The following is a 57,671-nucleotide window of genomic DNA, read 5'->3' as shown; positions in this document are numbered from 1 at the left end:
GCAAGAAAAAGAACGGTTACAACAAGAACGTAGTGCAGAGAAAATTACGACAAGAGAAGGAACTTATCTTTCTTTTACCAGTGCCGCTGACCATGATTTAATTACCAAGAGTCTCGAAAGTACAATGGGGAAGAAGGTTGAAGATTGGATTCGACTTTTAAATGTAAGGACAGTGACCAATGCACTGGGTCAGGAGCAAACTCAGGCAGTGGTTTATATTCCAAATGGAAAAGAAGGACATTTTATAAATAAGATCAACTCTTACCAGTCTAAAAATAACACAGTTATAACATTTTCAAATAGGGAGGATCACAGTGTCATTTCAGACATAATTGAGAATCTTGGTAATGGTATTCGTTTACTAAAGATAAGAGATGTCAGGAAAGATGGGGAAGAACAAACCATAGCAAAGGTTTTTGTTCCAGGTGGGCAGGAAGAATTTTTAGTCAACGAAATCGATAACCTTGAACTTGAGGCAACTGTAAGAATAACCCCTGCAAATGCAGACCTAGTAAACAGCATTGAAGATGTAAGTATTGCTCTTTTGGAAGGGCTATGGACAGACAATCCTCAGGCAATCCCATCAGAAATTTCCAAATGGTGTGAAGTCTGGCTAAGCATCAATACCAAGGAGAGCAAAGAGCAGGAGCAAATTGCACAGTTCCTCACTACCCTTGAAAGCATTGGTATTAAATATAAGGAGAGTAGCATACTTTTTCCTGAGAGAGCAGTACTTCTTATTGAAGCCAACCGCAATCAACTAATTGAACTTATGCTACAAAGCGACCTATTGGCTGAATTCAGGGCCGGACAAGAACCTGCAGGGTTTTGGGTAAATGAAAGTTCCATTCAGCAGCAAGCATGGGTTGACAATTTGTTAGGGCGGATTGAACTTATAGATAGTAACATAAAAGTTTGCTTGCTTGATTCTGGAGTCAATATTGGACATCAATTATTGCAACCATTAATCGATGATGCAAATACTTTAGTTGTTGAAGCTGCTTGGGGAGCCTTTGATCATGAAACAAGATCTGGACATGGAACACTTATGGCAGGTATCGCAGGATATGGAAAAATGGAGGATGTATTGCTTTCTGCCAGTAATGTTCCGCTTACGCATAAACTGTGTTCGGTGAAAGTTCTCCCGCCTCCAACTACACAAGAACAAACCCCAAAAGAGCTATGGGGAGATATAACAGCTCAAGGTATTGCAAGGGCTGAAATACAAAACCCTGAGATGCTATTAATTTATTGCATGTCTGTAACCTCTAAACAAGATTCAGGGCACGGAAGACCTTCATCATGGTCTGGCGCTATGGATAAATTGGCTTTCGGTGATGGAGAGAACCAAAGGTTAATTATTATTTCTGCAGGGAATGTTCATGACGAGGAAGCATGGAAAAATTACCCGAATGCAAATTTCGTATCAACTGTTGAAAATCCCGGTCAATCATGGAATGCAATTGTTGCAGGCGCTTACACCGAAAAAATCCAAGTTAATGATGGAGATTTTAGGGACTACACACCATTGGCCAATCAAGGGGAATTGTCGCCATACAGTTCGACATCTTTAGTTTGGGAAAAAAAGTGGCCAATAAAACCCGACGTGGTTTTTGAGGGTGGTAATATCTTAAAGGCTCCCGATAACAATGTTACTCCTCATGAGGATTTAGAGCTATTGTCTACTTCTAAGTCTTTTAATTTAAAACCATTTGATACTATTAATGCAACGAGTGCCGCAGCTGCCCAGGCCTCATGGTTCGCGGCAAAAGTTGCTTTTGAATATCCGAATGCATGGGCTGAAACAATTCGTGGGCTGATAGTTCATTCAGCCAAGTGGAATAAGGCTATGTATAGTCAATTAAATGTACAGCAGGGAAATAGAGGTGATTTTAAGAGGTTACTAAAAGTATTTGGTTTTGGTATCCCGGAATTAGACCGAGCTTTATATAGCCGGGAAAGTGCATTAACATTTATTGCCCAGGAACATATTCAACCTTATAGTTATAATGACAAAAACCAACCTGAAACAAACGAAATTCATTTTTTCAATCTTCCTTGGCCACGTGATTTGCTCCTTAGTATGGGAGAAATCAAAGTTAAACTCAGCGTTACCTTATCGTACTTTATTGAGCCAGGAGCAGGTGAAATAGGCTGGAAAGATAAGTACCGCTATCAGTCGCATGGTTTACGGTTTGACCTAAGTAATGCTGGTGATACAGAAGATGAATTTAGAAAAAGGGTGAATGTTGCAGCACGTGAGGAAGATGAAGACATTAGTGCAAGTTCAGGAAATAAACGATGGGCAATTGGTGTCAATAATCGTAGTAATGGTTCCATTCATTCGGATTACATAGAATTGACAGCCGCAGAATTAGCAACATGTAATCTTATCGCTGTTTACCCCGTAATCGGCTGGTGGAGGGAACGAAAGCATTTAGCAAAAGTAGAAACCACAACCCGTTATTCGTTGATTATTTCACTTGATACTCCAGCAGAGGACGTTGAGTTGTATACTACCGTTAAAACCATGATTGAAGTGCCAATTGAAATAAGAACAGCATAAGATTAAATGACACGACTAACCGAAAATAAAATTGAGGAATTTGGCATTAAACTCTTAGAGCGCTTGGGTTATGAATATGTTTACGGCCCTGATATAGCTCCTGACCTGCCTTCGACTGAGCTACGGCAGGCAGGTAGTGAAAATCCGGAAAGAGCCAGTTATGAAGAAATTCTGCTTATCAATCGGTTGAGACAGGCTATAGCCAGAATTAATCAGGGTATTCCCTCAGACACGCAGGAAGAAGCCCTCAAAGAAATACAACGCATACACTCACCTGAGCTATTGACCAGTAATGAAGCTTTTCACCGCTTCTTAACGGAAGGCATTCCCGTTTCCAAGACGGTAGATGGAGATGAACGTGGAGACCGAGTATGGCTGATCGATTTCGAAAATCCGGCAAACAATGAGTTTGTAGTGGCCAACCAATACACCATCATTGAAGATGGCAACAATAAGCGACCGGATGTGATGCTCTTTGTAAATGGCATCCCTTTAGTGGTGCTGGAGCTTAAGAATGCTGCAGATGAAAACGCTACGATAAAATCTGCATTTAAACAGATAGAAACCTACAAATCTACTATCCCAAGCCTCTTTACCTACAATGCTTTTACGATCATTTCAGACGGCCTGGAGGCTAAGGCCGGTACGGTTTCTTCAGGAATAAGTCGCTTTATGGCGTGGAAATCGGCCGATGGCAAAGAAGAAGCCTCCAACCTGGTGAGTCAGCTAGAGACACTGATAAACGGAATGCTGAACAAAGAAACCTTACTGGATTTGGTAAGGCATTTTATAGTCTTTGAGAAATCAAAGAAAGTTGAGCCTGCGAAATCCCGATCCGAAGGCATCGGGAAAGATACCGAAAATGGAATAACAACCATATCTACTGTCAAAAAACTAGCTGCATACCATCAATACTATGCAGTCAACCGGGCTATAGAATCTACCCTGAGAGCAGCCGGTCAGCAACTGGAAAAAGAAACACCTGTTAGTATGGTCATGGCCTCAGCGGCTGCTGAAGACCCTGCCAGTTATGGAGTACCTGGGGTTAAATCCCAGATAATGGGGGATAGAAAAGGCGGTGTGGTTTGGCATACACAAGGAAGTGGAAAATCCCTCTCTATGGTGTTTTATACCGGCAAGATTGTACAAGCACTGGACAACCCTACGGTGGTGATCATAACAGACCGAAACGATCTGGACGACCAGCTTTTTGACACGTTTGCCTCATCCACTCAATTATTACGACAAGAACCTAAACAGGTATCCGACCGGAACGACTTAAAAGCCAAACTCAAGGTGGCCTCCGGTGGGGTGATATTCACCACCATTCAAAAATTTCAACCGGAAGAAGGTAACGTGTACGAGACCCTTTCCGAACGGAAAAATATCGTAGTGATAGCCGATGAAGCCCATAGAACCCAGTACGGCTTCAAAGCTAAAACTGCGGATGTAAAAGACTACTCCGGAAATGTAACGGGGCAAAAGATCGTATATGGTTTTGCTAAATACATGCGTGATGCACTACCCAATGCTACCTATTTAGGTTTTACAGGAACCCCAATTGAGAATACAGATGTCAACACCCCTGCTGTATTCGGCAATTATATAGATGTGTATGACATAGCCCAGGCAGTAGAAGATGGAGCTACCGTTCGTATCTTCTATGAAAGCAGGCTGGCGAAAGTCAATTTGAGTGAGGAGGGCAAACAGCTGGTTGAAGACCTTGAAAGTGAATTGGATGAGGAGGACTTGACTGATACACAAAAAGCCAAGGCCAAATGGACGCAACTAGAAGCACTGATAGGTAGTGAAAATCGATTGGCTACCGTGGCAAAAGACATAGTACAGCACTTTGAACAAAGACAGGAAGTCTTTGAAGGCAAAGGAATGATTGTCACCATGTCCAGACGAATTGCAGCAGACCTCTACGAAGAAATTATCAGGATCAAACCGGAATGGCATTCCGGTGATCTGGATAAGGGAGTGATCAAAGTAGTGATGACCTCATCTTCTTCTGATGGTCCCAACATGGCAAAACATCACTCCACCAAACAACAGCGAAAGACTTTAGCGGATCGAATGAAAGATCCTGATGATGAGCTGAAGCTGGTCATCGTTCGTGACATGTGGTTAACTGGTTTTGATGCTCCGAGTATGCATACCCTTTACATTGATAAACCAATGAAAGGTCACAACCTCATGCAGGCTATAGCAAGGGTTAACCGTGTTTACAAAGACAAACCCGGTGGCCTTGTGGTTGATTATTTGGGCATTGCTTCTGATTTGAAAAAAGCCCTCTCTTTCTACTCAGATGCCGGAGGAAAAGGCGACCCGACCATAGCCCAGGAACAAGCTGTAGAGTTGATGTTGGAAAAACTGGAAGTTGTCTCTAATATGTATCATGGTTTTCCGTATGAAGATTATTTTGAAGCAGATACCGGGAAAAAGCTCTCCATGATTCTGGCCGCAGAAGAACATATTTTAGGCTTAGAAGATGGAAAGAAAAGATACATCAACGAAGTAACCGCCTTATCCAAGGCATTTGCCATCGCCATTCCGCATGAGGAGGCAATGGATGTAAAGGAAGAAGTGTCATTCTTTCAGGCTGTAAAAGCCCGACTCTCAAAGTTTGATGGTACGGGTTCAGGTAGAACGGATGAAGAGATAGAAACAAGCATCCGTCAGGTAGTAGACAAGGCCTTAGTATCAGAACAGGTCATTGATGTATTTGATGCGGCAGGCATCAAGAAACCGGATATCTCCATTCTTTCAGAGGACTTTTTGATGGAGCTTAAGGGAATGGAGCATAAGAATGTAGCTCTGGAAGTATTGAAGAAACTGCTCAATGATGAAATAAAAAGCCGATCCAAAAAGAACCTTGTCAAGAGCAGATCTTTAATGGAAATGCTGGAAAACTCCATCAAGAAGTACCACAATAAGATCCTGACCGCTGCTGAGGTAATGGATGAGTTGATCAAACTCAGCAAGGAAATTGTCAACATGGATAGTGAGGCCAAGCACCTTGGATTGTCTGATTTTGAATATGCCTTTTACACCGCAGTAGCCGATAATGACAGTGCCAGAGACCTCATGGAGAAAGACAAATTACGAGAATTGGCAGTAATCCTGACGGAAAGAGTAAAGCAGAATGCTTCAATTGACTGGAACATCAAAGAGAGCGTAAGAGCGAAGCTCAAGGTGATTATTAAGAGAACCTTACGACAATATGGCTATCCACCGGATATGCAGAAGCTGGCTACCGAAACGGTGCTGAAACAAGCGGAGATGATTGCAAAGGAATTGATGATATAAAACCTAAAATACGCGCGTGAGCTAACATAAAAGGATTTTTAATTAAACTAGTAGAAAAAAAGCCATTGCGAAGCTCTGGCAAGATTCAGACGATTAGAGATACATTTATTGGCTTTCAGGAGTATTTATACCGGGGCGAAGCGGGGTAATTTTTTAAATATGATGCTATGGAACGTCGAGAATACTTATTAGATGATGTGGCTAAAGAGTTAGGACTATCTGAAATAACTCTGCGAAAGGCACTTGTTGATGATGCACCTTTAGATATAGTATTAAAAGGTTTAGAGAACCAACCAGAAACGATAGATCAGGATGGTTACAATTATCTAATTTCAAGATTTTATAGAAGCGAAGAATTACCGGAGATCAAGCAGGAGCTAATTAGGATTAGCAATGAAATTTTTCAGTACCTGCTGGAAAAAAGACAGCAAGATCCAAATCTTCGTTTTTGGTTGAGACAAAAGGATAGCAATCGATCAGATGAAGAAAGGCTTACAAAAGGGCAGTGGTTTCAGGGAAGTGATTACATTTTCGTCGGTTTTTCAGGCATTACTGATCAAAAAAATAAAACGCAGACGATTGGTGTTGTCGTTACCATTAACTCCTCATTGGCTGAAACTTGCTACCTGGAAATTGTATATCCTGCAGAAAATCGACCTGAATACTTGCTTTGTTATCAAAGTATTTTACAAGGTATTGCGTCTGACACAAGCTCTAAAATAGATCCAAACGCATCTAAGGCTCAGTTCCTTTATCGAGGAGACTGGCTTACCGCATTCGATGAATTCTTTACTCGACATAAGCCAATTATAGATAGTACGATCGAGAAAAACGGGTTAAAAAGCGGCTTTGAGATTCCTGAGGAGAAATTCCAGAAAATGTTAAGTAAGACTCTTAAGATTAGAGCAAATTTGTATTCAGAGAACGATGATTTTATTCAACAAAATGAACAGGTCAAACTTCAAACTGAAAGCCTTGATGTAGAAGACAAATTGGGCAGACAGTCCTTTGTCGATGCACTGAAAACCTACCTCCAAAAACTGTGGATTGAGAAAAAGGATGCCTATACCATTCATTTAGGCGGGGAATGGGGAAGCGGTAAGTCTAAAGTCTTGCAGATGCTTGCTACTGATTTACGGAAGGAAAATTGGGTAGTCATTGAGTTTAACGCCTGGCAAAACCAGCACATTGATCCGCCCTGGTGGATTTTTATGGACAATGTGTATAAAGGCATCCAAAGATCCGAAGGACATAAAGGCGGCATTTGGTGGAAAGAACGTTGGTGGCGCCTGATCGGATTGAATCAACATTATTGGCTGAGTTTTTTAGCGCTTGCGGCTGTTTTTCTGGCTGTTAACATCCCGACAGGTTTTACTTTACTCAACATTGGGAATCTTTTAAATAGTGATGAGGGAGGAGAGACTTTATCTGTCATAACTTCTTATGTTGCCCTAATCGGTTCAGTATGGGTTCTTTTTAAGGCTTTTGCCGGATCATTAATCCCAGCCTCTTCTAACGCAGCATCCGAATTTAAAAGAAACGTTCGGGATCCTATGCATGAACTGAAAACACACTATGGAAAAATCATCAACTATACTGAAAAGAATGTAGCGGTTTTTATTGATGATATAGATCGTTGCAATCCTGAATTTGTGGTGAGGATGCTAGAAGGGTTACAAACGCTATTCAGATCTGAAAAGGCTCTCTACATAGTTGCAGGAGATGGGAATTGGATCAAGAAATCGTTTGAAATCTATTACACCGAATTAGAGGGAGTGGTCAACAAACCCGGCCACAGTGTAGGGAACTTCTTTTTGGAAAAGACATTCCAAATGTCGATTAATTTGCCACGGATTTCTGATGAGACGAAAGAGATGTTCTGGAAATACTTGCTTAACGGGGAAGAGGATGTTAAAGAAGGAAACCTGGAACTGGAAGAAGAAATAAATGAAGCCGAAAACGAACAGGAGATTGATAAAGCACTACAAAAGGCAAAAACACCTTCTCAAAAAGTGAACGCCAGGACAGCGGCCGTAAAAAGAATGTCGGAAAAGGAGAATATCCTGAGGGATGTTGAGCACAAGCTTCAAGGTTACCATCAGTTGCTTGAACCCAATGCCAGAAGTATGAAGAGATTGATTAACAACTATGCACTGGAAAGAAAATCAATGATCCTTTCCGGCATTAACCTTAATCAGGTTTCAGATGAAAACTTAATTAAGTGGATCATTTTGAAATCAAGGTTTCCATTGATCGCAGATGAATTGGCTTTGAATCCGCAGGAATTGGAAAGGAGGATAAAACAAGATGTTTCCGGTGAATTAGCTAAACTTATGGAAGGTCTTTCCCCGGATGTAGTGGCTTATTGCGTAAGGAGATAGAACAAGATCAGTGGTTGTTTATTAAACCAGCTTCTACGAGCTAGTTCTTTGGCACTGAATTTTGCTGATTGATAAGATTAAACGATTGTTAGCCGAGAATCTTCTTCTTTGACTTGACCCACAAACCATGTAATATTCCGTAAGGGTTCCTTCCCTCTACCCAAAAAAAAGCCCGGAGCACAATGCCCCAGGCTTCATGAATCGAATCGCTGATATTCGCTTTCAACCTGACATAAATTTTTAAAGAGCTGAACCTTTCAAAAATTTATCGTCATTAATCACCGACTTTTTTGTGAATAAGCAGGTTAATCCACTATCGTGCGGGCAGACTCGTACCCATAGTAAAAGGTAGGCTCCGAGCTGCGGTACCGGCGGGCCAGCTTATCCATCTGATCATACAAGAGCTCATCACATTGGTCAAACAGGTCCTCAAGCTGGGCTACCTTTTGCGACATCTTCACCATGCGCGATCTTGGTCGCCCGTTGATCTCCTCAAAATCATCCAGCGAGGTGTTCAGGTCCGTGACCTGTTCTGCCGTCACCCCATAGTCACCCAGGTTTTCCAGGTGCTCCTCTACCACATCGACCAGGTTGACTACCATCGCAGGGAGCTTGGTATTTTGAGCTTTATAAAAATCACTCATGGTCAGGTCCGTTTTGTCCTGAAGCTCCGTGTTTCCGGTAATCGCCGCATAAGCATTGATCGCCACTGCCAGGTTGCCGGCCTTTTCAGCCACTGCTTTTTTCAGGGCATTTTTACTTCTGCCCAATGGCGTGCTCAGATCACTTTTTTTCTCCCCGGTCTCCCGGATCGATTGGATATAGTCATCCAGTTGATTTTTCAGGGTTGCCTGGATAGGAATGGCATTCCAAAGAGTAGTGTTCTCATCCAGAAGACTTTGTACCTGCTGGTACATCTCAAATTTGTTCTTTTGTTTGGCGTTCACTTTACTATGTATTTATTAGTTAAAAAATAATTTACATTAGGCGATTTGTGCCAGCCCTATCCTATTTCCTGCCAGCACATGGTCATTTCTCACCAGCACTTCCTTATTTCTCACCAGCAGATGGTTATTTCTCACCAGCATTTCCTTATTTCTCACCAGCAGATGGTCATTTCTCACCAGCACTTCCTTATTTCTCACCAGCATTTCCTTATTTCTTACCAGCAGATGGTCATTTCTCACCAGCATTTCCTTATTTCTCACCAGCACTTCCTTATTTCTCACCAGCAGATGGTCATTTCTTACCAGCATTTCCTTATTTCTCACCAACTTTATTTCTTACCAGCACTTCCTTATTTCCTGAATCCGTCCACTTTTTTTCACGCTAAAACAGGGAATTACCTCACTTCCAGTTGGTTGGTCACAAAGACCGGTAATAATTCATTGCTCACAATGCTTTACCTCTGCATAAATAGAAATAAAACATTACTTGTCAAAATAGTTTGTTGATTTTTATCAGCTATTATAGTAAATGCTGTGGCTATGTATGTGTAAATAAAAACCCATCAGGGATTTAGATCCGGGCCAGACAGCTCCTGCTGACAGACAGCTTCAAAGGTTTTTTTGGGGGATACAGTGATAAGGAAGCTTCAGATCGCACCCTCCTTCCCAGGCTGGATAAGGTCAAACCCGAAGCGCTATGGAAAAAACTAAGATTTAATAAAGAGCCTGCTCAACCCCCCTTTGGCGGAATTTTTATTTTGATCGGTTGGCAGTGCGCCGTTTCAGAACCGTCCTCCATCACCCTGGAGACCGCAAAAGTGTATTCCTTGTCATAGGTTTTGATCTCCCATTTGTACATGTTCTTTTCCAGCAGGCCTATGCTTCCTTCCAGAGCCATGGCATCACTCATGATACCGGGAGTCCACAGGTGATACCCGGCTGTGCCATCACCATTTCGCTTTGGATTCCACCGAAGAAAAATGAACTCCTTACCACGCTCCTTGATAACGGAGGCACGCAATCCCTCAGGGACCCCAGGCTTTTCCACTACATCCTCCGTAGCACTCCTGGCACGTACAGGAGTAGATTGCCCTGATGCCGGACTGGCAGCAGGGTCCCACTCGGCCACCAGGCTGGGTCCCTCTGTCTCAAAGAGATTGACCGGCACCGCATAGTAGGTCCACTTTCGGCCTGCATCGCGCTCTTTGTCCAGCTGGATCAAGTCTGTGGTGCTGCCCGCCATGTTAACCCGAATGGGGCGCTCGGTCAGGCGCTCTGCCGGAGTATTCAGGCCTTGTACATAGATATGAAACCCCACTACCTCTTCGGCTTTCAGCTCTGCAGTAGAAAACTTCCAGTTGGGCTTCAGTCCGTTCTGCCCCAGACGCTCTACGGAGCTACCGGAAGTAAGTGTGATGTTATCTTTTTGACCATAAGTCCAGTCGATCGTGTGCAGAGGCTCTGCTGCAGCTCCGGTAGAATAATAAACCGGAAATATTCCGTAAGTGTAACCGGATGCTTCCGGGATAAATGCATCCACATATGCAAAGCCATGAACCAGGGCAAAATCAAACTCTATGGTGGCAAGAAATTTCAAAAAGGGAATCCGTTCCTGGCTTGAAAGAAACTCGTCATACATCTGCTCATGGGTCATCACCTTGATCTTATTGTTGGTGACCAGGGAGTCATACACCTTTTTGAGCCGCTCCTGCTCAGTAAAGGAGCTGGTTACGTATTCCAGCCTTTCGGGATCATCTGTAGCCGGAGCTATTACATTTTTACTCAAAGTCACCCACCTGTCTGTCCCGGATTCCTTTCGCTTTACTAAAAACCCGCGAAGGTCCTCCGGCCACACTTCGGGCGCCCAAAAAAGCTTATAGGTGTCTCCTCCACCTTCTCCCCGAAAGTACACTTGTGGTTTTTCCTGTGCCTTTCCGAAACCGGATAAGATCAAAAGTGCAAACAAACCGAGCAGGCATTTTTTTGATAGATCGTTCATAGCTTAAAATGGATCAGGTTGGAAAATCAGAATGACTAAGAAACAAATAATTGATTGAGAACGCAAATAGGTACATAAAATACAGCAATAACAGGTATGATGGGTGGACAGACCCCTAAATCACCAAAAAACCCCTATCTCCTACAGATCACCGATTGATCTTCCCAATCATCTAAATAATGCCTGTGAAAGCTTTAAAAAATATGATGTTTGACTAATCCTAATGCTGTAAATGACCAAACACATGAAATGAGCATAATGCTCAACTTGGACATTGAGCCGTACCAACCGGGTATGATCAAAGAGTTGTAGCAAACCGCTGATTTCAACAACTTTTGAACACATGAAAAGACAACTATTATTTATCGATGACAATCCCATGATGGGGGCTTTCCTGACCAATCTATTTGAGAAAACACATGAGGTGATGTGGTGTACCAATGCTGAAGAGGCCCTCAGGTGGCTTAAGAATCAGAACATTCCGGACCTGATCATCTGTGACTATGAGCTTACAGGAATGAACGGACTGGATTTTCTGAAGAGAATCAAAAGCACTGGCTTTTTTAAAGACATACCGGTGATTATGCTCTCGGGGAAAGTTTCCAGCGAATGCCGGATCGAATGTCTCAAGCTTGGCGCTGAGGACTTTGTGGTCAAGCCATTTAACCCGGCCGAGCTCCGCCTGAAGGTAGAAAACCTTTTACGCAAAGTGGAGGCTTATTAACTGCTAACCAGATGAAATAAGCATGATGCTTAACCCAATTATTGAGCAACACCAACCGGGGATGATCAAAATTGGGTGGCAAACCGCCTATTTCAGTAACTTTTAAACACATGAAAGAGATTTTCCTAATCAATCAAGACCATCTCAGGGAAGGAATTAAGGAGTACGGATTTCTGGTAACTGACTTTGATTCGCAAGAGCTGGCAATCGAGGCCCTTCGATCCGGAGGTGATGCAGGCACCAGAATGCCTGCCGCTGTACTTTGCGACTATCAAATAGATGGTGCCTACAAGGAAATAATCAATGCAGCTAAAGGCATAAACGTCCCGGTGATCGTACTATCGCACATCACAGATGACCTGGCTAAGCAAGATGCATTCACAGCAGGCGCTACAGACTTCTTCACCTATGGTTTAGATCTCGAACAACTAGCCTACCGGATCAACTCCCTGGATGACTGGAGTAAGGAAGTGAAACGCCAACCAATAAAAGTGGACTATAAGGTACCTGCCGGAAAAAGAGTGTTTGATGTGGTTGTATCTATCCTGGTAATAACCCTTCTTCTACCGGTATTCATTGTGGTTGCGCTGCTTATAAAGCTCACTTCCAGTGGCCCGGTTTTTTGCAGTTCGATGCGGGTCGGAACAGGATATACTGTTTTCCCCCTGTACCAGTTTCGCACCGCGAAGCAAATGCAGGGTAATACAGGATCAAAAACCAAATTGCCAGGGTTTATAAAAAGGAACACAGCTATCAAAAAAGGAAAAAATGAGGAGGTGGATACAAGTCCGATGCTTGTAGGAGATGACCTGTATATTTCCGAAGAATATTACAGGGAAAAGCGCCGGATTGAAAGTCAGGAAGCTCTGATAAACAGTGATAATACCCCTGAAGTCACCGGGCCTGGGCACTTTATCCGAAAATCGGGAATATGTGAGCTCCCTCAGTTTTTCAATGTGCTCCTGGGGCATATGTCTATTGTAGGTAACCGTCCTCTTCCTTTGCATGAGGCAGAAAGGCTTACCTCTGATGCCTGGACACTGAGATTTCTTGCTCCGGCAGGAATTACGGGTCTGTGGCAGCTGACCGAATCTTCTGAAAACCACCGGGAAATGCTGGATCTCATTTACGCTCAAAAATATTCCTTCTGGATGGATCTGAAGATCTTATTAAATATACTGGACCGCACTACCAGAAAAAGTCTGGAAATGCATCAAAACTGACATAATCCTGGCTAATAGAGATTAATTAAGCGAGTCTTTTCATGTGGATCATTGCTATAGGCAATGGAGTAAGGGCATCCGGTTGGGTGCCCTTTGCTTTTTTCGGATGAGGTTCTTGAATCTACCTGTATTCGCTATCTTAGTAATCATGTCTACTACTTATAAGCCAAAGGATAAGATCACAGACTTCAAAGTACTGGAGCCTGAGGCTACCTATTCCTATGCAGATTATTTGAGATGGGAATTTGAGGAGCGGGTAGAGCTGATCAAAGGGAAATTATTTAAGATGTCCCCTGCCCCAAAAAGAAATCATCAGGATATCAACCTTACTCTCAGCGCTGAAATTTACAATTACCTGAAAGGCAAAAGGTGCAAAGTCTACAGTGCCCCTTTTGATGTACGTTTACCGTCTGGTCCCCAGGACCCGGATAGCAAAACCTATACCGTGGTACAACCAGACATCTGTGTGGTCTGTGACCTGACCAAACTCGATGATGCCGGGTGTAAGGGGGCTCCCGATCTGATTGTAGAGGTTCTATCTCCTGCTACTGCTGCCAAAGACCTTCATGACAAGTATGAATTATACCAGGAACATGGTGTAAAGGAATACTGGGTAGTGTACCCCGGGGAAAATGTGATGGAATTGTTCGAGTTGGATAAGTCTCTAAAATACCATTCCCGGGGAAAGTTTGTAAAAGGAGATACGATTGAATCTAAAACATTGAATGGGTTTAGCCTCAACCTGGATGAAGTGTTTAAGGAAGACTAAATCCGTTCCTGCCACTAATGGCCTCACAGACTCATAGAAGACTAAAAGCGCCCTTTTTTGAAGCTTAAACAGCTGATCCCTTTCGCTAAATGGTTTTGATCTTATTCATCAAAGTTGGCTTGTGAGCCCTGCTGATGGGGATCACCTTATCATGGATCACCATATTGGTCTCCTCTATGTCCACAACCTTTGAGAGGTTTACAATGTAAGACCTGTGCACTTTCAGAAAATGATTGTTTTTGATCTTATCATCTATGTTCTTCAGGGTAGAGTGGACCACATATTTTTCTTTGATGGTGCGGAACGTGACATAATCACCCAGCGACTCCACATAAAGCACGTCATCAAGGCTTAAACGCACATACCGTCCATCTACCTTGATAAAGATCTCTTTCATCTCACCCCCTGATTTTTGTGATGCCTGCTCCGTACGGGCACGATCTATGGCTTTGAGCAAACGAGGAAATTCCACAGGTTTGGTAAGAAAATCCGTGACCTGATGTTCAAAGGCTTCTACAGCATATTCCGAATGCCCGGTAGTAAAAATGACCATTGGCAGGTTCTCTACACTTTTCACCAGATCCATACCTGTAAGGTCAGGCATTTGAATATCCAGCAGCATCAGATCAACTGGCTCATTGTTTAAAAACTTAATGGCCTCCATGCCGTTCTCACATAACCCCACTACTTCCAGATCGTCAATCTTCTGGCACATAGCCTCCAGAGATTTCCTGGCCATTTGATCATCATCTACTATAAGACATTTCATGTTCGTGTGTGTTTGATCTTAAAAAAACCTAACTGGTTAAAGTTATTATTAGTTATCCAAAATGGCAGTCATCCTGGATAACTCTTTTTTAACAAGTTTAAGCTTATTTTTGTATTCCTGAAAAAAAACGGGAACAATTTCTCGTAACTCGCTCCCCTCCCCATTCTTTCCTAACCTCTCAAACTCCTTCATCAAATCCGTAAAAGGTGTCAGCCCCACCATGGCAAAATTGGGTTTTATCCTGTGAGCCAATGCCCCGAATTTCTCCCAATCCTCCTTTACATAGTATCGTTTTAGTTCTGCTATTTCTTTACTGATATTTCCCAGAAAAATCTCAAACATCAGTGCAGCACGTTCCAGGTCATTTTCATAGAATGTTTCGAGATAGGTATGATCCAGATCTTCGGAATACTTAAAAATACTTTCATTATCCTCTACAGTGATATTCCCATCACTTATCTCATTGATAGTCCCTAGCAACTGGTCCGGAGAAAACGGTTTGGTCAGGTGGAAGTTCATCCCTGCTTCCAGAGCCCGCTCTTTTTCATCTACTAAAGCTGAAGCTGTAAGGGCTATTATCGGAATGTCCCGGTTGGGGTTTTTCTCATGGTTTCGGATGCGGATTGTCGTTTCATAACCATCCATCACCGGCATTCTGATATCCATAAGCACCAGGTCGTAGTGATTCTTTTCTATCAGCTCCATCGCTTCTCCACCATGATTCGCTATGTTGTATGTAATGCCCCATTTTCTCAGAAGCCCCACCAGGTACTGTTGGTTTACCCTATTATCCTCCACTATCAGTACATGCTTTATAGTCCCTGACTCAAAAGCAGGTTTTTGTAGTGAGTCCTTTTCTTCAGAGGTGACAAGTTCTCCCTTTTTTAGTCTGAGCGTAAATGTAAACACGGAGCCCTTACCTGGTTCACTGTCTACTGAAATGGACCCATTATAGATTTTCAAAAGCTGACGAACGATTGAAAGCCCGAGCCCTGTACCACCGTATTTTAGCTTAGTCTGCTTATTGCCCTGATTGAAGGTATCAAAGATTTTTGTCAGTTCTTTTTTTGAGATCCCAATCCCCGTATCCTTAACAGCTGTTTCTATAAGGAAGTAGCCACCTTCCTCTGATAGCACCTTCGAACAGATGGTCACTTCTCCTTCGTCCGTAAACTTGACTGCATTGCCTATCAGGTTGAGGAGTATTTGGTTTATTACCGTAGGGTCCGCATAAACGGGTGCAGACAACCGGTCATCCAGTTCGTATGAAAACTTTATGTTTTTATCAGACGTCTTGAAATTATACGTTTTGATAATGGCTCGAATATTTTCCCCCAGCTCAAAGCTCTTTTCGTTCAGCTCCATCTTGCCTGCTTCGATCTTGGAGAGATCCAGGATATCAGATATAAGTCCCAGCAGGATATCAGATGCATACTGAATATTGTTGAGATAGTCCAGCTGCTCGTCGGTCAGGTGAGTATCATAAAGCAGGCTGATGATCCCGGTTATCGCATTGATAGGATTCCTGATTTCATGGCTCATGTTAGCCAGAAATTGTTTTTCAGCGTCTCTGGCATTTTCAGCAACTACCCTGGATTCCCTAAGATCGTTCTCCAGCTTTTTGCGCTCAGTAATATTGTAATGAATGCCAATGGAGCCGGAGAAATTACCCTCATCGTCATAAAACGGTGACCCGCTGATCAGCACCCAGATGAGCTCACCATTCTTGCGCTTCATCTGAACTTCATAAATACTTTGCTTGCCGGTCTGCCGTTTCGTATCCTGGAGCTTCATCATTTCACGATACTGCTTCGGGAAAAAAAGCTCATGTGTATCCTTTCCTATTAGCTCCTCTTTGGTATATCCCACCATCTCACAAAAAGAGTCGTAGGCTTTGATGATCTTATGGTCTCGATCCACCTCCAGCAGCCCCAGCTCCATGTTTTCAATAATACCACGATATTTTTCCTCGCTTTGACGGATGCGTTCTTCGTAGTAGTACTCTTCAGTTACATCACGAAATTGCCAGAGTTGCCCCAAATATTCCTCTGATGAGTAGACAGGGATAAAGTCCCGTTCGAGGACCCGTCCGTCTCTCATTTTGAGGATCTGGTTTACGGCAAGCTCTTTTTTCTCAACAAGCTCAGAAACCATGTGCTCAAAGGCATCGGGATCCTCAAATAACTCCTTCTTGAAGGGATATACCTCCCTGTAATCCTGTCCGATCAAAGTATCAGGATCATACTCCATGTTAAAGGTTTCACAGAATTTTTGGTTGATCAGAAGGATCCTTCTGTTCTCATCTTCCAGCAGTATACCTGAGTGAAGATTCTTAATGAGCGAGGATAGGGTATTGGTCCTTCGTTTGATGTTCTTCTCCAGAAAATCATTAAGCTGCATCAGCTCGGCATTGGTCTGATGCAATTCATCAGATTTGCTTTCCAGCCGGGCCTCTAAAGCGCAGCGGGCAGTTCGCTCCTTTGCCAGTTCGTTCCTGAGTTGGTCAACTTCTTCTTTTAACCTTTCTACAGCCCCTAAGTCATGCTCTGCTGCCATGATCTTTTATTGCATTAATAGTACACCGGGCCAAAAAATATAGACCATTCATACAAACAGACTGTTAACCTGAAATGATCATTTTGATACCCCGGTTCGTAAATTTCATTCACTTACGCCAGAGTAAAGCATTAACTTCGATGAACGGATAAATTCATTCGGTTATACTCACTTTATGAAGATAGGAATAATATCAGATACTCACAATCACCTCAATAAAGCCATTTTTAAATACTTTGATGCATGTGATGAGATCTGGCATGCCGGAGATATTGGTCAGCTGGAGATACTGGAGCAGTTGGAAAAGTTTAAACCAACCTATGCGGTATTTGGCAATATAGACGATCACAGAGTGAAAGCTGCGGCACCTGAAAATCAGGTATTGATCAGGGACGGACTGAAAGTTTTAATAACCCACATCGCAGGAAAACCCCCAGGCTACAATGGTCGTGTTAAGAAGCTGATAAGCGAACATAAGCCAGATATGCTGGTATGCGGACATTCGCATATTTTGAAAGTACAGCCAGACAAAATAAACAACCTGCTATTTGTCAATCCGGGAGCAGCAGGCCAACAGGGCTTTCACAAAGTAAAAACCCTCCTGAGAATGGACATTCAGGAGGGTCGGTTTCAAAACCTTGAAGTCATAGAGCTAGGCCCCAGGGGAATGATTTGACACTAGCTACTTTCCCTAATCGATTTAAACTCTGAGCCTTCTTTCCATTTTGGCCAAATTTCAGAATCACCAAGTTTACGACCAAGCCGGTAAAACAGCGTAGCATCCTGCAGCATGCCGCCAAATAACCACTCTTCCGGGTAGTATTCATCGGCCGGTCGGTGATATCTGTTGGTTTCGTACTCCATAGACTTCTCCTCAATGTATTTTACTCCATAATCCATGGACTCATATACCCCACTGGCAAAAATGGCCGGTATGCCCACCTTGGCAAATTGAAAATGGTCTGATCGGAAAAAATAACCTTTACCCGGATCGGGATCAGGCATGACATATCTTCCCTGTGCTCCGGCAATCTCTCCGGCAAGGTCATCCAGCTCAGACTGACCGTAACCTACTATGGTAAAATCTTTCATTAACCCATAGTAACCCACGCCATCCATATTAATATTAGCCACTGTCTTTTTGGGTGGGTAAACAGGGTTTTCTGCATAGTACTTTGACCCGAGCAGTCCCTGCTCCTCAGCAGTAACGGCCAGAAATATCACCGTTCTTTCGGGTTTTTCCGTAGCTGCAAATGCCCGGGCTATTTCCAGGAGGGCCGCAGTACCAGTAGCATTATCATGAGCGCCATTGTAAATACTATCTCCATCTACAGCCGGTCCTACACCCAGGTGATCCCAGTGAGCCGTATAAATGATGTACTCATCAGGTCTTTTACTGCCCTCTATTTTGGCTATCACATTTTTTGATACGTTTCGCTTAATTCCATTTTCCACAGAAACTGAAGCTTTAACCTGCAAAGGAATGGGTTTGAAATCCGCCTGTCTTGAGCGTTCCACAAAATTTCGCATATCTACCGGTGAGTTTTCAAAAAGCCGGATCGCCGCATCTCTGGTCAGCCACCCCTGTACTGCAGGCTTGTAGCTATCACCAGTCTGGTCAAGATACAGGCTGGCTCCGGACCAGGAGTTACGAACTACAGACCAGCCATAACCTGCAGGCGCCGTATCATGGATGATAAATATGCCGGCAGCACCCTGACGAGCAGCTTCCTCATACTTATAGGTCCACCGACCATAATAGGTCATCGTCTGACCTTTAAACAGCGTACTATCACCTGACCCAAACCCGGGATCATTGACCAGCACTATTACGGTTTTGCCCTTCACATCCAGGCCTTCATAATCATTCCACCCATACTCCGGAGCTACAATGCCAAATCCGGCAAAAACAACTTCTGATTCCTTCAGAACGTTCTGCTCCGCTACTCGCTCAGAGTACGCTACAAACTCCTCAGAAACCTTCAGGTCTACCGTCCCTTTTTCAGAAGCTAAAGTAAGGCTGGAAGAAGGTTTGGCATTCAGCTCCACCAAAGGAACTTCCTGAAAATACGAGTCACCATTCCCCGGAGATAGTCCGTATGAAATAAACTCTTCTTTCAGGTAATTAATGGTTTTTGTCTCCCCTTCTGTAAATGGCTTTCTACCCTGAAATTCATCGGAGGCCAGTTTTTTAATATGTTCTTCTATTTTGACTGTGTCTATTAATGACTTGTCTGCCTGCCCTTTTTGCGGTGAGTCACAGGCGACTACTGAAATGATGATTAGAGTAAAGATTGCTAAGTGCTTCATAGATTCATTTTTTTGAAGATGTGCATTTTTTGCAACAATTTAAAACTGCTCGTGATAAGAGGTTCTATTTATGTACAAACATGATTTTTTTTGAATTTGACCAGAACAAATACGCCCCTCTTTTATTTATATGCAATAGAAAGCCTAAATTTAGAAAAAAATAAAGCTATGAAATACCTGACCAAATCTTTCGTATTTGCTTTGGCTATGGCTATGGTTGTGGCCTGCCAAACGAAGAAAAGCGAAACAGCCAGTGATGAAACCATGGAATCCGGGAAGGAAATAACTGCTTCCCTGGAGAAACTATGGGAAACCGATACTGTACTTTCTACAGTGGAATCTGTATTGTATGATGAGGCAAACGATGTACTATACGCTTCCTGCATAGGAGGAGTCCCACCCAATGCCCAGGACGAGGATGGATTTATTGCAAAAGTATCGCCCAAAGACGGCTCGATCATAGACCTGGATTGGATTACTAAGATCGACGCTCCAAAGGGAATGGGCCTGTTCGAAGGAACTCTCTATGTAACTAATATTGATGAAGTAGTGGTAATAGATGTCGCCTCAGGTGAGATCACAGAAAGAATACCCGTGGAAGGGGCGGAATTTCTAAATGACATCACTGTAGATGAAAATGGTGACGTTTACTTCAGTGATTCCAATACTAACAAGGTCCACAAACTAAGCGGTGGCGAAGTAAGCCTCTGGGCTGAAGCGGAAGGAAGACCAAACGGTCTCTTTTATGATGGAGAGAAAATGATGATGGCAACTTTCAATTCGGGAAAATTCAATGAAATAGATGTAGCTTCCCAGGAGGTAACGCCAGTAGCAGACTCCATACCCGGAGGTGACGGTGTGGTAAAAGTCGGCGTGGATTTTCTCGTGTCAAACTGGAACGGTGAAGTTTATTATGTAACAGCAGGCTATGACAAAAAGAAAATCCTTGATACCAAAAATGTGGGAGATAATGCTGCTGACATTGAATTTATCTCTTCCAGCAATACCCTGTTGGTGCCTACATTTTTTGGGAACCGAATAGTTGCTTATAAGGTAACTAAATAACCAGGCCTTGCTGTAAAATTTTTTCAGAGCCGATTGCACAGTAATCGGCTCTTTTCATTTGCCCCATTAGAAATAATTTTTCCTAACTTCGGTGCATAAACCCAAAACCCTATGAAAAGATCAACAACCTACATTTTCTTATTATCCACGCTGATCTATTCCTGTACTACTCCTCAGAATGAATCAGTTGAAGAAGCACCCGGCAATGAAATGGCAGAAAAAGTGGAAGACTACAAAAGTGTCCGACTGACCGCAGACCTCAATCAGCTGTCAGAGAATGAAAAGCTAATGATCCCTAAACTCATAGAAGCTGCCAAAATCATGGACGAGCTTTTTTGGTACGAAGCTTATGGCAAAAAAGATTCATTGATGGATGCTGTATCTGATGAAGCAACCAAAGCTTATATCAAGATCAATTATGGTCCGTGGGATCGTCTGAATGATAATGAGCCTTTTATTGATGGAGTGGGCCACAAACCAGCCGGGGCTAATTTCTATCCGAAAGACATGACAAAGGACGAATTTGAAGCTGCAGAGCTGGAAGGAAAAGCCAGCCTTTACACCTTTATCAGGCGAGACAAATCAGGAAACCTCATCACAGTACCCTACTACGAGATGTTTGAAGAAGAGGTGAAAAAAGCTTCGGCTATATTGCTGGAATGTGCCGAGCTGGCAGAAGATCAGGGGCTGAAAAAGTACCTGGAACTTCGCGCGCAGGCACTCCTTACTGATGAATACCAGCCGAGCGATATGGCATGGATGGACATGAAGACAAATGGTATCGACGTAGTAATAGGCCCTATCGAAAATTATGAGGACAACCTTTTCAATTATAAAGCAGCCCATGAGGCCTATGTGCTCATTAAAGACAAACAATGGAGTGACCGACTGTCAAAATATGCGGCGGTTTTACCGGAGCTTCAAAAGGGCCTGCCGGTCCCGGACAAATACAAATCCGAAAAGCCTGGCAGCGATGCAGACCTGAACGCTTACGATGTGGTATACTATGCCGGAGACTGCAATGCCGGTTCAAAAACCATTGCCATTAACCTGCCAAATGATGAAGAGGTACAGCTTGAAAAGGGATCGAGAAGGCTTCAGCTGAAAAATGCCATGCGAGCAAAGTTTGATGAGATTTTAGTCCCGATCTCCAGAGTCCTGATAGCTGAAGAGCAGCAAAAACATATAACATTTGATGCGTTCTTTAGTAACACCATGTTTCACGAAGTAGCTCACGGACTTGGAATAAAAAACACGATCAACGGCAAAGGAACCGTAAGAGCCGCACTGCAGGAACACAGCTCAGCGCTGGAAGAGGGTAAAGCAGACGTACTGGGGCTCTATATGATTACCCAGCTTCATGAGCAGGGTGAGATCAATGGCGATCTGGAAGACTACTACGTCACCTTCATGACCAGTATTTTCCGGTCCATCCGGTTTGGGGCAGCCAGTGCCCATGGTAAGGCCAATATGATCCGCTTCAATTTTTTTAAGGAGTATGGCGCTTTTACTAAAAATGAGAACGGCACTTATTCTGTAAATTTTGACAAGATGCAGGAAGCGATGAATGCCTTATCTGAAAAAATTCTTACCCTTCAGGGTGATGGTGATTATGCAGGTGTGGATCAGCTGGTCAAGGAAAAAGGAATCATCGGTAACGAACTGCAGTCAGACCTTGATAGGCTGGAAGAACAAAACATTCCGGTCGACATAGTTTTTGAGCAAGGGGTAGAAGTACTGGGACTTTAGGTCATAATATTTATAAGTACCGTCCGAGAAAAGATTTTGTTTTCAAAGAAAATTTATCAAAATCTACCCCTAATCCGGGTGCCCCTAAATCCCCTAAAGGGGACTTTCGAACACCCCTTCAGGGGACGGGACGACGTGGAACGGGTAGTTTTGAAGGATTCGAAAAAATCTTTTCCCGGATGGAATCTCATTTTGTTTAAACGTACTTTTGTTGAATATTTAAAATTTAGTCGGACGACAGTAGTTATTTATAACAGGAATGTGGTCTTTTCAGATCCATTCCTTTTTATTTTTTATATCGGTCCCACTTTTTGAAGTCTCTCCATTAGTTTGCTTAATTTACGCCTCAAAATTAAGGACATATAAAGATTTGAAATTTTCAGAATTTGCTCTAAACCCTAAACTACTAGAAGGAATAGAGGCGATAGGCTTTGAAAACGCAACGCCTGTCCAGGATGCGACCATCCCGGTAATACTTCAAGGCAAAGACGTAATAGCAGCAGCACAGACCGGCACAGGTAAAACTGCGGCTTTCCTGCTGCCTATAATCAATAAAATACTGGAAGAACCGGATGATGACCAGATAAAAGCATTAGTCATCGTACCAACACGGGAATTGGCTGTGCAGATCGATCAGCAGTTGGAAGGGCTCTCCTATTACACTTCAGTGAGTTCCATTGCTGTATACGGAGGTGGTGACGGTCAGTCATTTAACCGGGAGAAAAAGGCACTCACCCATGGTGCAGATATTATCATAGGTACTCCGGGCAGACTGATAGCACACCTGAACATGAAGTATGTAAAGATCAGTCAGTTGAAATACCTGATCCTGGATGAGGCGGACCGCATGCTTGATATGGGATTTCATGAGGATATCATGAAAATAATCGGCTATGTACCAAAAGAGCGACAGTCCCTCCTGTTCTCTGCTACTATGCCGGAAAAGATCCGAAAACTGGCAAAGACCATTTTGAAAGATCCGGAAGAGATCAATATTGCCATATCAAAGCCTAATGAGAATATTGTCCAGGCGGCTTTTGTGGTATACGACACCCAAAAGATCGCGCTTGTAAAGCATATACTGAAGGCTGACTGGCTAAGAAGTGTGATTGTATTCTGCTCTACAAAAGACAGCGCTAAAGCACTTACACGAGAGCTCAAAAAAACCGACCTTTCAGTAGAACAAATTCATTCTGATCTGGAACAGAAAGAGCGGGAAGCCGTGCTCAGTCAGTTCAAAAGCAGGAAACTTACCGTACTGGTAGCCACAGACATCCTGTCGAGGGGGATCGATATAGAGGACATAGATATCGTCATCAACTTTGACGTACCAAATGATGGTGAAGACTACATCCACCGGATAGGACGGACAGCTCGTGCAGCTTCCAAGGGAGCAGCTTTTACATTTATCAATGAAAAAGAGCAGGGCAAATTCCTGGCAATAGAAGAGCTGCTGGGTAACCCGGTACTTAAAGCCAAACTACCTGACCATATAGGCGAAGGGCCGGAATATAAGCCACGGCCATTTCGGAAAGGACGCAGCGGCGGATTCAAAGGAAAGAAAAGGAGAAAATAGTATTCAGCATTTTTTACTACACTGATGCAACCCAATTAAAAAAGATTTCGCATATTTGTTATACAATAGTTAATTAAATATATGTATAATGGATAATATGAGCATCGGGTCTCTGGAGGAGACCATTCTTCTAATTGTACTGGTGATGCAGGACGAGGCATACGGAGTTTCGGTTGCAGAAGAATACCAGAGCAGATCGGGAAAGTCTATTTCCATACCAGCAATACATACCGTACTAAATCGCCTGGAGAAAAAAGGATTGCTTTCTTCAAAGATGGGAGGGGCTACAACTGAAAGAGGCGGAAGGAAAAAACGACTCTTTGAGATCACTAAAGCCGGCTATAAAATACTCACCGAACTAAAGGAGACTAGAGATGGGCTGTGGAGCATTGCCCCTAAGTTTAATCTGACATGAACGGAAACCCTCTCATATCTCCTCCTCGCTGGGCCGACCGATTCCTGGAATGGTACTGCCATGAAGATCTGATCGATGAGATCCAGGGTGACCTTCACGAAAAATTCAATAAAAACCTTGAGGCCAAGGGGTACGCCCTGGCAAGAAGGAAATTCGTCATTGATGTGTTTCGCTTCTTTCGTCCCTCCTCTTTCAAAAGAACAAAAATTCAAATGAACTTCCACATCATATCCAACTACCTGAAAGTAGCGTTCCGGGTATTTAAGAAAGAAAAGAGCTATACGTTAACGAATGTATTGGGGCTTACCCTGGGGATCACGGCGAGCCTGATGATCTACCTGTGGGTGCAGGATGAATTAAAATACAATCAATGGCCTGAGGAGGTAGAAAGGATTCATTATGTATTGGTAAACCAGGCGGAGAGCTCTGGTAAGATCTACACCTGGCGAACGACTCCCCAACCATTAAGGGAAGTGCTGGAACAGAAATATCCGGCGATCGAAAAGGCAGCCATAACCAACTGGGGGGCAACGCTGATCCTGAAAAAAGAATCAGATAACCTGGAGTTAAAAGGTCATTACGGGTCCGCAGAACTATTTGACATTTTCTCCATACCGTTTGTCCGGGGTAACCACCAACTCTTGTATGATCAACCTGAATCCATAGTGCTCTCGGCAAAAGCTGCATCCGGCTATTTTGGCGAAGACTGGCAAGACATGGATGTGATCGGGAAAGCCATTACCGACAAGTACGGTCGGCAGTTTACCCTTGCAGGGGTGTTCGAAAACATCCCATCAAGGTCTACAGTCCACTTCGATTTTATCATCCCGTTTGAGTACATGCTGCGTACCCAACCCTCGCAAAAGCGATGGGGAAACTATAACCACAACATGTATGTACAAATTGCGGATGGATATACGACCGAAACAGCAAACCAAAATGTGGTGAATGCAATCCGGGAAAACAGAGAAGATGTTACGGAGAACGCACCGATCCTCCTCCAGCCTTTCGAAAGCCTTTATCTGCATTCGAAATACGAAAATGGTAAACTGACTGGTGGCAGGATTGACTATGTGATCCTTTTATCTATCTCCGCTATCCTTATCCTGGTATTAGCTGCAGTGAATTTCATGAATCTTACCACCGCCAGGTCAGCCAAAAGATCCAAAGAAACAGGTATCCGAAAGGTGATGGGTGCATTTCGCAGGTCCCTCAGACTCCAGTTTATCCTGGAAGCCATTTTGATTGTCTCTTTTGCTGCTATTTTATCAGGCTTCGCAGTTGCTGTTTTACTCCCATACTTCAACATACTCACGGGTAAGGAAATTAGTCTGACATTTTTTACTCCTCAGTTTATCCTGCTAGTCATGGGGTTTGTAGTACTTATAGGTGTGCTATCAGGATTATATCCAGCATTTTACATGGCTGCCGTCAACCCGATCCTGTCAATGAAAGGTATTTTGAAAGCCGACAGGTCACACTTTGTATTCAGGCGTGGGTTGATCGTTTTCCAGTTTGTGATCACCATCACCATGATCGTAGGGTCGGTAACCATCTATAAGCAATTGCAATACGTATTCAATAAAAACCTCGGGCTGGACAAAGAGAATGTGATCATGCTTAGTATCGGGGATATGAACCTTCAAATACTGAATACCTACCGGGAGAAGCTCCATTCCATGCCAGGCATTCAGGGAATTGCACTATCAGATGGTAACCCTACCAGTGTTGGGAGCTCCACTTCTGACCCTTCCTGGCAGGGAAAAGACCCGGAAACCGAGATCTATTTCAAGGTGCTTGGAGTTGGCCATAATTTTATCAATATGATGAATATTCCATTGATAGCCGGGAGGAATTTTGACCCGGAAATTGCCAGTGATTCCACTAACTACCTGATCAACGAAGAAACTGCAAAGATGCTGGCATTTGAGGACCCGGTTGGCCAGTCGCTCGAGTTCTGGGGCAACAAAGGGAAGATCATTGGGGTGGTGAAAAATTTTCATATCAGCTCTCTGCACACCCCTATCAACCCACTGATCATGAGACTGGACCCCGAATCCTGGATGATCCTGGTAAAAACAAAGCCGGGAATGCACCGGGAAGCGATTGCATCACTGGAAACATTGCATCATGAGTTTAATCCTGACCGCAAGTTTGATTTTGATTTCCTTGACCGGGAATTTGAGAGCCGGTACAAAAGCGAGAAGTTAGTAAGTAAGCTAACGCTTTACTTCACGCTTATTGCAATTGTTATTTCCTGTCTGGGTTTACTCAGTCTGGTTGCCTTCAATACTGAGCTTAGATCCAAAGAAATTGGTATCCGAAAAGTACTGGGCGCATCAGTTCCCAACATTCTGGTGCTTATTATTAAAGAGTTCTTGATTTTGATCTCCATCGCATTTGCTGTAGCTACCCCCCTATCTTTTTATGTAATGCAAAACTGGCTCAATCAGTTTGCCTTCAGGATCAATCTGGACTTCCAGCTTTACCTGCTCGCTGCGATCGGGGCATTGATCATTACGCTGATCACCATTGGCAACCATGCGATAAGGACAGCAACCAGAAATCCTGTGGAATCCCTGCGAGATGAATAGTGTATAAATTAAAAAAGCCCCTTTATGGAGTATGGGTTTGATGAATTTTATATACCCCCCATCGGCCCCTTCATTTTCTGATGAATAAAAGAAAGCCCCCTAACCGAATCGGTTAGGGGGCTTTTCCTCCGTATAACTATGCCAACTGATTATCTATTCTATTTCAGGAGCTTCGGCTTCTGCTAACTGAGAATCATTCACTTTATCCCATGGCTTATAATTTTTAGCAGCCGGTCCCATCAATTTTTCCTTTGGAGCAGAAGTCTCCGCTACAATTGTCTTTGAGGTCATCTGCAATGGTCGTTGATTCTTGGCCTCAGGCCCTTTAACGTCCTTCTTTTTAACTGATATCATCACCGGTTCAGCTGGTTTAGGATTTTTCCAGGGCTTATAGTTTTTAGCCTCCGGGCCTTTTAACCCGCCTGTTTGGGCAAACCCGGCAAACGTGATCAGCAGACTCAGTGCGATTAATGTTGTGTATTTTCTCATGGTGCCTTGTATTTAGTTTTTGCTTAGTACTAAATACGCACAAATAACCCCTTCTGAAGCTCTGGAAAAAATGGTATTTTGCTATCCGTATTTTTACGGATGCTAGATGAGTTTTAGCTTCACTGCCTTCTTGATCAATTCTGCCGTATTCTGCACATTGAGCTTCTTCATCATATTTACCCTGTGTGTTTCTACCGTCCTGGTGCTCACAAAAAGCTCGGCGGCTATTTCTTTCGTGGTTTTTCCTTCGGATACTAAAAGCAGGATTTCCATCTCTCTGTCAGAGAGTTTTTTGTGACTATCTCCCTCCAGGGCCATATTGCCTACCATGAGCTGTGAGATCTCCTGATTGAAGTACTTTTTATCAAAAGAAACAGCCTTTATTGCCTCGGTCAGCTCTTTCTCATCGGCATTTTTCAGCAGGTAACCATAAGCCCCACTCCTTACAGCTTTTACTACATACTGTCCATCATCATGCATGGTGAGAACAATAAACCGGATGCCCGGATAAAGCTTCTTGCACTTACTAATGACCTCAAGGCCGTTTGTACCCGGTAGAGAAATATCCATCAACACAATGTTGGGACTCAAGACCTTAAGCGCCTCGAAAAGCTCATCAGCAGAAGCTGCCTCACCGATAATCTCAACATCATTATGAGCTGAAAAGAGTGATCTGATCCCCTCCCTGAAAAGCTGATGATCATCTACGATAATTACTTTTATTTTACTCATTTTATGGGTATTTCTACTTCTATCTTTGTACCGCTTTCATCTGACTGAATATCCAGGAGACCATCTTCCAGTTTGACTCTTTCTTTGATATTGATGAGCCCCCTCCCCTGGTAGTTCTGATCCAGGTTAAACCCTATGCCGTTATCAGAAATGAAAAGACTGACTTTGTCCTCAAACTCTGTAAGCGAGATACGAACTTCTGATGCCCTGGAATGACGAATGGCATTATTTAAAGACTCCTGGGCAATTCGATACAGTGCTATGTTAATACTTTTAGGAAGCTCCAGGCCTTCCAGGTTTTCATAGCGGTAAAGAATCCGCATTTCCTCTCTTGTCATGTGCTTCACAAGATTGCCAATAGCCTCTCCTGCCCCAAAGTCCTCCAAAACACTGGGCATAAGGTTATTTGACATTCTGCGGACTTCCCTGATGGTTTCATCAATGGCCCTGAATAACTCCTTGCGCATAGCATCCGGTATCTCAGCTACCTGCACTTTGATACGTATGGTAGTGAGAAGCGGACCCAGGCCATCATGCAGCTCCCGCGAAAGCCTGGAACGCTCCGTCTCTTCACCATTGATTATTGCCTTCTGATTTTCTATAACCAGCCGCGCTTCATTTTTCTTAAGTTTTTTGAGCTCATACTTCATCTGAAGCAGAGCCTGTCCGAGTTTATCATTTTTGCTAAGCAGTGAGTAATCTGCCTCAAAATTTCCTCCACCAATTTGCCTGGCAAAATCTACAGCCTGGTGCAACGCATTTACCAGTCTTCCAAGACCAGCAAACATTTTACCGATTTCATCCTGGCGCTTCTTTTCAGGTATACTCTGATCAATATTGCCTAATGACATCTCGGTTAGCTTGGACTCCATCACCAGAATAGGTTTTACGATCTGCCTTGCCAGCCAGTAGGATGCTGTCAGAATGAAAAGAATGATGATAAAAAGAATGATCAGGAAATTATCTTTTAGCCTTCCTAAGGGGATGAAGGCTTCCTGCCTGTCAATTTCTGAAAGGATGACCCATTCCAGTCCGTGAAAATCAAGCTTTTCATAAGAGCTGAAGACTTCTACCCCTCTGTAATCTTCTATGAGTCCGGATCCGGGATTGCCATTTAATGCTTGCTTTACACCTGTACTTTCCACCGTTATTTCCGTTGGCCTTTGATCGGGGAAAAATCTGGATGTCGAGCGCATAAGAAAGTCTCTGCCTACCAGATAAGACTCACCGGTCTCACCCAGCCCGGTCCTTTCCAGGAGCACAGACTGAATGTCCGGCTTGGCTAACCCCACCAAATATCCCCCCTCATAGCCTGTGATAAATGCCAGGGTGATAAGTCCGCTACTGTCCTGAGTGGTGAGGTCCTGCACATAAACTTCACCATTATTAAAATTCTGAGGAATTGAAAATGAATAATTCTCAAGAGGGGCAGAATTATCCAGCAGCCCTACATGAAAAAACTGCTGACCAGTAAGAATAGAGGAATCGGAGTGGTTTTTATAACTACGAATAGCTTCCAGGTGAGCATTCAGCTCATCTTTTATCTGGGAAACCTTGAGACGCTTTACTGAGGAAAGCTGCAATAAGACACGTTCCTGAACGGCAAGCTCAAATTGGTAATAAAAAAGGGAGGATAATAAGACTATCACCACTACGGACAGTCCTATCATCACCAATGCAAGCTTATTTCCTATTTTAAGTCTCATCAGCAATTTTTAAAACTGCCTGAAGTGGCTACTCTTCAGGTTATCAGCAAATATACAACTTCCTTACTATCTGCTAAGCAAGGAAGTTAGCGGCAGATTTTTCTGCTCCTGTTTTCATTTCATTAGTAAAAGCCTCTCTCGGCTTCAGGTTCAATGTCTGGAACATTTGCTTATCCTCGTTCACATCCGGATTAGGAGTGGTTAGCAGCTCGTCTCCGGCAAAAATCGAATTGGCTCCTGCCAAAAAACATAAAGCCTGCTCCTCAACTGACATCCTTACACGTCCTGCGGACAGACGAACCATAGCCTTAGGCATTAAGATACGCGCTGTGGCAATCATACGCACCATATCCCATACCGAGACTTTTGGCTGTTTCTCCAGGGGTGTGCCGGGCACAGGTACCAAAGCATTTACCGGAACAGATTCAGGGTGTTTTTCCATAGTCGCAAGAGTATGAAGCATTGCAATCCGGTCTTCATTGGTTTCACCCATCCCTATTATTCCGCCTGAGCAAACAGAAATATCCGCATTCCTCACATTATCGATGGTATCAAGGCGATCATCATACGCCCGTGTACTGATGATCTCTTCATAATGATCTTCAGAAGTGTCCAGGTTATGGTTGTATGCATATAAACCGGCTTCTTTCAGGCGCTTTGCCTGATCTTCGGTCAGCATACCAAGGGTACAGCATACCTCCAGGCCAATGGCATTCACTCCTGAAACCATTTGGATGACTTTATCAAAATCCCTGTTATCCCGTACTTCTCTCCAGGCGGCACCCATACAAAAACGAGTACTTCCATTCTCTTTTGCCTGTTTTGCCTTGTCCAGGACTAAATCCACATCCAGAAGCTTCTGAACCTTCACATCTGTATGATACCGGGCTGCCTGTGGGCAATAAGAACAATCTTCAGGACATCCGCCGGTTTTGATCGATAGCAATGTACACACCTGAACTTCAGATGGGTTGTTGTGCTTCCTGTGAACTGAAGCTCCTTCATAAATAAGCTCCAATACAGGCTTATTGAATATTTCTTTTATCTCTTCTTTGGTCCAGTCGTTCCTTATTTCCATTTGCTCTTATTTTCTTCTGGGAAGTTAATGAGGTTTAAATGATCACCAAAAATACCGCTTAATTTATTTCCAGATTTCCAGGAAGACGGGCCTGTAAACCGGTCATTCTTTGTAAGGATCTGATATCTTCCAGGTATGGCGTGACGGGCGTTCCCACACTAAAGTAGGCGGACCTGGCTCCACTCAGTTCTGTTAATAGCTTTTCCATCAGTGGTTTTTGCTTCGGATAGTAGCTTACCTTGTAATCATCAGCCACATCGGCCTTTTCTGCCGCCAGGGTAATGGCATCTTCCAGCGAGCCCAGCATGTCCACAAGCCCCCGGTCCATGGCCTGCTCTCCTGTCCAGACACGTCCTCCGGCTACCTTTTTGATCTCCTCCACGGTCATTCCCCTACCTTCAGCAGCCTTGGTTATAAAGGTATTGTACCCAGCCTCTACCTGGCTTTGGATAATGGAGCGCTCATAAGGAGTAAGTGAGCGGGTTACGGTTATCAGATCAGAAAACTCACCGGTAGTTACTTTATCGGTAGTAATTCCCAGTTTGTTATCCAGAAATTTTCCAAAGTTGAAAAGCATACCAAAAATCCCGATGGATCCTGTAATGGTATTGGGCTGCGCCACTATGGTATCGCAAGGCATAGAGATATAATAACCTCCCGATGCAGCCACATCTGACATGGAAGCAATGATTGGTTTTTTGCCTTTTGTAAGCATGATCTCCCTCCAGATCATATCGGAGGCCGTAAGACTGCCTCCAGGTGAATTGACTCTTAATACGATCGCTTTAACGGATTTACTTTCCCTGGCCTCCCGGATCTCTCTGGCAAACTGCTCCCCTCCTACAGCATCATCTACTTCGCCCATTACAATCTCTCCATTCGCCACAATCACCGCAATCTTGTTCTTTGAATAATTGCCTCCAACATTGGCCTTCATGTATTTCCGAATGCCTGTCAACTTCAACTTATCGCTTTCACCGAGCTCCATTTTTGATTTTATGGACTTAATGAGCTCATCTTCATAGCCCACCCTGGAAATCAACCCCACCTTGACGGCATCCTCCGGAAAACGGACCTCCATTTGATCCGATACGGATTTTAACCTTGGCACCTCTATTCCCCTGGAGTCAGAAACGTTTTGAAGGTAGGTAGAATATACGGAGTTGATCAATTCACTCAGCTGAAGGCGGTTTTCATCACTCATGGATTTGCGGATGAATGGCTCTACGAAACTCTTAAATTCCCCTACTCTGAAGATTTCAGGCTCTATTTCAAGTTTGTCAAAAAGACCTTTGAAGAAGGTCACACTGGCAGTGAGCCCATTAAATTCAAGGGAACCTTGCGGGTTGAGGTAAATGGAATCTGCCGTGGAAACAAGGTAATAATCTCCCTCACTCAGGTATTCACCATAAGCATAGACAAATTTACCTGTAGACTTAAAATCCAGTATTGCATCCCTTATTTCCTGTAAAGAGGCACTTCCGGCAGATAAAAACTTGGGCTCGAGGTATATCCCTTTTATCCGGTCATCATCTTTAGCCGCCTCAATCGCAGCTAAAAGGTCAACGAGACTAATCGGAGTTGGTCCCCTGCCCAGGATCTCTTGCAGCGGGTCATCTAAAGCTTTTTCCACCACCACTCCATTTAAGTTCAGGTGCAAAACCGAGGTTGACGGTATATCAGGAACGGCCTCAGATGAAGCAGATATTGCACTGATGATGCCTATGAGGATGAAAAAACCAACTATCGAAAATATAACCAGCCCGGTAAGTGTGGCTAATAGATTACGCAGAAATGCCATATTATTTTTTTAAAATGATGCTATTTTACAAAAGTAATTATACGTGAAATGAGCATGATGCTCAACCCAAATATTGAGCCACACCAACCACGAATGATCAAAGTTGAGCAGCAAACCGCTAATTTCACCAAACTTTTGAACACATGGAAATTAACACTGTCAATTGACCATAATTGTTTGATGAAAGGGATTTTTCTTCTTTTAGGAACCAATCTGGGGGATAAGTTAAAAAACCTGCAGCAAGCAAAGGATATACTGGAAGCTTATGAAATGAGTGTAGTAGACTCCTCCTCTGTTTATGAGTCAGCACCCTGGGGTGAAGAGGATCAGGATTGGTTTTTAAACATGGTCTTGCGAATAGACACCATCCATGCTCCGGAAAGTTTGCTGGATGCGTGTCTCAGGACGGAGCAGCAAATGGGTCGCGAAAGAATCAAAAAATGGGGGTCCCGGATCATCGACATAGATATTCTGTATTACAACAACCTGGAGGTCAAGACAGAAAACTTAATCATTCCTCATCCTGGCATTCAGATGAGAAGGTTTACACTTATGCCCCTGGTAGAAGTTGCTCCAAACGAAATCCATCCGGTTTTAAATATGAATCACCAGGAATTATTAGAAATTTGCCCCGATGATCTACCCTGTCATAAAACAGATCTCAAAATCACCGTATGACCTGGATTGATGCATTATTGCTTTTGGGAGCCGGACTGTTTACCGGAGTGATCAATACGCTCGCCGGAGGAGGCTCATTGATCACGCTACCCCTCTTTATTTTTCTGGGGCTCCCTTCCAGTGAAGCCAACGCCTCAAACAGGATTGGGGTTATGCTGCAAAGTGTGATGTCTGTCTCCGGATTCAGAAGTAAAGGAGTGAGTGCCTACCCTTACGCGCTCTGGTTATCCATCGCAGCAATTCCCGGATGTGTTATTGGTGCATTCTATGCCGTGGATATCAGAAATGAGCTCTTCAATAAGATACTGGCCATCGTGATGGTCATAGTGATCATCCTGACCGTTTTAAAACCTTATATCACAAAAAATGCCGGTATTGAAAGTTTCACTAAGAAAAGTAAAATTGCTGCTATTGGTTTTTTCTTTCTCATCGGTTTCTATGGCGGGTTTATTCAGGCAGGTGTAGGCTTCCTGATCATTGCTACGCTTACAGGTATTCACGGATTCAACATGGCTAAGACCAATGCTATAAAATCCTTTGTGATCGTGGCTTATACCCTGGTAGCACTGGGGATTTTCATGTGGGAGGACCAGGTGCGGTGGGATTATGGACTTACGCTCGCAGCAGGCAACTCCGCAGGCGGGTGGATAGCCAGTCGCTGGTCGGTGGGAAAAGATGATAAGTGGATCCGGCTAATTCTGGTGGTTACTGTTTTGGGATTGGCGATAAAACTTTGGTTCTTTGGCTAACCTGGATAATCCAGGCCGACGTGGAACGAATTCTTTATTGAGAACCTTTAACTTACTGTTAATTAATTCTTTAAGCCACAGGACCTGTAGTCTATGAATTAGCAAGCTAAATGGATTTTTCTGGCTACCATTCAAGATTTCCAATACTATCAGAATACACCTACCTGAATACAGCCAGGTACTGTGCCCTTCCATCGGAGGTTTCCTTCGCTCAAAAAAAATTCCTGGATCACGTTTCAACTCATGGAAGCTGGGGATTTGATCATTGGAGCAATCTTTATGAGGGTACCAGAACCAAAGCAGCTAAGCTTATCGGTGCAGAGTCTGACCAGGTGTTTTTTCTCCCGAATGTTTCCCTTGGGTATAATCTGGCAGCTCAATACCTACCCAGGAAGCCTGTAATCTGTCTGAAGGATGATTTTCCCTCGGTAACAATGACCTGGGGACCCCATGGTACAAGGTGAAATACATCATAATAAGAAACTGAAGGATTTCCTGATCAAAGGGCTGGAAAGTAAAACCAGAGAAATAAAATTTCATGATTCACGATCATCCATCACAAGTTTCCAGGCAAGTGAGACAGCATATGATCAACTCGCAGAAGCAAAAATCCAAACAAGCAAGCAGAAAGACTTTATTCGCGTATCTCCTCTTTTTTATAATTCAGAGGAAGACATAAACAAGCTTCTAGAAATTCTCCGCTAAATCTTTAACAGGTGATATTAGCTCTTTCAGTTCTTCTTGTGTGAGTCTCTCGGTAGTTTCAGAGCTGTAAACCAAGGATTCGTCAACTTTCGAAGCGCCATATTCCCTATGAATATCGTATCTGGCTGATTCATTAATCTCCGGAGAGATAATATAATAATGATCATTCTCGATGGTGTTTTTTAGCTCGCTCTCCGCCAACAACATCTCATGCTTCTTCTCTCCTCGCTTCAAGCCGGAAACAATGACCTCACATTTTGGGTCCACTGCTTTCACCATGTCTGATAATAAAAAGCTTTTAAGTTTTGGTACAATAATCTCTCCACCTACAGCCTTTTTAAGGGCATAATAAATATGTTGTACAGCATCGTCTATAGTCAGGTGAAACCGGGTATTCTCAGGGTTGGTTACATGAAATATCCCACGCTCACGATCCTGTAAAAGTAAAAACCGATGTACAACTGTCCCTCGAGTTCCGAATACATTGCCTAAACGAAGCGATAAAAATCTGGCATCTCCGGACTCATTGGCTTTTGTGATCATCTTCTCAGCCGTAAGTTTCCCTGAACCATAGTTGCTGGTTGGGTTTACGGCTTTATCGGTGGACAGGAAAAGAAACGTTTCGGGGCTATGCTTTCTTGCCGCCCTAATTAGATTTTCAGTTCCCAATACATTGGTCTTAAGAAACTCAGAAGGAAATAATTCTCCTTTTTCTACATGCTTAAGTGCTGCAGCATGGACCACTACATCATGCCCTTCCATTACTTCGGCCACCCTTTCCTGATCGCGGATGTCCCCTAAGATGCATCTGAGTTTTGCACTATTCAGGCGGTTTTCCAGTTCCCATTGCTTATGCTCATCCCTGGAAAATACTGTAACACTTCTGATCTCATCCCTGTGAATGAGATCATCAATCAGGGCCCTTCCAATAGAGCCCGTTCCTCCGGTTACTAAAACAGATTTTTCCTTCAAGGACTTCATGATGCAAATTTAAAGGATAAGAAACACACTCATCTGAGACTATGAATGGCTGATTTCAAGGTATTAACCACTATTTTGATTTCGTCAGCAGCTATTCCGGTATAGAAAGGCAATGCCATTATTTCTTTACTGACCTGCTCTGCTACAGGAAAGTCCCCCTCTTTATACCCAAACTTCTTCCGGTAAAATGGCTGCAGATGAATACAGGGGTCAAAATAGGCTTTACATTGAATCCCATTTTTGTTAAGAGAATCCACCAGCAAGTCACGCCACTGCGATCGCACCCTGATTGTAAACAAAAACCAGGAATGAACCATATTTGGAAACTGTTTTGGTAAGACTATTTCGTCTACATTCTGCAGTTCATCCAGGTAAAGTTCAGCAGCCGCACTTCGCTTTCTCTTAATGTCTGTTGTTTTCTCCAGCTGTGCCAGACCCAACGCGGCAGTAAGCTCACTAATGCGGTAATTGTAACCCAACTGGGTGAACTCCATTGTTTGCATACTGGAGCGCCCCTGATTTCTCAAACTCTTAATCGTACGGTACACTTCTTCATTATCAGTGACGACCATCCCCCCCTCACCCGTAGTAATTTGTTTATTTGGATAAAAGCCAAAAACGGAAGCATCACCAAAACTACCAATTGGCTTTCCATCATATTCTGCAAAGAGAGCTTCACAGGCATCCTCAATGATTTTCAGATCATGGTCTTCAGAAAGTTTAACCATTTCTGGTAAAGCCTTATTCGGTTGTCCAAACACATGAACCGGCAATATTCCTTTGGTCTTTTCAGAAATCTTACTACTTATCATATCCGGATCCATGCCCAAGGTATCCTCCTCTATATCCCAAAAAACCGGTTTGGCTTTTTCGTAAAGAAGACAGTTAGCAGAAGCTATGAAAGAAAAAGGGGAAGTGATCACTTCATCCCCTTCTCCCAGACCCAATGCTTTTACAGCAAGATGCAGCCCGGATGTTCCTGAGTTTACAGCTACTCCGTATTTCCTTCCAACCAAAGCTGCCAATCGCTGTTCAAAAAGTTCAGTCCCTGGTCCGAGGCTCAGAACGGATGATTCCAGTACTTCCTTTATAACTTCAATCTCACGGGTATCTGTGTAGGGTTTGGATAATGGTATCTTATAGTTCATGACCGGAATGCAACAAACGGTAGAATGTTTTCCACCCTGGCAAAGTAAATACAAATGATCAGTATGCTTTATACAAATCTTTAAAAGCATGCTATCCATCGATGATTTCCCAAATCAATAGCTTTTAAGCTTTGACCACATGAAATAAAATGCAGAAATTGCAAAGCTTTAAAAGATCGATTAAAAGAAGGATCTGAAGAAATATGGGTGTAGTCATCAGGCAGAGTTTTTGGGGATCAGCCATCATGTATGCTGGTATTGTAGTTGGTTATCTGAATACTCTGCTATTTATGCCTACTTATCTGGATATAGATCAGATTGGGCTTATAAGGCTTATTCAATCTAATAGCGCAATGCTTATACCGTTTGCTGCATTGGGCATGGGTGGAGCCCTTGTGAAATTTTACCCCCATCTAGAAGCTAATAGGGACCAAAAAAATCAATTCATTACCTTGCAATTGATAATGGTCGGAGTAGCTAACCTTCTAGTAGGATGTGTCATATTAGGATTTCATGATTTTTTTGCTGGTCTTTTCGAAGAGAAATCTTCAGAGTATATTCAATACATTCATATTTCTTTACTGATCCTCATATCACAATCTTATTTCGAGTATCTATTTTCTCTCAGCAGATCAGAATTAAATATCATTTTCCCTTCAATTCTCAAAGAAGTCTTCCTGAGAATTGGAAGCCTGGCTTTCATCATTCTGTTTGGACTGAAACTCATTTCTTTTGATATGGTCATTTACTTACTTACGGCAGTCTATTTTTTTAATACATTAATCTTCCTTGTTTTTATTTGTCTCAAATATAGGTTCAGACCATCACTTAATTTCTTAACATTAAACCAATCACTGCTTAAAAACTCATTTTCATTTTCAGCTTACAGTCTCGGCTTAAGCATAGGCATTTCCATAATGGCTAATATTAATCTTGTTTTAATCTCATCGTATTTGGGTCTTGAGGCAACTGGAATATTTACAATCTGCGCTTTTTTAGGTATTATTATTGAAATGCCCAAAAGAGCCGCCAGCCAGGTAATTGGTCCCCTGATATCTGATAACTTTCAAAAGAACGATATAAGAAATATTGAGAATATCTATCAGAGAGCAAGTATTAACCTTGGAATTATAAGTATTTTGATTGCTATCGGGATTATTACCAATCTCCAGGATTTGTTCAATTTGATACCAAAAGGAGATCAACTTCAAGAAGGCTATTTTGTGGTAGTTATAATCGGACTATCAAAAGTCATTAGTATGTTCTTCGGTCCGAATAGTGATATATTAATGTATTCAAATCACAAACAATATATGCTTTATTTTCTTCTGTTAAGCACTATACTATTAATTTTACTCAGCATTTCTCTAATCCCCGTATTTGGATTAAATGGAGCCGCTTTAGCATCATTAATTACTGTGGTTATAGACCAGTGTTTAAAATACTTGATAATAAAAAGAAAACTCGCGTTGAAAATATTTGATGCAAATCATCTTAAGTTGCTTTTAGTTAGCATCATTGTGGGTTTAATATTTTATTATATTCCATTAGAAATAAATCCAATACTGGCCATTGGAATACGCTCAGCATTGATAACAGTAGTGTTTATAGGTACTATATATTTCATAAATATTTCTAAAGAGTTGAAAAGTTTTGCGAAAAATGCGCTCAAAAAAGTCAATATCAGATAATAAGAAAAGTATTAAAGGGAGTCCAAATGAAAATTTCGATTTCGAAGACCTTTCAAAAATTGAAAAAGGAGCAATAGAGGACTTAAGAGATTTGAAAGAAGTTTTTGAATCCCACGGTCTTGAATTTTGGTTAATGAGTGGTACACTATTGGGGTGCATGACTAGAGGGAGTATATTACCTGGAGATCGCGATATAGATTTGGGTGTATTTGCCTCAAATAGAGATGCGTTTACTTCTGCTATTCCAAGGTTACAGCAAAAGGGATTCCTTATACAGGAAAGATTTGACCCCGTTAATAAGGAAATAAAAGGCATGGTCACTGTAAAAAGAAATACAATGCCTGTTGACATTAAATTCTATAAAGTAAAAAATAACTATATAATTAGAGCTATTCATAAAAGCGATAATTTGAGCACAAGATTTTTATGGGAACTCATAGATATATTATATTTCAAAAGATTAATGACACTGACAATCTTTAAACGGTTTAAGATCACTTATCTTGGTCTTTTACTAGCCAAATTAGCTAATCTCCTTTCAGAAAAAACGACTCAAAATCTAGTAATCTCTCTTTCCAATAAATGGATGAGGAGCAAAACAAGATATGGGATGGTTGTTATCCCACTTAGCTATTTTAAAAATTTGCAAACGATAAAATTTTATGGAATGGAATTTAATATTCCCTCTAAGGTTGAAGAATATTTCACAGAAGAATATGGAGAAAACTGGGAAGATGATGATCCTAATAGAGAAGGAGGCTGGTCAAAGAAAAGTCATATTGTTTATTCCAATAAGTTAATAGAAGAAATCAAAGATAACAAAGAGTTACTCAACAGATGTAAGGCAATAGCTTATGTTTAAGACTCTTGATTGTTGAAAGGGAAGCTAATCAAAAACATGATTTTTTAAACATGATTCTATTTCATATTGGTTATCCAAAAGCAGGTAGCAGCGCCCTACAAAAACAGTTTTTCAATCTTCACCCTGATATAAACTTTTTAGGAATTTACCCCACCCAGAATACCGGTTCCTCAGCCAAAATAGAAATAAATAGTAATTATCTAAATAATCAGCATTTAATTCAATTTCACCATGATTTAGTTCATCAAACTGACTTTCAAGCAGAAGTATACACCCCCTACCTGAAGGAAGAAATATCAACCACAGAAAAAATCAATGTTTTGAGTAATGAATTCATTACGAGTGTGTTCTTTTCATTTCCTAAGATCCATGATAAACTCTTTAGATTAAAGGAACTTAACATTGAACATATAGTGCTCATTTTCAGAAACCAACTAGACCTAATTAAATCACAATATAGAGAACATCCATTTGACCCTGAAAACTTGATCCATGGAAAACCATTTTCATTAGATCAATGGGTTAGGAAAACCAATTTCCTTGAGCACAGCTTCCTTGACTCCCTTGATTTTTTCAAAATGACAAAAAAATGTCAGGAACTTTTTGGAGTTGACCATGTCACTCCTCTTCTTTTTGAAGACATGATCCATAATCCTGAGAGATTCTCTTCAAAGCTGCACAAAGGAACTGGACTTGATCCAAAAATATCACTTAAACTATTAAAAAGCCTAAAGCCTGAAAACACAGGTGTTTCTTTGCGATATAATACTATTCGTAATATGAAGAAAAAAATCATGGGAGAGTTTCCTATTTCGAATTACATTCCAACACCATTAATCACCATGTTAAAGGAAAAAATGAAAAAAGGCAAAAAAGCTCAATATGAATTTTCTGGCTCAACGACGGCTTTTCTTACTAATTATTTTAGAGAGTGCAATCAAAATGTGGAAAAAGAACTCGACCTCCCACTTTCAGAATTTGGCTACCCGATGTAAAAACTCAAGCTAATGCTCAAGATAGCCCTTTACTTAAATGACAAAAACATTCATATAGATGTATCTAACCCTGAAAAGGGAAATCCTGGTATAGGTGGAACCCAGTTTAATTTCATTACCCTCCCCTACTACTTCAATAAATATTACCCTAATGAAATAGAATGGTTAATAATTACATTTGGAGCCAAGTGTCTGCCTAACGGTATCCGGAAACTGACCATCAATGATACCAGCGAACTCACCCAGATTTCCAAAATACAGAAGTTTGATTATTTCATTTGGAAACCTGGAGTAGAACGAATTACTGACTATTTGCCGGACAACCAAAAATGTTTAGCGTGGTGTCACAATATCCCTCCACCCCAAATGCTCAAATACCTTTCTTCATCTGACAAAATAAAGAGAGTCATATTTGCTGGTCATGAAGTTTTGGATATTTTGAGAGACCATCCTGTAATCCTGAAGTCTACAGTAATATTTAATGGCTTTGATACTAATCCTTATGCTTCCGGACAGGCCATATCAAAAGACAATAACCTGGTGGTATTTTTAGGAAGTTTGGTGCCCGCTAAACACTTTCATTTAATGGCAAAGGCCTGGAAAGAAATTTTAAAAGAATCCCCTGACGCAAAACTGTACGTCATTGGATCAGGGAGACTTTATGATTCTACACAAAAACTTGGAGAATTAGGCATTGCTGAAAAAGATTATGAAAACCTGTTCAGTTCTTACCTGAAGGATGACGAAGGAAGGATATTGGAATCTGTAAAATTTCTGGGCCTGCTTGGTGAAGAAAAAATAGATTATCTGAAAAAAGCTACTGTGGGAGTGATAAACCCTCATGGAAATAGTGAAGTATGTCCTGGTAGTGCTATTGAATTTCAAGCCAGCGGCACACCTGTTGTGGCAGGCAAGCGCTACGGAAACCTGGATACTGTTATTGATAAAGAGACTGGCTTTTTAGTGAAAAATGAAACTCAACTAGTTGAGAAGATTGTCTTGTTATTAAAAAACCCAGCCATAAGCCAAGCAATGGGCAAAAATGGGAAAGTATTTGTAACGCAAAAGTTCGCCCAAGATAAAATAATGAGTCATTGGAAAGAGCTCTTTGATCAACTGAAAAACAACAAAAGGACTAGTGTATATCCGATGAAAAAAAATTGGTTATACAACTATAAAATTATCTTTGAGATATTAAGAGTAATAAAATTTAAACTAGGGCTTTTCAGAAACTCACCCTCAATATACGAATACATTGGAAACAGGAAAAATGAATGAACTCGCACAATCCGATACTATCTATTATCACTGTAACATATAATGCTGAAAAATACATCAGTCCTACCATAGAAAGCATTATCAATCAGACATTTACTGAGTACGAGTACATAATAATAGATGGAGGAAGTACGGATAACACTACTCTACTCATTTCAAATTATGATCATCACGTGACCAAAGTAATCTCCGAGCCTGATAATGGAGTTTATGATGGGATGAATAAAGGCTTGAAGATTGCCAGTGGCAAATACATTCTTTTTTTAAACGCAGGAGATGAGCTTTATTCTCCAAGTACTTTGGAAAGTATCTTTTCCAAAAATGCAGACGCTGACCTTTTTTATGGAGAAACGATAATTCTCAATAGAGAGCGTCAACCAATAGGTAGTAGAACTGAACTGACAAGTAGAAAACTACCGGAAAAACTAACAAAAAAAGATTTCCTAAATGGTCAGGTAGTTAGTCATCAGTCTTTTATACCTAAAAGGTCTTTGTGTTTACAATATGACCTTACCTATAAGTGTAGTGCTGATATCCTTTGGCAATTAGATATACTTGAAAAGTGTAAGGAAATAGTCAAGATAGAAGATCCAATTGCTAAATATTTACAAGGAGGCATTTCAGATACTCAGCTATTAAAATGTTGGAAAGAGAGATTTTTAATTTTGACAAAACACTTTAGCCTCATCAGGGTGTTATTAATGCACTTCTATTTTATTTTTAGGTTTATTAAAAATGGAGCTTATAAAACTTCAGAATGATTATCAATAAGGTCTTGGTAAATTTCAAGATGTTTCTTCACCACTATCCCCTCTGAAAAACAGCTTACAACCTTGTTTCTTGCCAATTTACTAGCTGACGAAAGGTGTATTTTACTCTGATAAAAATGTAAAATCCCATCTGCAAGATCCTTGGAGTCCATGTTCTTTGCTAAATAGCCATTACTCAAATGATCAATCATATCATTCACCCCACCACAATCAAAGGCAACTACAGGAACACCACATGCCAATGATTCCATAACAGTGTTGGGTAAATTATCTTGAATTGAAGGAAGAACAAAGACATCTGCCAAATTGTAAATCTCGCTAAGCTTATTCAAACTACTTATTTGACCAAAAGAGATGTGTTCGATATCAGCAGGTAAAAGTTCATCATCTAATTTACCAAAAGTCAGGAGGTGAAGACTCGGGATTTCACTTCTAAGTACTCCTATTGCCTCCAAGAGATATTTAAAACCTTTTCGTTCATCAGCTAGATCCACTGCTCCAAATAATACATAAAATCTTTTTTCATTAAGTCCATAGCTATTCTTTAGACCACTTCTAGCTAAAGGCTTAAAGGTATCAGTATCAATAGGGGTACTTAGAACTTCGATATTTTGGGAGTTGAACAGTGTGCTTTTATTTGCACAATTTGCTAACCACTGGCTTGTAGCTACCAGTTTAAATTTCCTTTGTTTCCAAAGCTGAGTTTTTTTGGTAAGAACTCGATGAGACAATGAAGAGTTATTCCTTAAATAAAAGCAACTCCCACACTCTTTTTGATATAAATCACATTTTAAGGCATAATGACATCCCCCAGTAAAAGCCCACATATCGTGCATTGTCCAAATGACAGGTTTTGCTATAGATAACCTGGCGATTTCATTAATACTTACAAATCCAAAATTGACCCAATGTAAATGGATTATATCAGCAGACTTAACGAGAGGATTTTGCAGCAAATCATACCCTGGACTTCCAATAGAAAATTTATACAGCGATTGGTAATTTTTGATGGAAAACAGAACGACTACCCGTTCTATGATGAAAAAAAACCACTTCTTAATAAAGGATAGTAGGTTATTCTTAAGGAGAAAAACACTCTGTTTTCCATCATAAGCATGCATTACACCTAAGTCGACACTAACGCCGGATTTCTGTAAAGCTAGTTTCAAGCGTTTAGAACAAACCGCTGCTCCACCATAGTTACCAAAAGTGCTTAGGATGAGTACTTTCATTTATATTCTTACAGCAAACACATTAATTTGGACATCCATACCCGTCGGCCCCACCTTCCATTTCCCCATCAAGGGAGTTACCTGAGTGTTTTCATTTTCAATGAAGTATCGAAATCCTGCATTTTCAATTACGCTCAAAAGTTGAGAGATTTTCTGCTCTTTATGCACATTTGTATGCACTTCCACAAATAGGGTCTCTACTCTATTGAGGACATCTTTGCAATCATGCAATACATCAAACTCAGCTCCTTCTATATCCATTTTCAACAGATCAATTCGCTCATATTGAAGCAATAGATCTCTTAGTCTAATACTTTCTATCAAATCACCGGAACTCTCAGAGATGTGACCAGTATCTGAGCTGCCTTTTTGAAAGTGAACTCCTTCAGCATTTTTCCAAACTGCCTTTTTATGCAATTCAATATCAGTAAAACTTGAAACATTATGCTGGAGAAATGCAAATATCCGGGGGTCAGGCTCAAAAGCGATAACTCTACTTCCCGGATACCTTTTTTTAAAAAAAGTCAAAGACAAGCCAATATTCGCACCACAATCAATAATTAACGGTTTGTTTGACCGGGGAGTAAAGGCGTATGATCGTCGAAAAAATATCTCATGATACTGCCACAAGAATGACCAGGTATCCTCAATTTTAAATACATGCCCTGAAAACTTAACCTCTATTGGATTGTCTCTTTTTTTATCTCCTAATTTCCAGCAGAGTTTAAGAAAGGCTCTGCCATCCTTAGTCTTTAGTATTCTGTATGGTTCTTTAAATAAGACTTTAAAAGCGTATAACATGCACTCAAGCTAAAATAAATTTCTTAAAAGACGCAACCCCTTATGAAGCTTACTATTTGAAAAAAAATGAGTACTAACATGATAATCATATTGCCGGTCGACAGATGGTTCTAAAGGATGCTTTAGAGGAAACTTCAAACTAAATGCACGCTTGCGACTTACATAATCCTTCGTGGTATAATTTGCCCCGGATCCATCAGCTCCAATATTACTCACCAGACAGTAATTAGGAATTACCGATAATTGATTGCTTTTTAAAAGTGAGTAAATTAGCTTGTAATCCCAATTATTTTTTTCCTTCTTATAAAATTGCTCAAACTTTCTATACCAAAATTTTTTTACTGATGGAATGGATGATATCGATTTAAAAAAACCACTCTCATCTAATAATGGGAAATCTTTTAACCCGTGATCGAATGATTGCCACACTCTCTTCCAGGTAGCCCACCCCCATGATGCCGGGTATTTTGAAAAAAAATAAGAAGAGTGCCTTCTACCCTCGATAGGGTGACCAAAAAAATCAAATTCAAGATTAAATCCACATATGGTCCCTACCCGTTGATCATATTTATATTTTTCAAGCAAATCATCACAAAACCTAAAAAAAGAAACAGAAGGAATACAATCGTCCTCCAGAATAATTGCCTGTTCCTCTTTACTAAATATTTCATCAAACGCTGATGGAACCCGCACCGGACCTGACAGGTTTTTATCTGAGTAAATCTTGATTACTTCGCATGGCCAATCTATATTATCCGAAATTGCTTCCCGAACTAATTTGGTGTTTTCAAGATCGGCTGGCTTATTTGCTCTTGGGCCATCAGCAACTGCGTAAACCTTTTCTGGTTGTACTTTCCTCAAGGTTTGAATCAGTTCTCTGGTTTTATCAGGCCTGTTAAAAACGATTATTACAACAGGATTTTTACATTGATAGGTTAATTGGTCTTCCACTTACTTCTTGGTAATATCTTAGATTGATCCACTCTATGAGCATATTTCTCAGCTACGTTCATAACCTCTTCTAACAACCCTTCCTGTAAGAAAATAGGATTTAATCCAATATTCAAGAAATTTTTATTATCAGCTTTCAATGTGTTTTTAGAATCTTCTATTCGCGGATTTTCCAGATGATTGACTTCTACACCTGTAAGCGCAGAAATTTTCTTTGCGAGATCTATCAATGCGTGCGTTTCAGTAACCTGATTAAAGATCTTAACACGCTCTCCAATTTCAGGTGGATTTTCTACTGCTAATTGAATACACTCTGAAGTATTTTGAATATGGATAAAAGCTCTGGTTTGCTGGCCTGTACCATAAACGGTCAGTGGATATTTAATGGCTGCTTGCATAAGAAACCGGTTCAGTACAGTACCATAGTCTCCATCATAATCAAACCTATTAATCAAGTCCGGATGCATACTGGTTTCCTTGGTATTTGTTCCCCATACTATCCCCTGATGTAAATCGGTTATTCTAAGCTTATCATTCTTATTGTAATAATAGAACAATAGAGCATCCATTGTTTTTGTTGTATGGTATACGCTTCCAGGGTTAGCTGGATAAAGGATTTCCGTGGTTGCTTCTATCCCGTCTTTTTGAATGTTTACTTCAAGATATCCTTCAGGTACACTGATCCCTGCTGTACCATATCCATAAACACCCATAGTTCCTAAGTGAATCAAATGAATATTAAGACCAGAATCTACGATTGCAGTTAATACGTTATGTGTTGCATTAATATTATTATTAACTGTATAGCGTTTAGTTCCACTATTTTTCATAGAAAAAGGAGCAGATCGCTGCTCAGCAAAGTGCACAATTACATCAGGCTTTTCTTCCTTTATCAGATCTAGAAACCTATCATAATCAGTAGATAAATCCAGGTTATGAAATCCAATATCCTTCCCTGTGATTTCTTTCCAGCGTTCTAAACGCTTATCAATACTAACAATTGGGGTCAATGATTCGCAAAAAAGATCCAAATCTATTTTCCTGCGGGATAAGTTATCGATAATTGTAACATCGTAACCACTATTTGAAAGTTTGAGGCTGGTGGGCCACCCACAAAAACCATCTCCACCAAGTACAAATACCTTCTGACTCATTTTTTAATCTAAATTTTTTTGGGTTTCAAGACTCTCTCCAATCAAGTCCATTTTCATTTTCCGGCGCCAAATATAATCAATCGCCAACACTATGATTTTTTCCTAATATCTCTTGCTGCTCGTTTCCTTTTCGCAAATGCATAAACAAACTAAAACCTACCATTATTAAGACCAGTAGAGTGGAAATAATGATAATCACGTTTCCTCCTGAGACGCTAAAAGGTTGATACTTAAAGGTTATTTGATGTTCACCAGCAGGGACTTCCATACCTCGAAGTATATAGTCTACTCTTATATGATCAACCGGTTCATTATCTAAATAGGCCTGCCACCCGGGGCCATAATAGATCTCTGAAAAAACAATGAATTGTTTACCTGGAGAAGAAAAATCATAAACCATTTTTTCCGGATGATAACTAGCTAGTGAAACTGAACCCTCTCCCGAAAAATTTTGATCGGAAACATGATCATCAAATCTACTTCGATCTACAATGGCTTCTTTAGATGGATCTATTTCACCGACTTTTTGATACTCCTCATCCGCACCTTCTACATAACTAATACTTTCTACCAGCCAGGCATTTCCTAAGGCATCCTGATTTTTCTGGACAACCTGTTGATCATTTTGCCCCTTCCCTATAATGTATCGTGTATTAAGCATATCCAGAATGTTATCATCCATATTACGTATATACTTATTAATGATCTCCTGATAGCGCTGCATTTTTATAGCGCTGTACCCTAGTATCGAATAATGATGAAATGATGTGATACCATCACTAAAGGGATTCTGAGAGGTAAGGTTCATCACTCTGAAATAGCCCTGATCCTGATTAATCTGTTGATCAGCTCTGGTCGGCTGAAAAATCTGTTGGCTCATTTTTCTTTCAGTGCTAAAATCATCGGTGCCAAGATATCTCTTATCTACCACCCAAAGATCAATCACAACCAATACGGTTAAACCAATAACCAGGGAGTTTAGCTTAAGGATTTTTTTCACATAAAGCCACAATCCTGTACCGGCTAAAAGGACGAAAACTAAACTTCGAATAATGCTCGAAGTGAAAAGACTTTTTCTATCCGCCTCAACAGCACTTATCAACCAATCAGGAAATCCATATGCCTGATCATTAGCCCCACTAAAATCAAAAAATGCTCCCTTAAAAACCAAAAAGAAAAGCCCCAAACCTATAATCACTCCACCAGCTTGTATAATTTTCTTATCAGGTTTTGGGATGGTGTCAATCTGGGTGAAAAATTTATTTAAAGCCAGTAAAGCCATAAAAGGAACAACCAGTTGTGCTACAGCTAAGATCATAGTCACAGACCGGAACTTGTTATATAAAGGAACGTAATAAAAAAAGATGTCCGTAAACCACTCCATATTCTTCCCCATAGCTAGCAGAAGAGACAGGACAGTCAGACCAATTCCCCACCATTTCAATGGTCCTTCCACCACTAAAAGACTTAAAACAAACAGAAAACAAACTATAGCCCCGAAATAGATAGGTCCTCCGGTAAATGGTTGATCCCCCCAGTATAACGGCACATTATTTATTACATTTTGTACTGTCCTGGGATCAACCCTTCTTGATGATAAAGCTTTATAAGTCTCTGAATCATCAGAAAGTCGCTCTCCTGAAGCTCCTCCATGAAAATAAGGAAACATCAAAGTAAATGTTTCTAAAACTCCATTGCTCCAGTTTAAGGCATAATCTTTATCAAGGCCATCATTACTTACATTTTCTCCCTGCTGCTCTTTGAGATCACTTCCACCTCTTGTAGAATAATCCGAATACTCCAGTGTTGCATATAGTTTACTGAAATTACAACCAAAAGCTAAAATGGTGGCAGCTGCCAGTACTCCCGAGGCCTTAAAAAATAATGCCCAATCCTTACTTTTATAAAATCTATACAAGACCACTATTAAATAAGCCAACACCATGATAAGCAGATAATAGGTAATCTGGATATGACCAAAGTATAATTGAAATCCAGCAGCTATAGCAGTAAGTAAGCCCCCTCTAAGCAATTCGCCCCTGTATGCCAATATAACTCCGGCTAAAACAGGAGCCATAAAGGCAATAGCCAACACCTTATTATCATGCCCTACTTCTACACTTATAATGTTAAAAGACGAAAAAGCGTATGCAAATGCTCCAAGCGCTGATAACCACCTCGAAACCTTGAAAACCTGAAGAAGCCCATAAAATCCCAGAAAAAGCAGAAAGATCATCATCACTGGCTTTGGAAAAATGGAATTAAACAAAATACCATTTACAAACCGAATAGGATTATACTCAGATGACCTTAATAATGGAACTCCCGAAAATTCTTTATTATTCCAGTGAATCTGCTCCCCCTTCTCCTTGTACTCCTTGATTTCACTATTAACTCCTCGAAGCTGAATATTATCACTTTGCATCAAAGTTTTTCCTGAATACAAGGGCGCAAAATAAATACTCACGACAATGAAAAAACCGATAATAGGGATCAGATGGTAAAGGCTCTGTTTATTGAAGTTCATAATATAAAATCCTCAAGTTTTTTAAGATGATCACAAATGTAGGATATTTCTGCTTCAGTCAATCCGGGATAGATTGGGATGGAAACGACATGCTCAGAAAACCATTTGGAACTGAGTACATTCTCTTCGCTTTGACTGAAAGCACCTGGAATAGTAAACGGATAGTGAATATCAACGCCAATCCCAGCTTCACTCATATGCCGGATAAACCGCTCTCGCTTCGAAACCAATATTGGAAATTGATAAAAAACTGAATTTTCAAAATCAACCTGTTTTGATGATTTGATTACATTAAGATAATGTTGAGCTATTTGTTGACGGTTTCTATTCTTTTCTTCAAGAAAAGGGAGCTTCTTATTTAAAAAGTAGGCTTGTAATTCGTCTAAGCGACTATTACGCCCCACTTCAGCAAACTCATGCCTTGATGCCCTCCCGTAATCCCTGAGTGCCCTGAGTTTCTCAGCCATCTCTTTGGTATTGGTTACAACAGCTCCTCCGTCGCCTAAAGCTCCCAAATTCTTAGTTGGGTAAAAGCTAAAAATAGCTAAATCACCAAAAGTCCCAACTGCCCTACCTCCCACTTTTGCCCCATGTGCCTGTGCACAATCTTCTATCAATATTAAATCGTGTTTATGACATACTTCCCTTATCGATAGTACATCACATGGGTTACCATACATATGGATAGGAATTACTGCTTTCGTTTTGGGACTTATTGCCTCCTGGAAAGCTTGCAAATCAATATTCCCGGTTTGATCTTCCACATCCACGAAAACCGGAATCGCTCCTTTTCTTTTTACAGCTGTAAACACAGAGACCCATCCAAATGCAGGAATGATGACTTTATCCCCCTCTCCGACTCCACTAACTTCCAGGGCTAGTTCCAATGCATCTGTACCACTGCCGCAGCTTACACAGTGACTTATTCCCAGGAATTTGGCGAAAGCTTCCTCAAAAGTGCGAACTTCTTCACCAAGAATAAAGTCTCCCCTTGCAATCATTTTAACTAACTGACCTGCAAAACCAGTGTCTGTATATGCAATTTCTCTCGTTAAATCCAAAAAGGGAATGTTCATTTCTGGCTAAATTTGAAAAGTAAGATTAAAAAAAATGTTCCCTTCAATAGCAGGGGATTTTTCATTAATATTGGGCGCCGAAAGCAAATAAACAACATACCCCTAATTTTTAACAGAGAGAATATGAAAAGTATTGGTGTTTTTACATCAGGAGGTGACGCGCCGGGTATGAATGCATGTATCCGTTCTGTGGTACGAACGGGGTTGTATTTGGGTCTGGATGTGTATGGTATCAAGTATGGGTACAATGGCATGATCGATGGGGATATCTACAAGATGAAATCCTACTCTGTCAGCAATATTGTACAGCGTGGGGGTACTATACTCAAATCAGCCAGGTCCAAAGACTTTATGACCAAAGAGGGTCGTGCCAAGGCTTACGAACAACTTAAAAAGCGTGGCATAGAAGGCCTGGTGGCCATCGGTGGTGACGGTACATTCACAGGAGCAAACGTATTTTTTGAAGAATATGGTATTCCGGTAGTAGGTGCTCCCGGAACTATAGATAATGACCTGTACGGATCTGATTATACGATCGGTTTTGATACTGCTGTGAATACAGCACTGGATGCCATAGATAAGATCCGCGATACCGCAAACTCCCACGACCGTGTGTTTTTTGTGGAAGTGATGGGTAGGCATTCAGGGTATATTGCTATACAATGTGGTATAGGCGGCGGTGCTGAGTACGTAATGGTACCGGAAACTTCTACCACTATAAAAGAGGTGATCGATACCCTAAAAGAAGGCCGGGACAATCAGAAGACCTCATCAATAGTCGTAGTGGCTGAAGGAGGGGAACAGGGAAATGCCATAGAAATAGCCGGAAAGGTAATTGATGTATTACCAGAGCTCGATATTCGTGTTTCAACTCTTGGGCACATCCAACGAGGAGGATCGCCCACATCCTATGACCGTATATTAGCCTCCAGGCTCGGAATGGCAGCTGTAGAAGGGCTTATCAACGGAGAAAAGAATGTGATGGTAGGGATCATCAATGATAAAGTGACCTTTACCAGCTTTAAACTGGCAATATCTAAGTCCAAGCCGATCAACCAGGAAATGATGAAGCTGGTTGAAATACTAAGTATTTAGCAACTCTTTGATCATTCTGATGGCCTTTTCCAGGCCATCAGGGTGCATCCATATTATTTCGGGATCTCGTTTAAACCACGTCATTTGGCGCTTGGCATAGCGACGGCTATTCCGTTTTAATAAACGTACCGCTTCCTCCTTATCATACTCCCCTTCCATAAACCGGAAGATTTCAGAATAGCCAACCGTCTGCAGTGCATTGTGCTCACGATAAGGATAGAGTGTTTTCGCTTCTTCAAACAGGCCCTGGCCTATCATCTGATCCATCCTCCTGTCAATTCGATCATAAAGCTCCTCCCTGTCCATCTCCAGACCAATTTTCAAATTGATAAAATCTCTCTCCTTCTTTTTCCCCTTCCGGTAAGTTGAGAATGGCTTACCCGTACCTCTGGTTACCTCCAGAGCCCTGATCACCCGCTGGTGATTCTGTTTATCCACTCGCTCATAATACTCCGGATCACTTTTTCTTAGCTCCTCCAGAAGCGGATCCAGTCCAGATTTTTCAAATTCCCCATTCAGCTCATCCCTTACCTTAAGATCTACCACAGGCATTTCGTCCATCCCCTCCCACAGTGCTCTCAGGTAGAGTCCGGACCCTCCCACTGCTATCACCGGGTTGTGTTTCCTAAACAGGCCCTCCAACAGGTCAAGTGAATCCTTTTCAAATCTTCCTGCACTGTAATACGATTGAATACTGTGGGAATCTATAAAGTGGTGTTTCGCAGCAGCCAGCTCTTTGGAATCAGGTTTAGCTGTGCCTATTTTCATTTCTCTATAAAACTGACGAGAGTCCGCTGAAATGATCTCCGTCTGAAAAGCAGCAGCCAGCTCTATTGCAAAAGCCGTTTTACCGACAGCTGTCGGTCCCACTACAGATACGAGTATGTGCTTTTTATCATGCATTTTTCACTGAAAAAGTAGCATTAATTCTTTAATTTTAATCAGATGGAATCTGTGGATCAGGATATTAATGTACTACGAGAAGAAGTAGAACAACTGAAGGCAAAGTTAGAAACTGCCCAGAAAGACTACTATGGCCTGATCGAAAAAACCAACCATCACCTCCAGGAACTATTTGACTCCAGCAATGACCTGATTCAGATATTCAAGCCCAATGGTGAGTTTCGCTTTGTAAACGAAACCTGGAGAAACAAATTAGGTTATCGCGAAGATGAAGTATTTGACCTGAAGTTTGTAGATGTAGTCCACCCGGACCACCGAAAACAGACACTTCAAAACCTGCTTAAAATAACAGCCGGGAGTCGTCTTGAGCGTTTTGAAACTGTACTGCGAACCAAATTTGGCAAGAATATATATGTAATCGGAAAACTTACATGCGTTTTTGAAGGTGATGAGCCCATCGAATTTCGGTGTGTATTCTTTGATATTACAGAAAGATTCAGAGCTGAACGTGCCCAAAGCCTCTATTATAAAATTGCAAATATTACCATCACCCAAAATAACCTGGAGGATTTTTATGGTAAAATCTACCACGAATTAAATGAAATACTAAAAGTACGGAACTTCAGTGTAGCCATAAAAGAAGGTGGAGAGTATAACTACAACTACCGGATCAATGAACTGGAAGATGGTCACGCCAGACTTCAAAAAGATGTAGAAAAGCTCCTGGCAAACTATACCTTCGAACGAAGCAAACCACTGATCATTTATAAGGAAGGGATCGAAAAGATATCTCAGCAGAAAAAGGTCACACTTGAAGACCCCCTACCCAATATTTGGCTTGGAGTGCTTGTTCACCTTGAAAACACACCCGTAGGAGTTATTTCAGTTTACTCATATCAGGACCAGTCGGCCTATAATCACAAAGACCTTGAGCTCCTTGACTTTATCTCAGGACAAATAAGCCTTTCTCTGCAGAGGAAGCTAAATGAAGAAAAAATTCAGAATCAGGCAGCTCGTCTAAGCGCAATCTTCGAAAGCAGTACACACCAGATATGGTCCATTGATCAGAAGTACACTTTTACATCGTTCAATCAAAATTATGCGGAAGCATTTGAAGCCTACTATGGCAAGCAGCCTGAGATCGGGATGGGCTTCCCTGAAAACACAAAAGGAAGCAAAGGCAGTAAAGGCAGAGGAGCCAGGTTTTGGAAGGCCAAATATGATAAGGCATTCGAAGGTAAGATCATCAACTTTCAGATCAGCCAAAAAACCCTGGCTAATAAAAAAGTCTGGAGAGATGTCTTTTTAAACCCCATCTTTTTACCAAATGGTAAAATCGAAGAGATATCAGTCATAGCCAATGACATTACAGAAAAGAAACAGGCCGAAACCGCCCTGAAAGAAAGCGAAGAGAAGTTCCGAAATATATTCGAGTCATTCCAGGATATCTATTTCCGCTGCGACATGGAGGGAATAATTTCCATGGTCAGCCCATCCGTTCAGGAAGTACTTGGTTTTAAACAAAACGAAATTGTTGGCAACAAGATAACAGACTACTTCTTCTCAAAAACCAAACTATCTGACCTGTTTAAAAGTCTCTTTGAGAAGAATCAGGTTCAAAACTTTGAAGGTTCGGTTAAAACAAAGTCCGGCGATGAAATTCAATTTTTAAGTAACGTAAGGCTAATAAAGCGCCGCGCTAACAAATATGAAATTGAGGGTGTAGCAAGAGACATCTCTAAACTGAAGAAGACAAACAGGGAACTGAGAGAGGCAAAAGAACTGGCCGAAAGATCACTGCAGATAAAAGAACGATTCCTGGCCAATATGAGCCATGAGATCAGGACACCAATGAACGGAATCATTGGTATGATCGACCTGTTGGGTTCCACACAGCTGGACATAGAGCAGTCTGAATACATACGTACGATCAAAAAATCCTCTGACAGTCTGCTGAATATTCTCAATGACATCCTTGACCTGTCTAAAATAGAGGCAGGTAAAATGCAACTTCGCAAAGACCCAATGCGGCTTATGGACACTTTTGAAAAGATCTATGAGCTCTATTCCCAGCAAGCTCATCTGAGCAATAACTCGCTTTATTACCACCTGGATGAAAAACTCCCCGAATATATCCTGGGAGATGAAACCAGACTCATGCAGGTGTTGTCCAACCTCACGTCTAACGCCATTAAATTTTCACCCAAAAAAGGGAATATCAACCTGTCAATCAGAATATTAGAGAATGATAAGGACCAGTATAAGTTCAAAGTTTCGATCAAGGATTCCGGAATAGGAATTTCTAAAGAGGATATTGAAAAGCTTTTTCAGAGCTTTAGCCAACTGGATAGCTCCAGTAGTAAAAATTATGCAGGAACGGGGCTCGGTCTGGTGATCAGCAAAGAACTTGTAAAATCCATGGGTGGTGAAATTGGCGTTGCTTCCACCCCCGGCCTGGGGAGTACCTTCTGGTTTACATTTACAGCAAATAGTATCTCTCCGGAAGAAGCCCAAAAAATACTTCAAAAAGAAGACAATGTATTTGTGCGCCAATTTACTGATTCCAGCCCACGCATACTCCTGGTCGATGATAACCATATCAACCGAAGCGTAGCCAGTAGCATCCTGGCCAAATCAGGATGTGAAGTGGTGGAAGCGGACAGTGGCTATGAAGCACTGGAAAAAGCAATAGATGGCAAATATGATTTGATCTTTATGGACATACAGATGCCAGACATGGATGGGATACAAGCTACCCAGGAAATCAAAAAACTGAAACTCAACTATATGCCACCAATTGTAGCAATGACTGCCTACTCCATGGAGGAAGATCGTGCGAAATTCTTAAAAAACGGACTGGACGATTACATTGCAAAGCCCATTAAAGCCTCATCGCTGATCAATACTGTCAAAAGTTGGCTACATTTTGAGCCCAAGTCAGTTTCATCTGATATCTTTTCTGAAACAACAGAAGAGCTCGTTATTAACCAAAACACACTTAATCAGCTTTATAAGTATGGTGGTAAAGAACTAATCGAAAGTGTTTTAGAGGATTTTGATAATGAAGCTACCGATCAGGTAGAGAGTGCCCAGCGACTCTATAAAGAAAAAAATTACGAAGAAATGAGACGAGAATTACATACGCTTAAAGGAAATGCAGGAACATTTGGCGTAGAAAGACTATCAACTGTTGCAAAAAACATTGAAAAATCCCTAAAAGAAAATAAATTTGAGGGCCTCGACTCTCAGCTATCACTTTTAAAGATTAGCTTGGCTGAGTTTAAAGAAAGCTATAAAAATTTTATTAATACCTGAATCCGCCTCTCACATGAACAAGAAAATACTAGTAGCTGAAGACAGTTCAGTGATACAGAATCTAACGAAAAAGATCCTTTCTCTCCAGAACTACCAAATTAGCTCTGTGAAAAATGGAGCCCAGGTCCTGGAAAAGCTCAAAGCAGAACCTTTTGATCTGATCTTGCTGGATATCCATATGCCTGTAATGGACGGCATAGAATGCGCCAAAGCCATTAGAAAAATCCCCTCTGACATCCCAATAATAGCAATCACAGGAAATGCCAATAATTACAGCATGGATGATTTTAAAAATGCCGGGATTAACGAGTATTTGCCCAAGCCGCTAAACTACGATACATTAGTAGAAACAGTGAAAAGCTATATTGAGAATGGAGATTAAGTACACCAAGCATTTTCTAAACAGGCTGGAGGATGTTTTCTCAGAAACGAACTACATGCTCAGGTATGAGAAGGGTAATTTTCAATCAGGATATTGCATCCTTAAAGAAACAAAAATTGCGATCGTCAATAAATACTACTCCCTGGATGGGAAAATCAACAGCTTACTAGAGATTCTCAAAGTAATAGAGGTAGACACCAAGGGCCTGAGTGAAAAAAACCGGAAACTTTATCAGGAAATCAATCAAACGCAACTCTCGTTTTGACAATTACTTTTCTAGGTACTGGAACCTCACAAGGAGTACCCGTTATCGCTTGTAGCTGTGAAGTATGCACATCCGTGGATTACAGAGATAAACGAACCCGTACCTCTGTCCATATGGAGGTTGACGGAAAGAGCTTCATTATAGACACTGGACCGGACTTTAGAAGCCAGGTACTCCGAGAACGCATCAGGCATCTGGATGCGGTGCTTTTCACTCACGAGCACAAAGACCATACTGCCGGCATGGACGATATCCGAAGCTTCAACTTTGCACAGGAGGTGGATATGCCTGTATACGGTCGTAAATCCGTTTTAGATCAACTCAAAAAAGAGTTTTCGTACATCTTTTCTGAAGCAAAATACCCTGGAGTACCCCGGGTACAGATACACGAGATCAAAAATCACCCTTTCACAGTTGAGGGGATCGAAATCACCCCGATTGAAGTTCTCCATTATAAGTTGCCCGTTTTTGGGTTCAGAATTAAGGATTTTACTTACATAACAGATGCCAATTACATTTCTCCGGAGGAGCTGGAAAAAATAAAAGGCACAAAAGTCCTTGTGCTGAATGCACTGCAAAAAACTGAGCACATCAGCCACTTTACACTGCAGGAGGCTATTGATCTGGCAACTAAAACAGGAGTTGAGCACACCTACCTCACCCACATCAGTCATAGAATGGGTAAACACCAGCAGGTAGAAAAAGAACTGCCGGATCACGTAGATTTGGCCTATGATGGCTTGAGGATCGAGCTATAGCATTACCAGAATTTCCTATGTTTCATAATTACTTCTTTCTGAAGCGGCTGGCTGCTGCTCTCCATGAACAACTCGAAGGGCTGGCCCTGGTGGAGTGCTTTTCACAAAACAAAAATGAAATACTTTTTGCTTTTGCTTCACGTGAGGAAGAAATATGGTTACGTGCTAACCTGAATCCGCAAATAAGCCTGCTTCAGTTTCCAAACGATTTTAAACGGGCTAAGAAAAATAGCGTGGATCTTTTTAGCATGTTGCTAGACCATACAGTAACCGGGGTTCAGGTATTTGAGTTCGAACGCTCCTTTGCTATTTACTTCAATGAAGACTATCAGCTTATCTTCAAAATGCATGCTTCCAGGTCTAACATTATCCTGGTACACAATGAAACTAACGAAAAGATTTTCAGGAGTCAATTACCTAATGATCATGGGCTTAAAACAAAAGATCTTCACCAGTCATTAACCCCTGATTTTGACAGGTTTCAGGAAGTAAATGGAGAACCCGTAAAGTTCATTCCTGCCCTCGGTAAAGAAGTCAGAAAGTATCTCCAGGAAAAGAACTACCAGGAGATGGAACTGAATGACAAATGGAACC

Annotated in this window: 47 protein-coding genes (2 of these 47 cut by a window edge); 27 read left to right on the top strand and 20 right to left on the bottom strand. The window is 41.5% G+C overall.

What is annotated here, in order from left to right:
• The 3 genes from AC3E9V_RS09450 to AC3E9V_RS09440 all read left to right on the top strand — a co-directional run.
• Positions 1-2,566 carry the 3' portion of a S8 family peptidase gene (locus tag AC3E9V_RS09450; RefSeq protein ID WP_488752942.1) on the top strand. The gene continues 152 nt to the left of window position 1, outside the view, so 2,566 of the gene's 2,718 nt are visible here — the last part of the coding sequence; its start codon lies off the left edge, out of view; it ends in the stop codon at positions 2,564-2,566.
• 6 nt (positions 2,567-2,572) lie between these two features.
• Complete coding sequence (locus AC3E9V_RS09445) at positions 2,573-5,878, top strand: type I restriction endonuclease subunit R (RefSeq protein ID WP_488752941.1); 3,306 nt, start codon at positions 2,573-2,575, stop codon at positions 5,876-5,878.
• A 167-nt stretch (positions 5,879-6,045) separates the two neighbouring features.
• Positions 6,046-8,259 (top strand): KAP family P-loop NTPase fold protein, encoded by a 2,214-nt coding sequence (locus AC3E9V_RS09440; RefSeq protein WP_488752940.1) that lies wholly within the window; start codon positions 6,046-6,048, stop codon positions 8,257-8,259.
• A 305-nt stretch (positions 8,260-8,564) separates the two neighbouring features.
• Here AC3E9V_RS09440 and AC3E9V_RS09435 read toward each other — a convergent pair whose 3' ends face one another.
• From AC3E9V_RS09435 to AC3E9V_RS09425, 3 genes are all read right to left on the bottom strand, one after another.
• Positions 8,565-9,206, bottom strand: coding sequence for a hypothetical protein (locus AC3E9V_RS09435; protein WP_488752939.1), 642 nt, complete (start codon positions 9,204-9,206; stop codon positions 8,565-8,567).
• A gap of 36 nt (positions 9,207-9,242) precedes the next feature.
• Complete coding sequence (locus AC3E9V_RS09430) at positions 9,243-9,530, bottom strand: hypothetical protein (protein ID WP_488752938.1); 288 nt, start codon at positions 9,528-9,530, stop codon at positions 9,243-9,245.
• Between the two features lie 406 nt (positions 9,531-9,936).
• Entirely contained in the window at positions 9,937-11,205 is a 1,269-nt protein-coding gene (locus AC3E9V_RS09425; protein ID WP_488752937.1) for a hypothetical protein, read from the bottom strand.
• Between the two features lie 343 nt (positions 11,206-11,548).
• Here AC3E9V_RS09425 and AC3E9V_RS09420 point away from each other — a divergent pair, with 343 nt between their 5' ends.
• The 3 genes from AC3E9V_RS09420 (at position 11,549) to AC3E9V_RS09410 (ending at position 13,921) form a co-directional block, all read left to right on the top strand.
• Positions 11,549-11,929 carry a response regulator transcription factor gene (locus AC3E9V_RS09420; RefSeq protein WP_488752936.1) on the top strand — a complete coding sequence of 127 codons (381 nt, stop codon included), beginning with the start codon at positions 11,549-11,551 and terminating at the stop codon, positions 11,927-11,929.
• 110 nt (positions 11,930-12,039) lie between these two features.
• The gene (locus AC3E9V_RS09415; protein ID WP_488752935.1) at positions 12,040-13,152 is read left to right on the top strand and encodes a sugar transferase; all 1,113 of its coding nucleotides are present in this window, start codon (positions 12,040-12,042) and stop codon (positions 13,150-13,152) included.
• Between the two features lie 148 nt (positions 13,153-13,300).
• Positions 13,301-13,921, top strand: coding sequence for a Uma2 family endonuclease (locus AC3E9V_RS09410; RefSeq protein WP_488752934.1), 621 nt, complete (start codon positions 13,301-13,303; stop codon positions 13,919-13,921).
• An 85-nt stretch (positions 13,922-14,006) separates the two neighbouring features.
• Here AC3E9V_RS09410 and AC3E9V_RS09405 read toward each other — a convergent pair whose 3' ends face one another.
• A complete protein-coding gene (locus AC3E9V_RS09405) occupies positions 14,007-14,690 on the bottom strand; it encodes a LytR/AlgR family response regulator transcription factor (protein WP_488752933.1) in 684 nt (227 codons plus the stop codon).
• 48 nt (positions 14,691-14,738) lie between these two features.
• Complete coding sequence (locus AC3E9V_RS09400) at positions 14,739-17,246, bottom strand: PAS domain S-box protein (RefSeq protein WP_488752932.1); 2,508 nt, start codon at positions 17,244-17,246, stop codon at positions 14,739-14,741.
• Positions 17,247-17,421: 175 nt separating this feature from the next.
• Between AC3E9V_RS09400 and AC3E9V_RS09395 the strand changes: the two genes are divergently transcribed.
• Complete coding sequence (locus tag AC3E9V_RS09395) at positions 17,422-17,922, top strand: metallophosphoesterase family protein (protein WP_488752931.1); 501 nt, start codon at positions 17,422-17,424, stop codon at positions 17,920-17,922.
• A gap of 2 nt (positions 17,923-17,924) precedes the next feature.
• On the opposite strand, the gene AC3E9V_RS09390 is transcribed toward AC3E9V_RS09395, so the two are convergent.
• Positions 17,925-19,556 (bottom strand): M28 family metallopeptidase, encoded by a 1,632-nt coding sequence (locus tag AC3E9V_RS09390; RefSeq protein WP_488752930.1) that lies wholly within the window; start codon positions 19,554-19,556, stop codon positions 17,925-17,927.
• Between the two features lie 168 nt (positions 19,557-19,724).
• Here AC3E9V_RS09390 and AC3E9V_RS09385 point away from each other — a divergent pair, with 168 nt between their 5' ends.
• The 5 genes from AC3E9V_RS09385 (at position 19,725) to AC3E9V_RS09365 (ending at position 26,955) form a co-directional block, all read left to right on the top strand.
• Positions 19,725-20,621 carry an NHL repeat-containing protein gene (locus AC3E9V_RS09385; protein WP_488752929.1) on the top strand — a complete coding sequence of 299 codons (897 nt, stop codon included), beginning with the start codon at positions 19,725-19,727 and terminating at the stop codon, positions 20,619-20,621.
• Between the two features lie 111 nt (positions 20,622-20,732).
• Positions 20,733-22,370 carry a dipeptidyl-peptidase 3 family protein gene (locus tag AC3E9V_RS09380; protein WP_488752928.1) on the top strand — a complete coding sequence of 546 codons (1,638 nt, stop codon included), beginning with the start codon at positions 20,733-20,735 and terminating at the stop codon, positions 22,368-22,370.
• A gap of 370 nt (positions 22,371-22,740) precedes the next feature.
• Complete coding sequence (locus tag AC3E9V_RS09375; RefSeq protein ID WP_488752927.1) at positions 22,741-23,946, top strand: DEAD/DEAH box helicase; 1,206 nt, start codon at positions 22,741-22,743, stop codon at positions 23,944-23,946.
• An 88-nt stretch (positions 23,947-24,034) separates the two neighbouring features.
• Positions 24,035-24,361 carry a PadR family transcriptional regulator gene (locus AC3E9V_RS09370; protein ID WP_488752926.1) on the top strand — a complete coding sequence of 109 codons (327 nt, stop codon included), beginning with the start codon at positions 24,035-24,037 and terminating at the stop codon, positions 24,359-24,361.
• Positions 24,358-26,955 (top strand): ABC transporter permease, encoded by a 2,598-nt coding sequence (locus tag AC3E9V_RS09365; protein WP_488752925.1) that lies wholly within the window; start codon positions 24,358-24,360, stop codon positions 26,953-26,955. Before AC3E9V_RS09370 ends, AC3E9V_RS09365 begins: the two co-directional genes overlap by 4 nt.
• Before the next feature lie 153 nt (positions 26,956-27,108).
• On the opposite strand, the gene AC3E9V_RS09360 is transcribed toward AC3E9V_RS09365, so the two are convergent.
• The 5 genes from AC3E9V_RS09360 to sppA all read right to left on the bottom strand — a co-directional run bounded on the left by AC3E9V_RS09360 (position 27,109) and on the right by sppA (position 32,761).
• Positions 27,109-27,444 (bottom strand): hypothetical protein, encoded by a 336-nt coding sequence (locus tag AC3E9V_RS09360; protein WP_488752924.1) that lies wholly within the window; start codon positions 27,442-27,444, stop codon positions 27,109-27,111.
• 102 nt (positions 27,445-27,546) lie between these two features.
• Positions 27,547-28,176 (bottom strand): response regulator, encoded by a 630-nt coding sequence (locus AC3E9V_RS09355; protein ID WP_488752923.1) that lies wholly within the window; start codon positions 28,174-28,176, stop codon positions 27,547-27,549.
• On the bottom strand, positions 28,173-29,882 hold the full coding sequence (locus AC3E9V_RS09350; protein WP_488752922.1) for an ATP-binding protein: 1,710 nt from the start codon (positions 29,880-29,882) through the stop codon (positions 28,173-28,175). Before AC3E9V_RS09350 ends, AC3E9V_RS09355 begins: the two co-directional genes overlap by 4 nt.
• A 73-nt stretch (positions 29,883-29,955) precedes the next feature.
• Positions 29,956-30,960, bottom strand: a complete 1,005-nt coding sequence (gene bioB / locus AC3E9V_RS09345; protein ID WP_488752921.1) for a biotin synthase BioB — start codon at positions 30,958-30,960, stop codon at positions 29,956-29,958.
• A 58-nt stretch (positions 30,961-31,018) separates the two neighbouring features.
• Positions 31,019-32,761, bottom strand: a complete 1,743-nt coding sequence (gene sppA / locus AC3E9V_RS09340) for a signal peptide peptidase SppA (RefSeq protein WP_488752920.1) — start codon at positions 32,759-32,761, stop codon at positions 31,019-31,021.
• A 180-nt stretch (positions 32,762-32,941) separates the two neighbouring features.
• On the opposite strand from sppA, the gene folK reads away from it, so the two are divergent.
• The 4 genes from folK (at position 32,942) to AC3E9V_RS09320 (ending at position 34,893) form a co-directional block, all read left to right on the top strand.
• On the top strand, positions 32,942-33,439 hold the full coding sequence (gene folK, locus AC3E9V_RS09335; protein WP_488752919.1) for a 2-amino-4-hydroxy-6-hydroxymethyldihydropteridine diphosphokinase: 498 nt from the start codon (positions 32,942-32,944) through the stop codon (positions 33,437-33,439).
• Positions 33,436-34,188 carry a sulfite exporter TauE/SafE family protein gene (locus AC3E9V_RS09330; RefSeq protein WP_488752918.1) on the top strand — a complete coding sequence of 251 codons (753 nt, stop codon included), beginning with the start codon at positions 33,436-33,438 and terminating at the stop codon, positions 34,186-34,188. Before folK ends, AC3E9V_RS09330 begins: the two co-directional genes overlap by 4 nt.
• Positions 34,189-34,298: 110 nt before the next feature.
• Positions 34,299-34,652, top strand: a complete 354-nt coding sequence (locus tag AC3E9V_RS09325) for a hypothetical protein (protein ID WP_488752917.1) — start codon at positions 34,299-34,301, stop codon at positions 34,650-34,652.
• Positions 34,639-34,893 (top strand): hypothetical protein, encoded by a 255-nt coding sequence (locus AC3E9V_RS09320; RefSeq protein ID WP_488752916.1) that lies wholly within the window; start codon positions 34,639-34,641, stop codon positions 34,891-34,893. Before AC3E9V_RS09325 ends, AC3E9V_RS09320 begins: the two co-directional genes overlap by 14 nt.
• On the opposite strand, the gene AC3E9V_RS09315 is transcribed toward AC3E9V_RS09320, so the two are convergent.
• Positions 34,876-35,874: a polysaccharide biosynthesis protein gene (locus AC3E9V_RS09315; protein ID WP_488752915.1), complete on the bottom strand. Its 999-nt coding sequence runs from the start codon at positions 35,872-35,874 to the stop codon at positions 34,876-34,878. The genes AC3E9V_RS09320 and AC3E9V_RS09315 overlap by 18 nt on opposite strands.
• A gap of 29 nt (positions 35,875-35,903) precedes the next feature.
• Complete coding sequence (locus AC3E9V_RS09310; RefSeq protein WP_488752914.1) at positions 35,904-37,022, bottom strand: DegT/DnrJ/EryC1/StrS family aminotransferase; 1,119 nt, start codon at positions 37,020-37,022, stop codon at positions 35,904-35,906.
• Positions 37,023-37,225: 203 nt separating this feature from the next.
• Between AC3E9V_RS09310 and AC3E9V_RS09305 the strand changes: the two genes are divergently transcribed.
• The 5 genes from AC3E9V_RS09305 (at position 37,226) to AC3E9V_RS09285 (ending at position 42,609) form a co-directional block, all read left to right on the top strand.
• The gene (locus AC3E9V_RS09305; RefSeq protein ID WP_488752913.1) at positions 37,226-38,713 is read left to right on the top strand and encodes a lipopolysaccharide biosynthesis protein; all 1,488 of its coding nucleotides are present in this window, start codon (positions 37,226-37,228) and stop codon (positions 38,711-38,713) included.
• Entirely contained in the window at positions 38,685-39,575 is an 891-nt protein-coding gene (locus AC3E9V_RS09300) for a LicD family protein (protein ID WP_488752912.1), read from the top strand. The genes AC3E9V_RS09305 and AC3E9V_RS09300 overlap by 29 nt, the downstream gene beginning before the upstream one ends.
• Positions 39,576-39,580: 5 nt before the next feature.
• Positions 39,581-40,570 (top strand): hypothetical protein, encoded by a 990-nt coding sequence (locus AC3E9V_RS09295; RefSeq protein WP_488752911.1) that lies wholly within the window; start codon positions 39,581-39,583, stop codon positions 40,568-40,570.
• Between the two features lie 366 nt (positions 40,571-40,936).
• The gene (locus AC3E9V_RS09290; RefSeq protein WP_488752910.1) at positions 40,937-41,848 is read left to right on the top strand and encodes a glycosyltransferase family 4 protein; all 912 of its coding nucleotides are present in this window, start codon (positions 40,937-40,939) and stop codon (positions 41,846-41,848) included.
• Positions 41,845-42,609 (top strand): glycosyltransferase family 2 protein, encoded by a 765-nt coding sequence (locus AC3E9V_RS09285; protein ID WP_488752909.1) that lies wholly within the window; start codon positions 41,845-41,847, stop codon positions 42,607-42,609. Before AC3E9V_RS09290 ends, AC3E9V_RS09285 begins: the two co-directional genes overlap by 4 nt.
• On the opposite strand, the gene AC3E9V_RS09280 is transcribed toward AC3E9V_RS09285, so the two are convergent.
• The 6 genes from AC3E9V_RS09280 to AC3E9V_RS09255 form a co-directional block, all read right to left on the bottom strand.
• Entirely contained in the window at positions 42,591-43,850 is a 1,260-nt protein-coding gene (locus tag AC3E9V_RS09280) for a glycosyltransferase (RefSeq protein ID WP_488752908.1), read from the bottom strand. The genes AC3E9V_RS09285 and AC3E9V_RS09280 overlap by 19 nt on opposite strands.
• Positions 43,851-44,651, bottom strand: a complete 801-nt coding sequence (locus AC3E9V_RS09275; RefSeq protein WP_488752907.1) for an FkbM family methyltransferase — start codon at positions 44,649-44,651, stop codon at positions 43,851-43,853.
• A gap of 9 nt (positions 44,652-44,660) precedes the next feature.
• Positions 44,661-45,602, bottom strand: a complete 942-nt coding sequence (locus AC3E9V_RS09270) for a hypothetical protein (protein WP_488752906.1) — start codon at positions 45,600-45,602, stop codon at positions 44,661-44,663.
• Positions 45,587-46,756 (bottom strand): NAD-dependent epimerase/dehydratase family protein, encoded by a 1,170-nt coding sequence (locus AC3E9V_RS09265; protein ID WP_488752905.1) that lies wholly within the window; start codon positions 46,754-46,756, stop codon positions 45,587-45,589. Before AC3E9V_RS09265 ends, AC3E9V_RS09270 begins: the two co-directional genes overlap by 16 nt.
• Before the next feature lie 76 nt (positions 46,757-46,832).
• Positions 46,833-49,283 (bottom strand): YfhO family protein, encoded by a 2,451-nt coding sequence (locus tag AC3E9V_RS09260; RefSeq protein WP_488752904.1) that lies wholly within the window; start codon positions 49,281-49,283, stop codon positions 46,833-46,835.
• Positions 49,280-50,359 (bottom strand): DegT/DnrJ/EryC1/StrS family aminotransferase, encoded by a 1,080-nt coding sequence (locus tag AC3E9V_RS09255; protein ID WP_488752903.1) that lies wholly within the window; start codon positions 50,357-50,359, stop codon positions 49,280-49,282. The genes AC3E9V_RS09260 and AC3E9V_RS09255 overlap by 4 nt, the downstream gene beginning before the upstream one ends.
• 123 nt (positions 50,360-50,482) lie before the next feature.
• On the opposite strand from AC3E9V_RS09255, the gene pfkA reads away from it, so the two are divergent.
• The gene (gene pfkA / locus AC3E9V_RS09250) at positions 50,483-51,454 is read left to right on the top strand and encodes a 6-phosphofructokinase (protein WP_488752902.1); all 972 of its coding nucleotides are present in this window, start codon (positions 50,483-50,485) and stop codon (positions 51,452-51,454) included.
• Here the strand turns inward: pfkA and miaA are convergent.
• Positions 51,443-52,357, bottom strand: coding sequence for a tRNA (adenosine(37)-N6)-dimethylallyltransferase MiaA (gene miaA, locus AC3E9V_RS09245; RefSeq protein WP_488752901.1), 915 nt, complete (start codon positions 52,355-52,357; stop codon positions 51,443-51,445). The two genes, pfkA and miaA, sit on opposite strands and share 12 nt — an antisense overlap.
• A 42-nt stretch (positions 52,358-52,399) precedes the next feature.
• Between miaA and AC3E9V_RS09240 the strand changes: the two genes are divergently transcribed.
• The 5 genes in view from AC3E9V_RS09240 to AC3E9V_RS09220 are tightly spaced (at most 17 nt apart) and all read left to right on the top strand, a layout consistent with a single transcriptional unit that may run on beyond the window.
• On the top strand, positions 52,400-55,672 hold the full coding sequence (locus AC3E9V_RS09240; RefSeq protein WP_488752900.1) for a PAS domain S-box protein: 3,273 nt from the start codon (positions 52,400-52,402) through the stop codon (positions 55,670-55,672).
• A 13-nt stretch (positions 55,673-55,685) separates the two neighbouring features.
• Positions 55,686-56,054 (top strand): response regulator, encoded by a 369-nt coding sequence (locus AC3E9V_RS09235; RefSeq protein WP_488752899.1) that lies wholly within the window; start codon positions 55,686-55,688, stop codon positions 56,052-56,054.
• The gene (locus AC3E9V_RS09230) at positions 56,044-56,319 is read left to right on the top strand and encodes a hypothetical protein (RefSeq protein ID WP_488752898.1); all 276 of its coding nucleotides are present in this window, start codon (positions 56,044-56,046) and stop codon (positions 56,317-56,319) included. Before AC3E9V_RS09235 ends, AC3E9V_RS09230 begins: the two co-directional genes overlap by 11 nt.
• A complete protein-coding gene (locus tag AC3E9V_RS09225; protein ID WP_488752897.1) occupies positions 56,316-57,077 on the top strand; it encodes an MBL fold metallo-hydrolase in 762 nt (253 codons plus the stop codon). The genes AC3E9V_RS09230 and AC3E9V_RS09225 overlap by 4 nt, the downstream gene beginning before the upstream one ends.
• Positions 57,078-57,094: 17 nt before the next feature.
• Positions 57,095-57,671 carry the 5' portion of an NFACT RNA binding domain-containing protein gene (locus tag AC3E9V_RS09220; RefSeq protein WP_488752896.1) on the top strand. The gene runs 965 nt beyond the window's last position, so only the first 577 of its 1,542 coding nucleotides appear in the window; the start codon lies at positions 57,095-57,097; its stop codon lies beyond the right edge, outside the window.

The sequence above is a fragment of the Marinoscillum sp. HNIBRBA16962 genome, from assembly GCF_057801515.1.
This window is presented reverse-complemented; position numbering and strand designations above follow the sequence as displayed.

What these genes read in the sequence shown, in the direction of transcription:
- AC3E9V_RS09240 (WP_488752900.1), top strand. Translation starts at nt 52,400, where the DNA reads ATGGAATCTGTGGATCAGGATATTAATGTACTACGAGAAGAAGTAGAA.
- AC3E9V_RS09310 (WP_488752914.1), bottom strand. Translation starts at nt 37,022, where the DNA reads ATGAACTATAAGATACCATTATCCAAACCCTACACAGATACCCGTGAG.
- AC3E9V_RS09360 (WP_488752924.1), bottom strand. Translation starts at nt 27,444, where the DNA reads ATGAGAAAATACACAACATTAATCGCACTGAGTCTGCTGATCACGTTT.
- AC3E9V_RS09315 (WP_488752915.1), bottom strand. Translation starts at nt 35,874, where the DNA reads ATGAAGTCCTTGAAGGAAAAATCTGTTTTAGTAACCGGAGGAACGGGC.
- AC3E9V_RS09300 (WP_488752912.1), top strand. Translation starts at nt 38,685, where the DNA reads ATGCGCTCAAAAAAGTCAATATCAGATAATAAGAAAAGTATTAAAGGG.
- AC3E9V_RS09405 (WP_488752933.1), bottom strand. Translation starts at nt 14,690, where the DNA reads ATGAAATGTCTTATAGTAGATGATGATCAAATGGCCAGGAAATCTCTG.
- sppA (WP_488752920.1), bottom strand. Translation starts at nt 32,761, where the DNA reads ATGGCATTTCTGCGTAATCTATTAGCCACACTTACCGGGCTGGTTATA.
- pfkA (WP_488752902.1), top strand. Translation starts at nt 50,483, where the DNA reads ATGAAAAGTATTGGTGTTTTTACATCAGGAGGTGACGCGCCGGGTATG.
- AC3E9V_RS09440 (WP_488752940.1), top strand. Translation starts at nt 6,046, where the DNA reads ATGGAACGTCGAGAATACTTATTAGATGATGTGGCTAAAGAGTTAGGA.
- AC3E9V_RS09445 (WP_488752941.1), top strand. Translation starts at nt 2,573, where the DNA reads ATGACACGACTAACCGAAAATAAAATTGAGGAATTTGGCATTAAACTC.
- AC3E9V_RS09330 (WP_488752918.1), top strand. Translation starts at nt 33,436, where the DNA reads ATGACCTGGATTGATGCATTATTGCTTTTGGGAGCCGGACTGTTTACC.
- AC3E9V_RS09290 (WP_488752910.1), top strand. Translation starts at nt 40,937, where the DNA reads ATGCTCAAATACCTTTCTTCATCTGACAAAATAAAGAGAGTCATATTT.
- AC3E9V_RS09390 (WP_488752930.1), bottom strand. Translation starts at nt 19,556, where the DNA reads ATGAAGCACTTAGCAATCTTTACTCTAATCATCATTTCAGTAGTCGCC.
- AC3E9V_RS09260 (WP_488752904.1), bottom strand. Translation starts at nt 49,283, where the DNA reads ATGAACTTCAATAAACAGAGCCTTTACCATCTGATCCCTATTATCGGT.
- AC3E9V_RS09380 (WP_488752928.1), top strand. Translation starts at nt 20,733, where the DNA reads ATGAAAAGATCAACAACCTACATTTTCTTATTATCCACGCTGATCTAT.
- AC3E9V_RS09325 (WP_488752917.1), top strand. Translation starts at nt 34,299, where the DNA reads ATGGATTTTTCTGGCTACCATTCAAGATTTCCAATACTATCAGAATAC.
- AC3E9V_RS09255 (WP_488752903.1), bottom strand. Translation starts at nt 50,359, where the DNA reads ATGAACATTCCCTTTTTGGATTTAACGAGAGAAATTGCATATACAGAC.
- AC3E9V_RS09395 (WP_488752931.1), top strand. Translation starts at nt 17,422, where the DNA reads ATGAAGATAGGAATAATATCAGATACTCACAATCACCTCAATAAAGCC.
- AC3E9V_RS09370 (WP_488752926.1), top strand. Translation starts at nt 24,035, where the DNA reads ATGGATAATATGAGCATCGGGTCTCTGGAGGAGACCATTCTTCTAATT.
- AC3E9V_RS09365 (WP_488752925.1), top strand. Translation starts at nt 24,358, where the DNA reads ATGAACGGAAACCCTCTCATATCTCCTCCTCGCTGGGCCGACCGATTC.
- AC3E9V_RS09320 (WP_488752916.1), top strand. Translation starts at nt 34,639, where the DNA reads ATGGTACAAGGTGAAATACATCATAATAAGAAACTGAAGGATTTCCTG.
- AC3E9V_RS09265 (WP_488752905.1), bottom strand. Translation starts at nt 46,756, where the DNA reads ATGAGTCAGAAGGTATTTGTACTTGGTGGAGATGGTTTTTGTGGGTGG.
- AC3E9V_RS09235 (WP_488752899.1), top strand. Translation starts at nt 55,686, where the DNA reads ATGAACAAGAAAATACTAGTAGCTGAAGACAGTTCAGTGATACAGAAT.
- AC3E9V_RS09410 (WP_488752934.1), top strand. Translation starts at nt 13,301, where the DNA reads ATGTCTACTACTTATAAGCCAAAGGATAAGATCACAGACTTCAAAGTA.
- AC3E9V_RS09425 (WP_488752937.1), bottom strand. Translation starts at nt 11,205, where the DNA reads ATGAACGATCTATCAAAAAAATGCCTGCTCGGTTTGTTTGCACTTTTG.
- AC3E9V_RS09415 (WP_488752935.1), top strand. Translation starts at nt 12,040, where the DNA reads ATGAAAGAGATTTTCCTAATCAATCAAGACCATCTCAGGGAAGGAATT.
- AC3E9V_RS09275 (WP_488752907.1), bottom strand. Translation starts at nt 44,651, where the DNA reads ATGTTATACGCTTTTAAAGTCTTATTTAAAGAACCATACAGAATACTA.
- folK (WP_488752919.1), top strand. Translation starts at nt 32,942, where the DNA reads ATGAAAGGGATTTTTCTTCTTTTAGGAACCAATCTGGGGGATAAGTTA.
- AC3E9V_RS09285 (WP_488752909.1), top strand. Translation starts at nt 41,845, where the DNA reads ATGAACTCGCACAATCCGATACTATCTATTATCACTGTAACATATAAT.
- AC3E9V_RS09350 (WP_488752922.1), bottom strand. Translation starts at nt 29,882, where the DNA reads ATGAGACTTAAAATAGGAAATAAGCTTGCATTGGTGATGATAGGACTG.
- AC3E9V_RS09355 (WP_488752923.1), bottom strand. Translation starts at nt 28,176, where the DNA reads ATGAGTAAAATAAAAGTAATTATCGTAGATGATCATCAGCTTTTCAGG.
- AC3E9V_RS09385 (WP_488752929.1), top strand. Translation starts at nt 19,725, where the DNA reads ATGAAATACCTGACCAAATCTTTCGTATTTGCTTTGGCTATGGCTATG.
- AC3E9V_RS09280 (WP_488752908.1), bottom strand. Translation starts at nt 43,850, where the DNA reads ATGAAAGTACTCATCCTAAGCACTTTTGGTAACTATGGTGGAGCAGCG.
- AC3E9V_RS09230 (WP_488752898.1), top strand. Translation starts at nt 56,044, where the DNA reads ATGGAGATTAAGTACACCAAGCATTTTCTAAACAGGCTGGAGGATGTT.
- miaA (WP_488752901.1), bottom strand. Translation starts at nt 52,357, where the DNA reads ATGCATGATAAAAAGCACATACTCGTATCTGTAGTGGGACCGACAGCT.
- AC3E9V_RS09305 (WP_488752913.1), top strand. Translation starts at nt 37,226, where the DNA reads ATGGGTGTAGTCATCAGGCAGAGTTTTTGGGGATCAGCCATCATGTAT.
- AC3E9V_RS09400 (WP_488752932.1), bottom strand. Translation starts at nt 17,246, where the DNA reads ATGGCAGCAGAGCATGACTTAGGGGCTGTAGAAAGGTTAAAAGAAGAA.
- AC3E9V_RS09420 (WP_488752936.1), top strand. Translation starts at nt 11,549, where the DNA reads ATGAAAAGACAACTATTATTTATCGATGACAATCCCATGATGGGGGCT.
- bioB (WP_488752921.1), bottom strand. Translation starts at nt 30,960, where the DNA reads ATGGAAATAAGGAACGACTGGACCAAAGAAGAGATAAAAGAAATATTC.